The organism is Catellatospora sp. NPDC049111 (genome assembly GCF_040648615.1).
GTDB classification, from domain to species: Bacteria; Actinomycetota; Actinomycetes; order Mycobacteriales; family Micromonosporaceae; genus Catellatospora; species Catellatospora aurea.
The window spans coordinates 165413-223083 of record NZ_JBEZEB010000011.1; the positions used below are offsets into that span (position 1 = coordinate 165413).

Annotated in this window: 44 protein-coding genes (1 of these 44 cut by a window edge); 22 read left to right on the plus strand and 22 right to left on the minus strand. The window is 71.7% G+C overall.

Annotated elements, in window-relative coordinates:
• The 4 genes in view from allB to AB0B66_RS18450 are tightly spaced (at most 58 nt apart) and all read left to right on the plus strand, a layout consistent with a single transcriptional unit that may run on beyond the window.
• Positions 1–1108 carry the 3' portion of an allantoinase AllB gene (gene allB, locus AB0B66_RS18435; protein WP_360530688.1) on the plus strand. Its footprint begins 194 nt before the window's first position, so only the last 1108 of its 1302 coding nucleotides appear in the window; its start codon lies off the left edge, out of view; it ends in the stop codon at positions 1106–1108.
• A gap of 58 nt (positions 1109–1166) precedes the next feature.
• On the plus strand, positions 1167–2153 hold the full coding sequence (alc, locus tag AB0B66_RS18440; RefSeq protein WP_360530691.1) for an allantoicase: 987 nt from the start codon (positions 1167–1169) through the stop codon (positions 2151–2153).
• A gap of 3 nt (positions 2154–2156) precedes the next feature.
• Positions 2157–2708 carry an NTP transferase domain-containing protein gene (locus AB0B66_RS18445; RefSeq protein WP_360530694.1) on the plus strand — a complete coding sequence of 184 codons (552 nt, stop codon included), beginning with the start codon at positions 2157–2159 and terminating at the stop codon, positions 2706–2708.
• Positions 2701–3837 carry an XdhC/CoxI family protein gene (locus AB0B66_RS18450; protein ID WP_360530697.1) on the plus strand — a complete coding sequence of 379 codons (1137 nt, stop codon included), beginning with the start codon at positions 2701–2703 and terminating at the stop codon, positions 3835–3837. The genes AB0B66_RS18445 and AB0B66_RS18450 overlap by 8 nt, the downstream gene beginning before the upstream one ends.
• Positions 3838–3907: 70 nt before the next feature.
• On the opposite strand, the gene AB0B66_RS18455 is transcribed toward AB0B66_RS18450, so the two are convergent.
• Positions 3908–4993, minus strand: coding sequence for a histone-like nucleoid-structuring protein Lsr2 (locus AB0B66_RS18455; protein ID WP_360530700.1), 1086 nt, complete (start codon positions 4991–4993; stop codon positions 3908–3910).
• Positions 4994–5002: 9 nt separating this feature from the next.
• Entirely contained in the window at positions 5003–8161 is a 3159-nt protein-coding gene (locus AB0B66_RS18460; RefSeq protein ID WP_360530703.1) for a DEAD/DEAH box helicase, read from the minus strand.
• A gap of 127 nt (positions 8162–8288) precedes the next feature.
• Here AB0B66_RS18460 and AB0B66_RS18465 point away from each other — a divergent pair, with 127 nt between their 5' ends.
• Positions 8289–8594, plus strand: a complete 306-nt coding sequence (locus AB0B66_RS18465) for a GNAT family N-acetyltransferase (RefSeq protein ID WP_360530706.1) — start codon at positions 8289–8291, stop codon at positions 8592–8594.
• A 27-nt stretch (positions 8595–8621) separates the two neighbouring features.
• Here the strand turns inward: AB0B66_RS18465 and AB0B66_RS18470 are convergent, their stop codons facing one another.
• Positions 8622–9422 (minus strand): SCO1664 family protein, encoded by an 801-nt coding sequence (locus AB0B66_RS18470; protein WP_360530837.1) that lies wholly within the window; start codon positions 9420–9422, stop codon positions 8622–8624.
• A 116-nt stretch (positions 9423–9538) separates the two neighbouring features.
• Positions 9539–10126: a DUF3090 family protein gene (locus AB0B66_RS18475; protein ID WP_360530709.1), complete on the minus strand. Its 588-nt coding sequence runs from the start codon at positions 10124–10126 to the stop codon at positions 9539–9541.
• Between the two features lie 88 nt (positions 10127–10214).
• Here AB0B66_RS18475 and mshC point away from each other — a divergent pair, with 88 nt between their 5' ends.
• Entirely contained in the window at positions 10215–11456 is a 1242-nt protein-coding gene (gene mshC, locus AB0B66_RS18480) for a cysteine--1-D-myo-inosityl 2-amino-2-deoxy-alpha-D-glucopyranoside ligase (protein WP_360530712.1), read from the plus strand.
• Between the two features lie 180 nt (positions 11457–11636).
• Here the strand turns inward: mshC and AB0B66_RS18485 are convergent, their stop codons facing one another.
• The 4 genes from AB0B66_RS18485 to AB0B66_RS18500 all read right to left on the minus strand — a co-directional run bounded on the left by AB0B66_RS18485 (position 11637) and on the right by AB0B66_RS18500 (position 14223).
• Positions 11637–12005, minus strand: coding sequence for a hypothetical protein (locus tag AB0B66_RS18485; protein WP_360530715.1), 369 nt, complete (start codon positions 12003–12005; stop codon positions 11637–11639).
• 69 nt (positions 12006–12074) lie between these two features.
• Positions 12075–12896 carry a GntR family transcriptional regulator gene (locus tag AB0B66_RS18490; protein ID WP_360530718.1) on the minus strand — a complete coding sequence of 274 codons (822 nt, stop codon included), beginning with the start codon at positions 12894–12896 and terminating at the stop codon, positions 12075–12077.
• 196 nt (positions 12897–13092) lie between these two features.
• Entirely contained in the window at positions 13093–13959 is an 867-nt protein-coding gene (locus tag AB0B66_RS18495) for a PAC2 family protein (protein ID WP_203693395.1), read from the minus strand.
• Positions 13960–14082: 123 nt separating this feature from the next.
• Complete coding sequence (locus tag AB0B66_RS18500) at positions 14083–14223, minus strand: hypothetical protein (RefSeq protein ID WP_360530721.1); 141 nt, start codon at positions 14221–14223, stop codon at positions 14083–14085.
• 641 nt (positions 14224–14864) lie between these two features.
• Between AB0B66_RS18500 and AB0B66_RS18505 the strand changes: the two genes are divergently transcribed.
• From AB0B66_RS18505 to AB0B66_RS18525, 5 genes are all read left to right on the plus strand, one after another.
• Positions 14865–17417 (plus strand): Z1 domain-containing protein, encoded by a 2553-nt coding sequence (locus AB0B66_RS18505; protein ID WP_360530724.1) that lies wholly within the window; start codon positions 14865–14867, stop codon positions 17415–17417.
• Positions 17414–18400, plus strand: coding sequence for a PD-(D/E)XK motif protein (locus AB0B66_RS18510; RefSeq protein WP_360530727.1), 987 nt, complete (start codon positions 17414–17416; stop codon positions 18398–18400). The genes AB0B66_RS18505 and AB0B66_RS18510 overlap by 4 nt, the downstream gene beginning before the upstream one ends.
• Positions 18397–20316, plus strand: coding sequence for a hypothetical protein (locus AB0B66_RS18515; RefSeq protein ID WP_360530730.1), 1920 nt, complete (start codon positions 18397–18399; stop codon positions 20314–20316). The genes AB0B66_RS18510 and AB0B66_RS18515 overlap by 4 nt, the downstream gene beginning before the upstream one ends.
• 52 nt (positions 20317–20368) lie before the next feature.
• Positions 20369–21193 (plus strand): hypothetical protein, encoded by an 825-nt coding sequence (locus tag AB0B66_RS18520; protein WP_360530733.1) that lies wholly within the window; start codon positions 20369–20371, stop codon positions 21191–21193.
• Between the two features lie 140 nt (positions 21194–21333).
• The gene (locus AB0B66_RS18525) at positions 21334–22977 is read left to right on the plus strand and encodes a DNA cytosine methyltransferase (protein ID WP_360530736.1); all 1644 of its coding nucleotides are present in this window, start codon (positions 21334–21336) and stop codon (positions 22975–22977) included.
• Between the two features lie 49 nt (positions 22978–23026).
• Here AB0B66_RS18525 and AB0B66_RS18530 read toward each other — a convergent pair whose 3' ends face one another.
• The 3 genes from AB0B66_RS18530 to AB0B66_RS18540 all read right to left on the minus strand — a co-directional run bounded on the left by AB0B66_RS18530 (position 23027) and on the right by AB0B66_RS18540 (position 26414).
• A complete protein-coding gene (locus tag AB0B66_RS18530; protein ID WP_360530739.1) occupies positions 23027–24178 on the minus strand; it encodes a DNA cytosine methyltransferase in 1152 nt (383 codons plus the stop codon).
• 9 nt (positions 24179–24187) lie between these two features.
• Positions 24188–24682 carry a very short patch repair endonuclease gene (locus tag AB0B66_RS18535; protein ID WP_360530742.1) on the minus strand — a complete coding sequence of 165 codons (495 nt, stop codon included), beginning with the start codon at positions 24680–24682 and terminating at the stop codon, positions 24188–24190.
• A 433-nt stretch (positions 24683–25115) separates the two neighbouring features.
• Positions 25116–26414 (minus strand): fibronectin type III domain-containing protein, encoded by a 1299-nt coding sequence (locus AB0B66_RS18540; protein ID WP_360530745.1) that lies wholly within the window; start codon positions 26412–26414, stop codon positions 25116–25118.
• Positions 26415–26768: 354 nt separating this feature from the next.
• On the opposite strand from AB0B66_RS18540, the gene AB0B66_RS18545 reads away from it, so the two are divergent.
• The 6 genes from AB0B66_RS18545 to AB0B66_RS18570 all read left to right on the plus strand — a co-directional run bounded on the left by AB0B66_RS18545 (position 26769) and on the right by AB0B66_RS18570 (position 33936).
• Positions 26769–27608: a nitrilase-related carbon-nitrogen hydrolase gene (locus tag AB0B66_RS18545; protein WP_360530748.1), complete on the plus strand. Its 840-nt coding sequence runs from the start codon at positions 26769–26771 to the stop codon at positions 27606–27608.
• 13 nt (positions 27609–27621) lie between these two features.
• Positions 27622–29028 carry a dihydropyrimidinase gene (hydA, locus tag AB0B66_RS18550; RefSeq protein WP_360530751.1) on the plus strand — a complete coding sequence of 469 codons (1407 nt, stop codon included), beginning with the start codon at positions 27622–27624 and terminating at the stop codon, positions 29026–29028.
• 9 nt (positions 29029–29037) lie between these two features.
• Complete coding sequence (locus tag AB0B66_RS18555; RefSeq protein ID WP_360530754.1) at positions 29038–30036, plus strand: TIGR03842 family LLM class F420-dependent oxidoreductase; 999 nt, start codon at positions 29038–29040, stop codon at positions 30034–30036.
• A 218-nt stretch (positions 30037–30254) separates the two neighbouring features.
• Positions 30255–31850: a Re/Si-specific NAD(P)(+) transhydrogenase subunit alpha gene (locus AB0B66_RS18560; protein WP_360530757.1), complete on the plus strand. Its 1596-nt coding sequence runs from the start codon at positions 30255–30257 to the stop codon at positions 31848–31850.
• Positions 31851–31854: 4 nt separating this feature from the next.
• A complete protein-coding gene (gene pntB / locus AB0B66_RS18565; RefSeq protein ID WP_360530760.1) occupies positions 31855–33318 on the plus strand; it encodes a Re/Si-specific NAD(P)(+) transhydrogenase subunit beta in 1464 nt (487 codons plus the stop codon).
• A gap of 102 nt (positions 33319–33420) precedes the next feature.
• Positions 33421–33936, plus strand: a complete 516-nt coding sequence (locus AB0B66_RS18570) for a DinB family protein (RefSeq protein WP_360530763.1) — start codon at positions 33421–33423, stop codon at positions 33934–33936.
• A gap of 9 nt (positions 33937–33945) precedes the next feature.
• Here AB0B66_RS18570 and AB0B66_RS18575 read toward each other — a convergent pair whose 3' ends face one another.
• Positions 33946–35094, minus strand: coding sequence for a pyridoxal phosphate-dependent aminotransferase (locus tag AB0B66_RS18575; protein ID WP_360530766.1), 1149 nt, complete (start codon positions 35092–35094; stop codon positions 33946–33948).
• Between the two features lie 118 nt (positions 35095–35212).
• Between AB0B66_RS18575 and AB0B66_RS18580 the strand changes: the two genes are divergently transcribed.
• Both AB0B66_RS18580 and AB0B66_RS18585 read left to right on the plus strand, forming a co-directional pair.
• Complete coding sequence (locus AB0B66_RS18580; RefSeq protein WP_360530769.1) at positions 35213–36997, plus strand: HSP90 family protein; 1785 nt, start codon at positions 35213–35215, stop codon at positions 36995–36997.
• Complete coding sequence (locus tag AB0B66_RS18585) at positions 36984–39854, plus strand: hypothetical protein (RefSeq protein WP_360530771.1); 2871 nt, start codon at positions 36984–36986, stop codon at positions 39852–39854. Before AB0B66_RS18580 ends, AB0B66_RS18585 begins: the two co-directional genes overlap by 14 nt.
• Before the next feature lie 14 nt (positions 39855–39868).
• Here the strand turns inward: AB0B66_RS18585 and AB0B66_RS18590 are convergent, their stop codons facing one another.
• The 5 genes from AB0B66_RS18590 to AB0B66_RS18610 all read right to left on the minus strand — a co-directional run bounded on the left by AB0B66_RS18590 (position 39869) and on the right by AB0B66_RS18610 (position 44190).
• Positions 39869–40246, minus strand: coding sequence for an AtzH-like domain-containing protein (locus AB0B66_RS18590; protein ID WP_360530774.1), 378 nt, complete (start codon positions 40244–40246; stop codon positions 39869–39871).
• A 78-nt stretch (positions 40247–40324) separates the two neighbouring features.
• On the minus strand, positions 40325–41965 hold the full coding sequence (locus AB0B66_RS18595) for a regulator (protein WP_360530777.1): 1641 nt from the start codon (positions 41963–41965) through the stop codon (positions 40325–40327).
• Positions 41966–41994: 29 nt separating this feature from the next.
• Entirely contained in the window at positions 41995–42693 is a 699-nt protein-coding gene (locus AB0B66_RS18600; RefSeq protein WP_360530780.1) for an isochorismatase family cysteine hydrolase, read from the minus strand.
• 35 nt (positions 42694–42728) lie between these two features.
• The gene (locus AB0B66_RS18605; RefSeq protein ID WP_360530783.1) at positions 42729–43454 is read right to left on the minus strand and encodes an isochorismatase family cysteine hydrolase; all 726 of its coding nucleotides are present in this window, start codon (positions 43452–43454) and stop codon (positions 42729–42731) included.
• An 85-nt stretch (positions 43455–43539) separates the two neighbouring features.
• Positions 43540–44190, minus strand: a complete 651-nt coding sequence (locus AB0B66_RS18610) for a GntR family transcriptional regulator (RefSeq protein WP_360530786.1) — start codon at positions 44188–44190, stop codon at positions 43540–43542.
• 110 nt (positions 44191–44300) lie between these two features.
• Between AB0B66_RS18610 and AB0B66_RS18615 the strand changes: the two genes are divergently transcribed.
• Both AB0B66_RS18615 and AB0B66_RS18620 read left to right on the plus strand, forming a co-directional pair.
• Positions 44301–45125, plus strand: coding sequence for a hypothetical protein (locus AB0B66_RS18615; RefSeq protein WP_360530789.1), 825 nt, complete (start codon positions 44301–44303; stop codon positions 45123–45125).
• 142 nt (positions 45126–45267) lie between these two features.
• Positions 45268–46593, plus strand: coding sequence for a lactate 2-monooxygenase (locus AB0B66_RS18620; RefSeq protein WP_360530792.1), 1326 nt, complete (start codon positions 45268–45270; stop codon positions 46591–46593).
• A gap of 46 nt (positions 46594–46639) precedes the next feature.
• Here the strand turns inward: AB0B66_RS18620 and AB0B66_RS18625 are convergent, their stop codons facing one another.
• The 3 genes from AB0B66_RS18625 to AB0B66_RS18635 form a co-directional block, all read right to left on the minus strand.
• Positions 46640–48094: a M1 family metallopeptidase gene (locus AB0B66_RS18625; RefSeq protein WP_360530795.1), complete on the minus strand. Its 1455-nt coding sequence runs from the start codon at positions 48092–48094 to the stop codon at positions 46640–46642.
• Positions 48095–48201: 107 nt separating this feature from the next.
• The gene (locus tag AB0B66_RS18630; protein WP_360530798.1) at positions 48202–53088 is read right to left on the minus strand and encodes a diguanylate cyclase; all 4887 of its coding nucleotides are present in this window, start codon (positions 53086–53088) and stop codon (positions 48202–48204) included.
• Positions 53089–53476: 388 nt separating this feature from the next.
• The gene (locus tag AB0B66_RS18635; protein WP_360530801.1) at positions 53477–53992 is read right to left on the minus strand and encodes a DUF2199 domain-containing protein; all 516 of its coding nucleotides are present in this window, start codon (positions 53990–53992) and stop codon (positions 53477–53479) included.
• Between the two features lie 221 nt (positions 53993–54213).
• On the opposite strand from AB0B66_RS18635, the gene AB0B66_RS18640 reads away from it, so the two are divergent.
• The gene (locus AB0B66_RS18640) at positions 54214–55266 is read left to right on the plus strand and encodes a LacI family DNA-binding transcriptional regulator (protein ID WP_360530804.1); all 1053 of its coding nucleotides are present in this window, start codon (positions 54214–54216) and stop codon (positions 55264–55266) included.
• A 299-nt stretch (positions 55267–55565) separates the two neighbouring features.
• Here the strand turns inward: AB0B66_RS18640 and AB0B66_RS18645 are convergent, their stop codons facing one another.
• Positions 55566–56138: a DUF305 domain-containing protein gene (locus AB0B66_RS18645; protein WP_360530807.1), complete on the minus strand. Its 573-nt coding sequence runs from the start codon at positions 56136–56138 to the stop codon at positions 55566–55568.
• A 176-nt stretch (positions 56139–56314) separates the two neighbouring features.
• Positions 56315–57601 (minus strand): DUF1996 domain-containing protein, encoded by a 1287-nt coding sequence (locus AB0B66_RS18650; protein WP_360530810.1) that lies wholly within the window; start codon positions 57599–57601, stop codon positions 56315–56317.
• Positions 57602–57671 lie beyond the last annotated feature (70 nt).

Sequence of the window (57671 nt, forward strand, 5' to 3'; positions counted from 1 at the left end):
GCCGGGGCGCACCCAGTGGGAGGGCTTCGACAGCGCCACCCGGGCCGCCGCCGCGGGCGGTGTCACCACCATCGTCGACATGCCGCTGAACTCGGTCCCGCCCACGGTCGACGTGCAGGCGCTGCACGTCAAACGGGCCGCCGCGGTCGAGCAGTGCTTCGTGGACGTCGGCTTCTGGGGCGGCGCGGTGCCCGGCAACGCCGAGCAGCTGCCCGCACTGCACAGCCAGGGCGTGTTCGGGTTCAAGGCGTTCCTCATCGACTCGGGGGTGCCCGAGTTCCCGCCGCTGGACCCGGCCGGGCTGGAGGAGGCGCTCGGCGCGGTCGACGCGCTGTTCGTGCTGCACGCCGAGGACCCGTCGCTGGTGACCGAGGCGCACGGCGAGCACTTCGCCGACTTCGTCGCGTCCCGCCCGCCGCGGGCCGAGCGCCGGGCGGTGGCCGCCGCGATCGAGGCGGCCCGGCGTACCGGCGCGCGGGTGCACATCCTGCACCTGGCCGCCGCCGACGCGCTGCCGCTGATCGCCGCGGCCCGCCGCGAGGGCGTCCGGGTCACCGCCGAGACCTGCCCGCACTACCTCACCCTCGACGCGTCCCAGGTGCCCGACGGCGCGACGCAGTACAAGTGCTGCCCGCCGATCCGCGACAAGTCGCATCAGGACGCGCTGTGGCAGGCGCTGGCCGACGGCGTGATCGACTGCGTGGTGTCCGACCACTCGCCGTGCCCGCCCGAACTGAAGGCCGGCGACTTCGGCACGGCCTGGGGCGGCATCGCGTCGGTGCAGCTCGGGCTGCCGCTGATCTGGACCGCCGCCGCCAAGCGCGGGCACAGCCTCGCCGACGTGGTGCGCTGGATGGCCGGCAACACCGCCGACCTGGTCGACCTGCCCCGCAAGGGCCGCATCGCCGAGGGCGCCGACGCCGACCTGGTCGCCTTCGACCCCGACGCCGAGTTCACCGTCGACGCGACCCGGCTGCTGCACCGGCACCACGTCTCGCCGTACGACGGTATGCCGCTGCGCGGCGTCGTCCGCGACACCTGGCTGCGCGGCCGCCTCGCCGGCGTCGAGCCGATCGGCCGCCTGCTGCGCCCCGGAGGCGGGGCATGAGCGAGCGAATCAGCGTGCACGGCACCCATGCGCGCGACGAGCGCGGCGAGGAGCGGGCATGAGCTTCGAGGAGCTGCTCGATCTCGCTTCGCGGGCCGTCGGCGGCAGCGTCGTCGCCGCCAACGACGAGTTCTTCGCCGAGCGGGACAACCTGGTCAACCCGTGGGCGCCGACCTTCACCCCGCGCACCTTCGGCGCGAAGGGCCAGGTGTACGACGGCTGGGAGACCCGCCGCCGCCGCGAGCCCGGCCACGACCACGCCGTGGTCCGGCTCGGCGCGCCCGGCCACGTGCACGGCGTCGTCGTCGACACCGCGTTCTTCACCGGCAACTACCCGCCCGAGGCGACCGTCGAGGGCTGCCGGGTCACCGGCTACCCCTCGCCCGCCGAACTGGCCGACGCGGACTGGTTCCCGCTGGTCGAGCGCTCGCCGCTGCACGGCGACACCCGCAACCGCTTCCCGGTCGACGCCCGGCGGCTGGTCACCCACGTCCGGTTGACCATCCACCCCGACGGCGGCGTGGCCCGGCTGCGGGTGCACGGCGAGCCCGCCCCCGACCCGCGCCTGCTGCCCGACACCGTCGACCTGGCCGCAGCCGAGCTGGGCGGCCGCGTCGTCGACTGCAGCGACCGCTTCTACGGCTCGCCCGGCAACCTGCTGCTGCCCGGCCTGGCGGCCGTCATGGGCGACGGCTGGGAGACCCGGCGGCGGCGCGACGGCGGCAACGACTGGGTCGAGGTGCGGCTGGCCGCGCCCGGCGTGCTCCAGCTGGCCGAGCTGGACACCTCGCACTTCAAGGGCAACGCCCCCGGCTGGGCGGCGCTGACCGGCGGCGGCGGCGAACCGCTGCTGCCGCGTACCCGCCTGCAGCCCGACACCCGGCACCGGTTCCGGCTCACCCACGACTGGCCGGTCCACGGGGTACGCCTGGACATCTACCCCGACGGCGGTTTGGCCCGGCTGCGCCTGTACGGCAGCCTGACGGACTCCGCCCGGGACACGCTCGCCGCACCGTGGACGGATCAGGAGGCTGGGGGAGGCTGAGTCATGACGATCGGGGGTTTGCTGCTCGCGGCGGGGGCCGGGCGGCGGTACGGGATGCCCAAGGCGCTGGCCGTGGTGCCGGGCGACGGGGAGTTGATGGTGCGACACGCGCTGCGGACGCTGCGCGACGGTGACTGCGATCCGATCGTGGTGGTGCTCGGGGCGGGAGCCGGACGCGCCCCGGCGCTGCCCGGCGCGCACGTGGTGATCAACAAGGAGTGGCGGACCGGCATGGGCTCGTCCCTGCGGGCCGGGTTGGCGGCGCTGCCGCCGCAGGTGGACGCTGTAGTGGTGCTGCTGGTGGACACACCGGGGATCACCGCCGAGGCGGTGCGCCGGGTCGGGGCGGGCGCGGGCCCGGCCACGCTGCGCGTCGCCACGTACGGCGGGGACGGCGGGCATCCGGTGCTGCTGGGCCGCGACCACTGGGCCGGGGCGGCGGCGCTCGCCGTGGGCGACGTCGGGGCCCGGCCCTACCTGGCCAAGCACGACGTCGAGACGGTGCCCTGCGACGACGTCTCCGACGGTGCGGACCTGGACGTCCCCCATGCGTGACGTGCTCGACGACCTGCTGCGGGCCTGGGACGCAGGCGGCGTCTCCGGCGTGGCGACCGTGGTGCGCACCTGGCAGTCCGCGCCGCGGCGGCCCGGCGCGTCGATGCTCGTCGCGCCCGGTGGGGAAGCCGTCGGCAGCGTATCCGGCGGGTGCGTGGAAGGGGCCGTGTACGAGCTGGCCACCGAGGTCGCCGCCGACCCCCGGGCGCGGCCGCTGCTGCAGCGCTACGGCGTCAGCGACGACGACGCGTACGCCATCGGGCTGACCTGCGGCGGCATCATCGAGGTGTTCGTCGAGCAGGTGTCGCGCGAGACGTTCCCGCAGCTCGGGGAGGTCGTGTCGGCGGTCCGGGCGGGCCGCCCGGTGGCCGTGGCGACGTGCGTCGCACCAGCCGACTCGCCGCGCTTCGGGCGGCGGCTGATCGTCGAGGAGCACGGGACCGCGGGCACCTTCGGCTCCGCGCGCCTGGACGCCGCGGTCGCCGACGACGCCCGCGGGCTGCTGGCCGCCGGGCGCACCGGGATGCTGCACTACGGCCCCGACGGCGAACGCCGCGGCGACGAGCTGGCCGTGTTCGTCAACGCGTACGCCCCGCCCGCCCGCATGATCGTGTTCGGGGCGATCGACTTCGCCGCCGCCGTGGCCCGCATCGGCTCGTTCCTGGGCTACCACGTCACGGTCTGCGACGCCCGCGCCGTGTTCGCCACCCCGAAGCGCTTTCCGTCCGCCGACGAGGTCGTCGTCGAGTGGCCGCACCGCTACCTGGACGGCGAGGTCGCCGCCGGGCGGGTCGACGGGCGCACGGTGCTGTGCGTGCTCACCCACGACCCGAAGTTCGACGTGCCGCTGCTGGAACTGGCGTTGCGGTTGCCCGTGGCGTACGTCGGCGCGATGGGCTCCCGCCGCACTCACTCCGACCGGCTGGCCCGGCTGCGCGAGGACGGCCTGACCGACGCCGAACTCGGCCGCCTGCGCTCGCCCATCGGCCTGGACCTGGGGGCGCGCACCCCGGAGGAGACCGCGGTCAGCATCGCCGCCGAGATCGTGGCCCTGCGCTGGGGCGGCACCGGCGCGATCCTGTCCGACGCGGCCGGCCCGATCCACCGCGCGAGCCCGCTGGGCCACTGACCTCACAGCGCCGCACCCGTTGCCGCGCGGGAGCGCGTTGAGCCTGCCGGCGCAGATGCCCCGAGCCCGGTCAGGCGTGCCGGTTCGCGTCGAGGTAGGCCTGCACCACCTCGGCGCGAATGCGTCCGCGCTCGTTGACCGCGATGCCGTTGCCGCGCGCCCAGGCCCGTACCTCGGCCTGGCTGGGCTGAGCCGGGCGCTCCCTGACCGCGACGGGAGGCGTCGCCGGTCGCTCGGGAACGGCGGGCGGGGCGAGTCCCTCCGGCGGCGCGGCGGTCGGCAGTGCGACCGGCGGGACCGTGTCGGGGAGGTCGCCGGTCAGCAGCGGGGACGACCATCGGTGCCGCACCATCGCCTCGTACGCGGGCAGCAGGGCCTGCGCGAAGTCCACGCCGGCCCCGATGGTGACCCCGACCGGGCCGAGGCGCTGCAGCAACCGGGTCATCGCGGTCGGGTCGGCCGGCGGCGGCTCGGGCAGCGGCCCGGCGGTCCAGAACCCGCGCAGCTCGTCGGCTTCGCCGCCGTCGTCGCCCATGCCGCCCGCCTGCCCGGCGCGGTGCGCTCGCAGCGCGTCGAGCAGCTCGGCGCGGGGCATGCCGCGCCAGTGCAGGATGACGAACGGGTCCTCGTCGAACAGCTCGGCCAGCAGGTAGCACACCGCCGCCGCGTGCTTGCACGGGTTGCCCCAGTCCGGGCACGAGCACTCCAGGTCGAGCTGCCGCATGGCCGGGAACAGCGCCAGGCCCAGCGGCTCCAGCACCTGCTCGACGTCCTCCGGCATCCGCCCGTCCAGCAGCTCGGCGGTGTACCCGGCCCGCTCGGCCAGCGCGCCGACGGCCCGCCGCCAGTCGGCCGGGGTGAACGGCGCCGTGGCCACGGTGACCGTGTACGGCTCCCGCCGCGAGCCCTGCACCTGCGCCGCCACCTCGCCAGGCGCGATGGTCATCGCGAGCACCTGGCCGGAACGCGCGTACGACTTGCCGCGGCTGAGCCGGCTCGCGGTCTCCGGCGACTCGATGGCCTTCAGGAAGCGCCGCGACCACCAGGTCGTGGCGATGTCGCCGCGCCGGCTGCGCGCCCGGATGCCGTCTGCGGGCAGCCGGGGCTGCGCGGTGGGGAAGCCCCGCCCCCAGGTGTCCTCGTCGTGACGTGCCATGCCTCGCCCCTACTCGACGACCGCGTCGCGGTTCAGCGAGACGAGGTCGCGCAGCGCGTCGGTGGACAGCTCGGTCAGCCACGCCTCGCCGCTGCCGACGGTCGCCTCGGCGAGGGCCTTCTTCTGCTCCAGCACCGCGTCGATGCGCTCCTCCAGGGTCCCGGCGCACATCAGCTTGCGCACCTGCACGTTGCGCCGCTGCCCGATGCGGAACGCCCGGTCGGTGGCCTGGTTCTCCACGGCGGGGTTCCACCAGCGGTCGACGTGGATGACGTGGTTGGCCGCGGTCAGGTTCAGCCCGACCCCGCCGGCCTTGAGCGACAGCACGAACAGCCCCGGCCCGCCCTCGCCCTGGAACGCGGCGACCATGCCGTCGCGGGTCTTCCGGTCCACGCCGCCGTGCAGGAACGGCACCGGCTGCCCGAAGACGGCCGACAGGTGCTCGGACAGCATCCCGCCGAACTCGGCGAACTGCGTGAACAGCAGCGCCTTCTCGCCCGCGGCGAGCACCTCCTCGCAGATCTCCTCGACCCGCGCCACCTTGCCCGACCGCCCGGCGATCCGGGAGCCGTCCTTCAGCAGCTGGGCGGGGTGGTTGCAGACCTGCTTCAGCTTCGTCAGGGTGGCCAGGATCAGCCCCCGGCGGTCGATGCCGTCGGCCTGCTCGACCTGGATCATCATGTCGTCGAGCACCGCCTGGTAGAGCGAGGCCTGCTCGCGGGTCAGGTTGCAGGCCACCGTCATCTCGATCTTGTCGGGCAGGTCGGAGATGATGCTCGGGTCGGTCTTGACCCGGCGCAGCATGAACGCCCCGGTCACCTTGCGCAGCCGCGCGGCCGCCTGCTCGTCGCCGTCGCGTTCGATCGGCACCGCGAAGCGCCGTTTGAACGACTCCGCGCTGCCCAGCAGCCCGGGGCTGGCGAACTCCATGATCGAGTGCAGATCGGCGAGCCGGTTCTCGACCGGGGTGCCGGTCAGTGCGATCCGCCGCGGGGCGGGCAGCGCCCGGATCGCCCGCGACTGCTTGGCCGCCGCGTTCTTGATCGCCTGCGCCTCGTCCACCACGATGCGCCGCCACCCGACCTCGGCCAGCTCCTGCTGGTCCCGCAGCGCCAGGCTGTACGTGGTCAGCACCAGGTCCACGCCCGCGACCGCCTCCCGGAACTGCTCGCCGGTCAGCCGCTCCGCGCCGTGGTGCACGTGCACGGCCAGCTTCGGCGCGAACTTCGCCGCCTCCCGCTGCCAGTTCGCGACCAGCGACATCGGGCAGACCAGCAGCGTCGGGCCCAGCCCCGCAGCCTGCCGGCGTTCGTTCTCCAGCAGCGCCAGGACCTGGATGGTCTTGCCCAGGCCCATGTCGTCGGCCAGCACCGCGCCCGAGCCGAGCGCGTCCATGAACGACAGCCAGCCCAGCCCGCGCTCCTGGTAGGGGCGTAACCGCGCGCCGAACCCCTCCGGCGTCGGCAGCGCCTGGAAGCTCCCGGCCGGGCCGCCGGCCAGCAGCTCGCCGAGCCAGCCCGTGGCGGCCACGCCGACCATCGGCAGCCCGGTGTCGGCGCCCTCGCCGAGCAGGCCCGCACGCAGCACCTCACGAGCGGTCATCTGGCGCCGCCCTGACCTGCCGAGCTGCTTGAGCCCGGCGGCCAGCCGCGCCTGGTCCACCTCGACCCACTGGCCCCGGATCCGGACCAGCGGCGACTTCGCCTCGGCGAGCGCCGCCAGCTCCTGCTCGGTGAGCACCTCGTCGCCGAGGGCCACCTGCCAGGCGTACTCGACCAGCTGGCCCATGCCGAGCTGGGACTCCTTGGCGACGATGCCGGGCTGTGGCGGCGTCTGCGCGCTCAGGCGCAGCCCGAGCCGTGGCCGTGGGCCGCTCCACCAGGCGGGCAGCAGCACGCCGACGCCGGCGGCGGTCAGCGCGGCGGCGTGCCGGCGCAGGAAGATCAGCGCGTCCTCGCCGTCCAGCGCCATGCCGACCGGCGCGGCCTGCCGCAGCACCCGCGCCAGCGGCGGGTAGTGCTGCGCGGCCCGGCCGAGCCCGGCCAGCAGCGCGGCCTGGGGGTCGACCCCGGCCTCGGCGAACAGCAACGCGTTGCCGTCCAGCCGCCACACCTCGTCCGCCCCGGCGACCAGCGACGGGTCCTCGTGCGACTGCAGCAGCAGCTCCAGCCGCCAGATGCCGCCCTCGTCGGCCTGCTCAGCCGCGACGCCCGGCCGGATCGCGGGCCTCGGCTCGGCGGTCGGGTCAGCCTGCTCTGCCAGGTCGTCGGGCTCGGCGGTGTCGCCAGGGGCGACCAGGCGCAGGCAGGTGCGCACCAGCCCGCCGGTCCGGGCCCGGCCACCGGCCCGCCACGCGTCCAGGGCCTCCGACAGTCGGTTGGCCTCGTACGGGTTGAGCTGCTCGGGGTCGATCACGTTCACGGTGGAGGTGAGCGCCCTGAGCACCTGCTCGGCGGCCAGCGTCTGGCGGGTGACCCGGCCCCGGCGCTCGCCGAGCAGGGTCGGGCCCTGCCCCGCCACCACCTCGTTGGCCAGCGCGTCCACCATCGAGTCGAGCGCCGCGTCGAACACCGCGTCAGCGGGCGCGAGGGCGACCTCGTCGTCGTACAGCCAGCACCGGAACGCGGGCGGCATCGCCGCCAGCAGCGGGATGCGTACGGCCGCGACCTGCAGCGACGACGCCGCCCGCCAGTCGGCGAACCAGTACTCGTCCTCTTCCTCCCAGCTCAGTGCCGGCGTGACCAGCCCGCTGCCGACCAGGTGAGCGGCGGTGCGGGCCAGCGCGGTCGCGAAGCGCACGGTCGCCCCGCCGACCGGGGCGAGGCCGGGCAGCAGCCGTAGCGCCGCCGCTGCGTCCACCCGCAGCGTGGGCACGAGGAACGGAGCCAGCCGGTCGGGTTCCGCGCCCGTGCCGAGCTCCGCGGACGGCGTCGGCCGGTTGTGCTGTGCGGGCAGGGCGAGCACCGACCAGCCGGTGTACTCGGCGACGTCGCCTGCCGCGCCCAGCGCCTTGCCCAGGTCCTCGGAGGCCACCGCGAACGGATGCAACCCCGGCCCGCGGGTCCGGCGACGCCCCCGCTGCGTGGGAAGGGTGGCTTGCAGGTTCGCGTCCTCGGCCCAGAACTCCCAGCTGCCGTCACCGCTGTACACGCAGTGCGCGACCAACACGTGTGCCTCCGGGTTCGGGAACGGGCAGACCGCCGCCGATCCTCTCACGTCCGCGGCCGCCACCTGCCACACCACCGCTACCAGCCGCAACCTCGGTCGGGATCCCGACCGGGGCTACGATGACCGGATGTCGATCGACGTGGCGGACGCGCCGGAGCGCGAACGGTTCGAGGCCCGTGACAGCGCGGAGCAGACGGTGGCCGGGTTCATGACGTACCAGCTCACCGGCAAGGTCATCGTGTTCACCCACACCGAGGTGTCCCCGGCGTACGAGGGCCAGGGGGTGGGCAGCAAGCTGGCCCGCACCGTGATGGACGACTCCCGGGCCAAGGGCCGCACCGTGGTGCCGATCTGCCCGTTCCTGGCCGGCTGGCTGGAAAAGCACCCCGAATACGCCGACATCACCGCCCACGGCACCAAGCGCGTCAAATGAGTCGGCCCGGTCGGCGGCGGTCGGTGGTCAGATCGGGGGCCACGGGATGGCGTGGCGGTCCTCGGGGGGCTGGGGGAGGCGGCCGTCGGCGACGAGCTGCTTGATGCGGGTGCCGACGGCATCGACCTCCGCCGTGGTCAGCAGGTCGTCGAGCACACCCGGGTCGAACGCGCGCAGCGCCGCGGCGACCTCCGGCGGCACCGCCCGTCCCGCGAACCCCCACAGCACCGTGCGCAGCTTGTCCTCGGTGTGGAAGCAGATGCCGTGGTCGACGCCGTACAGCCGCTGATCCGGGGTGGCCAGCACGTGGCCGCCCTTGCGGTCCGCGTTGTTGATCACCGCGTCGAAGGCGGCCAGCCGGGCCAGCCGCGGGTCGTCGGCGTGTGCCAGCAGGTACGGCCGCCCGTCCTCGTCCTGCGCGGCCGCGATGGGCAGCCAGCCCTGCGGCAGCTCGTCGGCGGGCACGAAGTCCACCGGCGGCTCGACCGTCTCGTCCAGCCACAGCTGGCACGAGCCCGGCCCGAGCGGCCCGTCCCGCATGACCGTGGGCGGCACCAGGTCCCACCCCAGCGACTCGCTCACCGTGTACGCGGCGACCTCGCGGGCGGCCAGCGTGCCGTGTGGGAAGTCCCACAGCGGGCGCTCGCCGCGCACCGGCTTGTACACCGCCCGCACCGACCGCCCGCCGCCGGACAGGATCACCCGCAGCGTCGTGTTGGAGGCCTCGACCAGCCGGCCCTCGATCTCCATCTCGGCGTCACGGAGCAGCGTGCCGAGCTCGGTCCGGCCGTCGCCGGAGCGGGCCTGCCGGCCGGGGCCCCGGGACAGGTCTTGATCACCGGCGCTGCCGGTGTGCGTCTGGTCGCCGGTGGGAGGGATGGCTGACCTCACCTTCGGATGGGACTGCGTGCCATCCGGTGACGCTACTCCGCCACCGGACGTTCTCACCTGCGGTGATAGCCGTTGTGACGGGGGCACAGGTGCCCGGCCGGGTCCAGCGGCTGCCCGCACAGCGGGCACGGGGGCCGGCCCGCGGCCACCACCCGCTTGGCGCGGTCGATGAACTGCCGCACCTCCGCCGGGGTCAGCCGCACCCGCAGCCGGTCGAGATCGTCGGAGATCTCCGGCGTCGCGTCCTCGTCTTCGTCCTCGTCGTCGGCCGTCTCGGTCTCGGCGTCGAACTCGGCCTCCTCGGCCGCGATCGCCTCGATGATGACCGTGCTGGTCTCGACGTCGAAGGCCAGCCCCAGCGTGCCGACGCGGAACTCCTCGTCGACGGGGGTGTCCAGCGGCTCGTTGTCGGCAGGCCCCTCGGCTGAGGCGGGCAGTTCCGCCCCGAACCGCTGATGCGCCTCGGCGAGCAGCTCTTCGAGCTTCTCCGCCAGCAGCGCGACCTGCATCTTCTCCAGCGCCACACTGACCAGGCGGCCGCCGCCGCGAGCCTGCAGATAGAACGTGCGCTCGCCCGGCGGACCCACCGTACCGGCGACGAACCGCTCGGGCGGTTCGAATGCGTACACCTGATGGGTCATACCTGCGACCCTAGCGTCACGTCCGCGCCAGCGGGTAACCGCGCAAGGGGAGATCCGCTCTCGGCATAAAGCTGGTTAGGCTGGCGCCATGGAAACGTGGTCCGGTCTTGACATCCCGCGCCTGCCCGGCGCCGGACAGCCGCTGGCGCTGTTCGACTCCGCTCGCCAGGGCGCCTTCCCGAGCCGCCCGGTGGGCGGTCACGCGACGATGTACGTCTGCGGCATCACGCCGTACGACGCGACCCATCTGGGCCACGCGGCGACCATGATCACATTTGACCTGGTGAACCGGATGTGGCGTGACGCCGGGCACGACGTCGTCTACGTCCAGAACGTCACCGACATCGACGATCCGCTGCTGGAGCGGGCCGCCCGCGACGGGGAGGACTGGAAGGTCCTCGCCATGCGCGAGACGGCCCTGTTCCGCGAGGACATGGAGGCCCTGCGGATCATCCCGCCGAGCCACTACGTCGGCGCGGTCGAGTCGATCCCCGTCATCGCCGAGCGGGTCGTCGACCTGCTCGACCGGGGTGCGGCGTACCGGCTGGAGGACGGCACCGGCGACGTCTACTTCGACATCAGCGCCGCGCCCCGGTTCGGGTACGAGTCGAACCTGTCCCGCGAGCAGATGCTGGCCTTCTTCGCCGAGCGCGGCGGCGACCCGGAGCGTGCCGGCAAGCGCGACGCCCTCGACCCGCTGCTGTGGCGCGGCCGCCGCGACGGCGAGCCGTCCTGGCCCGGCGGTGTGCTCGGGGCGGGCCGCCCCGGCTGGCACATCGAGTGCGCCGTGATCGCCCTGGAGCTGCTCGGCGAGACCATCGACGTGCAGGGCGGCGGCAACGACCTGCTGTTCCCGCACCACGAGTGCAGCGCCGCGCACGCCGAGGTGCTCACCGGCAAGGCCCCGTTCGCGGCGCACTACGTGCACGCGGGCATGATCGGCCTGGACGGCGAGAAGATGAGCAAGTCGCGCGGCAACCTGGTCTTCGTGTCCCGCCTGCGCTCGGACAAGGTCGACCCGATGGCGGTCCGCCTGGCCCTGCTCGGCGACCACTACCGCGCCGACCGCCAGTGGACCGACGAGGTCTTCGCGACCGCCGCACACCGTCTGCGCCGCTGGCGCCAGGCCGCCAAGTCCGCCACGGCCCCCTCGGGAGCCGACCTCCTCGCCGGCGTACGCGCCAAACTCGCCGAGGACCTGGACACCCCCGGCGCCCTGGCCCTCATCGACGCCTGGGCCGACGACACCCTCGCCGGCGTGGGCACCGACCGCCAAGCACCCGCCCTCATGACCGAAACCCTCGACGCCCTCCTCGGCATCAAGCTCTGACCTCCACCCGCCGCCCACCCGCGCGTGCATCATGATCGTTCGACTTGCCTGGCACCTGTGCGTATCTTGAGGCCGGATGCGCACAGGTGCCAGGCAAGTCGGAGGACCTTGGTGCGGATCGCGCCCCGGCTCGGCCGCTCCGGACGGCGGTCAGCGGGGCAGGTGAGCGTCGGGCGCAGGTCAGGCGCGAGGGCGGGGCTGGGGGCGCGGGCGTACGGCGGCGCGGGACGGGCGCTGCGGCGGGGCCTGGCGCGGCCGGGCGGGGCGGGCCGACTGCCCGGCCTGCCGCCGCAACGTCAGCGCGACGTGGCCCAACCGCGCGGCCAGGGCGAACACGCCCAGGGTCAGCGCGCCGAGCAGCAGCACACCCGTGCTGGGCACGCCGTCGGCGATGCCGACCACCAGCACGCCGAGCAGGGCGAGTCCGATCACGAGCACGACCAGGGCGCCGAGCAGAGCCACGAACGCCTGCGGAGAGCGGGCCGCCGCGCCGTCCGGCCGGTTCCCGGCACCCCGCTGTGCTCCGTCGGAGGATCGGCGAAGGGTCATACAACCATCCTTGCGGCGAACGCGCGGGTGCGCAGGCGAAAAGGTGTCGGGCACCCGACAACCCGCAGATTAGCCCAGGACAAGCCCAGGATCGCTATCTCCGTCCAGGTCGGCGTCCGGGCGTGGCGTGGGCACCCGGTATTCCTCCGTCAGTGTCGTCATCGGCCCCGGCCACGTCGCCTGCGCCACCTCGATCACCTTGTGCTCGCCGTCGTAGGCGACGTGCAGCAGGTGCAGCACCGGCGTGTCCGGCCGGATCTGCAGCGTCTCGGCCTCCTCACGGGTGGGCAGCCGGGCGGTGATGGTGTCGGTCGCGGTGACGTAGCGGCGGCCGGTGACCTCCTCGACCTCCTGGTAGAGCGGGCGGCCGAAGGACTCCAGGCGCTCCAGCGAGGTGCCCGCGGCGTCCTGCGGCCGCAGCCAGGCCGCGCCGACCTCGACCACGGCGTCCTGCGTACGCACCAGGTGCCGGCGCACCACCAGCAGGGTCGAGTCCGGCACGCCGTACGCGTCGGCGACCTCCGCCGGCGGGACCGACCGGGTCACCTCGGTGAGCTGCTGGCGGTACCGGGCCGCCAGGTCGGCGTGGTAGCCGCGGTGCGCGCCGTAGCGGCCCCGCGACAGCCGGTTGAGCCGCCGCCGGGTGCCTCGCACGTACGTCCCGGAGCCCGGCTTGGTGATCAGCAACCCCTCGACGCGCAGCTGATCGATGGTGCGCTGCACGGTCTGCTTCGCCACGCCGAACATCTGCGCCAGCGCCGGAATCGACGGCAGCTGCTCCCCGGCGGCCCAGTCGCCTCGTCTGATCTTCGCGCGCAGCTGGGCGGCGATCTGCCGGTGCGGATGTTCCGCCGCGCCCGGATTGATCCCGCCGAAGCCCGTCTCGGTCATGAGGCGATCATGCCGCACAAATGTCCGAATACCTAGCGCCCTAGGAAGCCCCAACGCGGCGTGTCACCCGCCACACCGCCCCCTCCAAGCCGCAACTCTTAAAAAGTCGCGGCTTCAGAGCACGCCGAAAGGCGCAACTTTTTAAGAGTTGCGCCTGGTGGTGGGGCGGGGTGGGGCAGGTGGGTGGGTGGGTGGGTTACCAGGTGCCGTGGGTGGGGCCGGGGGAGCCGCCGCGGCGGCGGAGGTACTTCTCGAACTCGACGGCGATCTCGTCGCCGGACAGCGGCTTGGCCACGTCGCCGGCCCGCTCCTCCAGGTCGCGGAGGTACTCGGCCAGTTCGGCGTCCTGGGCGGCCGCGGCGCGGACCCGGTCCTCCCACTCGGCGGACTCCTCGGCCAGGTCCAGCATCGGCACCGGCAGGTCGAGGACCTCCTCGATGCGGTGCAGCAGGGCGAGCGTGGCCTTCGGGCACGGCGGGTTGTTCGCGTAGTGCGGCACGTGCACCCAGAACGACATCGCGTCGAGCTCGGCGCGCGACGCGCTGTCCTGCAGCACCCCGACGATGCCGGTCGGTCCCTCGTACCGCGTGGGGGTGAGCTGGATCTTCTCCTCGCCGGCGTGCTTGCCGGTCACCGTGCCGCTGATCGGCAGCGGCCGGCTGTAGGGCACATCGGCCAACAGGGCGCCCAGCAGCACGATCTTCTCGATGGCGAGGCTGTGGCAGATCTCCAGGATCTCGTTGCAGAACGTACGCCAGCGCAGGCTCGGCTCGATGCCGCGGATCAGGACCACGTCGTGCTGCGCCCCGGGCGGCGAGGCGACCATGAACTTGGTGCTCGGCCACTCGATGCGCCGCGTGTCGTCGACCAGGGTGATCAGCGGCCGGTTCACCTGGAAGTCGTAGAACTCCTCCGGGTCCACGGATGCCACCTCGCGCGCGTCCCATACCTGCTCGAGGTGCTCGACCACGGCAGTGGACGCGTCAGCGGCGTCGTTCCACCCCTCGAAGGCGGCGATGGCGACGGGGGAACGCAGGACAGGAAGGCCGTCGAACTCGGTCACGCCTGTCAGCCTACGGCGCTGCGCCGGATCGTCCAGGCGGGTCGGGTCCGCAAGCGTGTCGCAAAGCGCCGGTACGCAGGGCACTGCCCGCGGGCCTGTGGCGCGGGACACGCGGTACGCAGGTCAGTTCGGTGTGGCTTCTTCCGGTGTGCTCAGCTCCGCGAGCCGCTGCAGGGTGCGCTTGAAGGCGCGGTAGTCGTCCTGCCCGACGGCTTCGGCGAGCCGCTGCTCGACGCCGGCCATCGCCTCGTCGCCCGCCCTCATCGCGGCGAGACATCGGCTACGGCGCGGAGCGTCCCGGCCCATTGTCGAACGGACATGCGATCGGACATCTAACAGCAGTACACGGCACCAACCGGTTCACTCATAATACTGGGTATTGCTGGTAAATACTGGAATGCTGTAGGGTGAGCTGGTGACGGTGACCGAGTCTCTTCGGCATCGCCAACGCTGGCTGTTGCCGCGGTGGGCGTCGGTGGTGGTGGTGCTGCTGGTCGCGGCGCTGTCGGGGCACAGGCGGACCATCTGACGTTGGCTCAACGTGGACCAGGCTTGCCGGGCGCGGCTTGCGGCGCTGGTCCTCGATCGACTGTCGTGTCTGGGGAGTCCGTGGGCTTCCCGGCGGATGGCCGGCCGATCAGACGGTGATGGTTCATCTGGAAGGGCATCGCCTGCGTGCACTGATGGGCGACTTTCGGCCCAGGGCGACCTGGGCGAAGGTGAAAGGGTCGGAGATGTCGTATCTTGCCGTGACGCGCCGTGGGATTGCTCGGCTCGGCACCTGGGTTCGGTGACGGCTGCAGGTTTCGGGTGCTTGCGGGTGTGTTTCGCGTCCGGGTGTTCCTGTCGGTTCTTGGTCGAGCTTCGGCCATGTGTTTTGCGGACTTACCAAAGGGTGGTAGATCGTGGGTCTGTACACCGTCTTCGCGGATTGGGCGAGGCGTCACGGCGTTGATTCAGCCGTGCTCAGTTTCGGGTCGTTGCCGGCGGATCAGGTCGAGAAGTTTCGCGCCCAGTTCGAGGCGGACAAAGCGAAGGTGCAGGCCGGCGGCCCGCCGATCATCACGGCGGGGTCGGACGACTGGTACAGCGGGCCCGGCGAGTCCGACCGTTACTGGCTGGCGCTCAAGAACCGTTTCGAGGGCGACGGCTGGCCGTCCGAACGGGTTTCCTCAGTCGACCATTCGTCCAGCACTGTGGTGGCTCACACACCTCGGCCGGACCGTACCCACTGGGATTCCAAAGGCCTGGTCGTCGGATACGTGCAGAGCGGTAAGACGACGAACTTCACTGCCGTCATTGCGAAACTGGCGGACGTGCAGTACCGGCTCGTCATCGTGTTGTCCGGTATCCACAACGGGCTCCGTCGTCAGACGCAGGTCCGTCTCGACCAGTACCTGAAGGATCTCAACCCCGATCGTTGGGTGACGCTCACGGAGGAGTCCCGCGACTTCGTGAAGCCGGCGCACGACGTTGCGGCTGTGCTCAGCGCGGAGAAGACGGTTCTGGCGGTCGTGAAGAAGAACGCCGCGGTGCTGGGCAAACTCATCAAGTGGCTCGACACTCCGAACGGGCGCAAGGCGCTCGAGTCGGCCGCGGTCCTGGTTGTCGACGACGAGGCTGATCAGGCCTCGGTGGCCACGGGCCGGATCAACCCCCTCATCCGCAGACTGTTGAGCCTGATGCCGCGCTCCACCTACGTCGGCTACACCGCGACGCCGTTCGCCAACGTGTTCGTGGACCCCACGCAGGACGACATGTACCCGAAGTCGTTCATCCTCAATTTGCCGCGTCCGGACGGCTACTTCGGCCCCGAGACGATCTTCGGGCGTGACTCGGTGGAGTCCGAGGCGGCCGACGAGCAGGGCCCGCCGGACGGCTACGACATGGTTCGTTACATCGCCGAGGATGACGTCCCGCTGCTGCGCCCGGGCAGCAAGGAGCCGCCGGAGGGGTTCACCCCGACGATGATCGACGAGCTTGTGACGTCGGTCCGTTGGTTCTGGCTGGCCACCGCCGCTCGCCGTGCTCGCGGTGACCACGGCCACAGCACGATGCTCATCCACACCTCGGTCAAGATCGCGGTCCACGAGAGCTATCGAGCGCCCCTGGAGGGGCTGCAGCGCAGGGCTCTGGCCGGTCTTGCCTCCGGCCGTGCCGAGATCATCGACGAGTGGCGCGAGCTGTGGGAGCTTGAGTCGTCCAGGGTGCCTGCGGAGGACTTCGACCGTAAGCAGAACTCGTTCGACGAGGTGTTGCCTCATCTGGATGAGGTCATCTCCGCCACGAGGATCGTCCTGGACAACTATCGCAGCCAGGACCGGCTCGACTATTCCGATCCGTCGGTGGTCGCCATCGCGGTGGGCGGTAACACGTTGTCGCGCGGTCTCACCCTCGAAGGGCTCGTGGTGAGCTTCTTCGTCAGAGGCGCAACGGCGTACGACACGCTGCTGCAGATGGGCCGCTGGTTCGGGTACCGGACCGGGTTCGAGGACCTGCCGAGGATCTGGATGACGCCGAGTCTGGCTGCGGCGTTTCGCCACCTGGCGACCGTCGAGTACGAGATGCGCGACGACATCGACCGTTACCAGCGGGAGAACCTGACCCCGACCCAGGTGGCGGTCAGGATCCGAACGCATCCGGCACTGCGGATCACAGCGAAAATGGGCGCCGCCCAGCCCGCGTTCATCTCCTATGCCGGTCGCCGACTGCAGACCCGATACTTCCATCGCGATGACACCGAGTGGCTGGAAGGCAACCTGCAGGCTGCGGAGAGTCTGGTTCAGGACGCGGTTCTGCGCGGTGGGCTGGAGAACGAGAACGTGGGCTCTGCCCGCCTGATCCGGGATGTTCCTGTGTCGCTGGTGAAGCAGTTCCTGTCGCGTTACCAGGTGCACGAGGACTCCCCGGACCTCGACCCGACGCTCATGGTCAAGTACATCGACCAGCAGCTGACGAGCGATCCGCCGAGTCTGGCGACCTGGTCGGTGGCCGTCGTCATCGGCGAGGGCGGTTCGGCGAAGCTCGGTGGCCTTGACGTTAACTACTCGGTCCGTTCCCGGCTGGCCGACGGTCAGCTCGAACGGGCCGACATCAAGACGCTGATGAGCAAGCAGGATCGGGCGCTGGACCTCGGAATCACGCCGGCAGAGGCCAGGGCGAAAAGCGAGAGCGAGCTCGTCGCGTTGCGCAACGCGGACCCGGTGTGCCGCGACCGTGGACTTCTGGTCCTGTATCTGATCGATCCGACCAGTGAGCCCGTGAACCAGAAGCAGGGCGCCGACGCAACGCGTACTGCGCTTGGAGCGGTGGGGCCGGTGGTCGGGATGGGCATCACCTTCCCAGGCGATGTCCGGACCAAGAGCATCCAGGCGACCCATGTCGCGGTGGACCTCACCGACGTGGAGAGCGAGAACGTCGACGAGGCCTTGGACGTCGACACCGAGGAGATGTCTTGACGGACCTGGAAGCGAGCATGCTTGATCGGGCGTGGGCGGTCCTGACGCCGCCGCGTGTGCAGGAATTCTCCTCGTTCCCGCTCGAGGTCGTGTGTGGTGGCGAGCCGTGCCGGGTGGCGCTGGACGGTACGGGTGCCCGTCACCTTCTGGTTCCCGCAGGGGAGGAGGCCGTTGCGGTCGATCCCCGCCCGGCCGTGCTCGGGCTGGCGATCCGCAAGCTCCGTTTCGAGGGTCCGCCGGTCGTGTATGTCGATGTGTCCTGCACCGAAGCGGATCTGTTCGCCGAGTTCGACGAGATCGTGACCGACGTGTTGGAGGCCGTGTCGGGCGCCCAGCGGCCCGCGTCGGCGGCGATCGGTGCCGTCACGCGGTGGCGGCGGCTGTTCCGCAGCCGTCTGGTCCGTGGTTTGTCGTACCAGGCCAAGGTGGGGCTGTTCGCCGAGCTCTCGGTTCTGTCGGCGCTTGTCGCCGCGGATGCGGGGTTCCCTGTCCAGGCGTGGCGGGGGCCGCTCAACGAGCCACACGATTTCGAGGCACCGGCCTGCTGCCTGGAGGTGAAGGGGCTGAGCGCAGGCAGCGACGGCGTTGTCATCCACGGGTTGGAGCAGCTGAACACTCATGACGGCCGCCGCTTGGAGCTGGTCATGCTGCGGGTGGTGGAGGACCCGGAGGGGCGCCGCCTGGGTGATCTTGTCGCCGACCTGCGTGATGTCGTGTCGTCACGTGTCGATCTCCGATCCCGGCTGTCGGCGGCAGGCTGGTCGGAGCAGCCCGACCGGCCCGATGTCGACACGTTCTCCATCGAAGAGGTGTTCAGGCTCGAAGTCGGGGCCGGCACGCCGCGGCTCGTTCCGTCATCGCTGGTCACCGGGTCACTTCCGTACGGCGTCGGGGACTTGGACTATCGGATCGACCTTGCGCCGCTGCTGTCGCTGACCGTGGGGGCTTCGCTGGCCGAGATAGCAGAGGAGGCCGTTCGTTGAGCGCCCGATGGTGGTCACAACCGTTCGCGCCGGAGGGTTCGGCTGCCGCCGAGGGCATCGTCAAACAGCTGGGCCGACCTTCGCTCGACCCGTTGACGGTGCTGGTTCGGGAAGCCGCGCAGAACAGCTGGGATGCACACCTCCCCGACGGCGTGGTCGACTTCGGCGTCGACGTGCGGGTGCTGGGCGACGCGGCCGACGCCTGGCGGCGGTTTTTGATGCCCGGGCCTGCGGGGGAGTCGAACGTCGAACTCGACAAGGCGCTGCGGCCCGACTCGGTCGTGTTGGTCATCTCCGATCGCAACACCGCCGGGCTCGGCGGTCCGCTGCGTGCCGGCGAACGGGCCCGTGAGGGGCAGACCCCGGATTTCGTGCAGTTTCTGCGCAATGTCGGCGAGCCGAGCGATCACAAGTTCGGCGGTGGTACCTACGGGTTCGGCAAGGCCATCTTCTACCGGCTCAGCCGGGCGGGCGCGATCCTGGTCGACACGAACACCGCCGAGGGTGGCCCGAACGGGCGGCGCCTGATGGGTGCGGCGCTGGGCCACAGTTGGTATCAGGGTGATCAGCGTTTCACCGGCCGGCACTGGTGGGGCCAGGTGGCGCCGGACGGAGTGCCGGACCCGATTCTTGGCGCCGCGGCTGATGTCGTCGCGGGTGCCCTGGGTTTGCCAGGGTTCGCTGACGGCCGTACCGGCACGGACATCGTGATCCTGGCCGCCGACCTTGGGCTGACGGGGCCGGAGTCGGATGCCCGGGAGCGCAGCCCGCACGAGGCAGCGACGTTCCTCGCATCGTCGATTCTGTGGAACCTCTGGCCGAAGATGATCAGGGATGAGCAGGGCCGTCACATGCGCTTCTGTGTGGGTGTCGACGGTTCCGCGGTCCCGGTTGCCGACCCCGGCGGCTTCGACGAACTGGCACCGTTCGTCGAGGCTATGCAGGAAGTCCGGGCGGGCAGGGCAGCGGTCTATTCGCGCACGGTTCCGCCGAGGATCGGCGGTTCGTTTGCGATGGCGCTGGGAGCCGCGGGCGGTGATGTCGGGACGCGGGCTCTGGTCGCCGCGGCCAAGCCGTTTGAGGGACCGTCGCGCCACGTCGCCCGTATGCGTGTCGCGGAGCTGGTCGTGGACTATCTGCCGGGTTCGCCGCATCCGGATTCGCGCCTGGCCTACGGAGGTGTATTCAAGGCGTCGGAGGATGCCGACGCGCTGTTCGCTTCTGCCGAGCCGCCGACGCATGACGACTGGGTGCCGAAGGGCCTGACCGGTGCGGCCCGGGGTGTTGTGCTGGGCGCGCGTGCCTTCGTGCAGAAGCAGTTGGAGGAGAAGCTCGGCCTGGGCCCTCAGTCGGGCGGTGCGGGTGGTCAGGGTTTGGGGCAGTTGTCGGTGCTGCTCGCCGGTGTGGTGCCGGCACGGATCGCCGTGCCGACCCAGGCCGGGGCCGGGTCGGACACGGACGGATCCGGGCCGGTGACCGGGGTGGGAGCGGCAACGTCGGCCGGGCCGGGCCCCGGTGTGAGCGGCGGCGGTGTGGGCGGCCCGGGTGCGGGTGGTGGTGTCACGCTGCGGCGAGGCGGCAAGCCGCGGGTCAACGGCACGCCGGTGTTGCAGGTTCATCAGGGACGTTCGTTCCTGGTCGCCCCGGTCAAGGTTCCGGGTGCCGACGTCGCGCGGGTTCTGAGGGCCGGTGTGGACGTCGTCGTGGAAGGCGGCGGCAGGGAGACCGAGGCGCCGCTGGGTGCTGCCGTGCCGCAGATCATCGAATGGCGCTCGGTTCAGGCAGGGGTCGTCGTGCAGGGTGACAGTGTCCTGGTGCCGGCTGGCGACGAGTCGGACTGGTTGGTGTACGCGACACACGTCGCAGATGCCGTGGTGCGTTTCAACGTGAGCCAGGTGTCCGCCGATGCCTACTGATGTCCGCCCCTATCTGGTACCAGGCCCCGGCACAATCGTGTGGGAGCCGTGGATGCTGCTCGAATCGTCGCAGTGGTCGCCGCTGCCGGAGGCGGTCGACGGCTGGGACCCGGGTACCGATCTTCACGTGGGCCGCCGGGTCCGGGTCGACCCCGAACGGTTCAGACAGGAAACCGGCCTCGAACTGGCCGACGTGGCCCTGGCCGTGTCTTGGACGAGCTCGACCACCCAGATGACCGAAGCCGCGCCGCCGGTGAGGTTCGATGCCGGCGGCACCGCGGTTGCCGACACGACGCTGGTCGGTGATCGGCTTTCCGGTGTGCTGTCACTGCGCAGCACGGTGAGCCTTGTCCGTCCTCCAGTGGAGCGTGCGGTGGCGGTGGCGGCCGTTCCCGGGTCGGTGCTCGCCGAGCAGGTTCAGCGGGTGGTGCTGGAGAACGTGTCGTCGATGTTCCCGGTGCACGAGATCGACTTCGCGCACACGTGGCTGTCGCCGACGGCCAGTTGGCACCTGGAGACGAGCGTGGACCTGACCGCGCCGTTCTACGGGACGTTCCGCGTGCTCATCAACAAGCGCGACAGCGAGTTGAGCTCGGCGGTGTCGCGTGGCGCCAAGGACAAGAGGCAGCAGGCGCTGCTCGACGAGTTGCAGGCGGGAGTCGCGGCGCTGCTGCTGGAACTCGCCCTGCATCTGCACGCCGAACTGGCCGAGCGCGACGATTGGCCCCTCGACAGCGTCGGGGACGTGCTGTCCCGCACCGTCGCCGCATCACCGTTGTCGATCGTCGTGCCGCCGTCGCCGGCGGAGTTGGCGACTGTCAGGACCCAGATCTCGGGCGCGGTCAGGAACCTCGGTAGGGGGCGGATCTTCCAGTGAGCGAGTTGTGGCCGCATCTTCCCTCGGTGGTTGCCACAGCGGCGTATGCCCAGCTGGCAGCCGGTGGGCTTGCGACACCGCGTGAGAGCCATCCGGCCCAGACTTGGGCTCCGGTCGGTGGCCGGGTGCCGGAGAAGCGGGTGCGGGAGCTGATCGACGCGATCACGCGGCTGGCGGAGAAGTACGAGTTCCCTGCGTCTGCCGGTCGGGAGGCACGGGTCGCCTTCGACCGAGACGCCGCGGCGATGATCCGTGAGCATCTGGATCTGTCATGGGCCGAGGCGGGCAACCGCGATCTGTGGTCGTTCCTGTCCCTGGTGGCACTTCCCCACGTCACGCTGTGGCGCTTCGGGCTGGACAACCGGGAGCGGTGGATCGCCACGGACCTGCATCGGCACACGTGGGCCCGTCTGTGGTGGCAGGCGGTGGTGTTCGCCGGGCACGAGCACGTCCTTGCCGCCCTGACCGAAAGCGATCTCAACGCGCTGCTCGAACGGCGAAGTCTCGGTGGCGATCCGCGGCTTGTCCGCGAGGTGGCACGTGCCGTCACCACGCTGGCCGCCGACACTCCCCGCAGGCCGGTGATCCGCGACGTTACGTTGCGGCTCAACCGTTACCTGGTGTTCCTCGACGTGCGGGCACTGTCCGATGAGCAGGTACGGGACCTGTGTACGGGGTTGACGACCGAGACGTTGAAACGTCTGGGCATCAATGTGCCCGCAATGCCTGCCGCAGTGGGGCCGACGGCGGTTCGGTCGTTGCCGTCGCCGCAGCCGGCAGGCGGCACTCGGGCGGTTGCCGGGGCAAGCGGACGGCTCCGCTCGCTGGAGATCTGTGCGGGTGCCGGCGGCTCCGCCCTGGGCCTGGAGCAGGCGGGCTTCGACCCAGTCATGTTGATCGACAACCGGGCGATCGCGTGCGAGACGCTGCGGATCAACCGTCCCCACTGGGACGTGCACGACATGGATCTGCTGGAGTTCGACCCTGCCGACCACCCACAGGTCCACGGCGTCGACCTACTGTCGGCGGGACTTCCGCGGGTCCAGGCCACCGCTACGGCGGGCCGCACCCGGGGAAGCGATCTCGAGTTGGCGCTACTCGAGGCCACGGTCACGTTGACGCAGCGCATCAGGCCACGAGCGCTGCTGATCGAGAACGTGCCCGATCTGGTCACCAAGCCCGAGTACGCGCCGGTTCGCGGGTTCGTGGAAGAGGAGCTGACACGTCTGGGCTTCGGCTGGAAGTGGCTCGTGATCAACGCGTCGGACTTCGGTGTGCCGCAGGACCGTAAGCATGGCGTGCTGGTGGCGCTGCAGGGTGACCTGATCGGCCGGTTCAGGCTGCACCCGGGTCCGGCCACGCCGGCGCGGACCGTCGGGTCGGTGCTCGCGGAGTCCATGGCCGCGTCGGGATGGAGACAAGCCGAGCAGTGGGCGGCTCAGGCGCAGGAACTCGCACCGACCCTGGTCGGCGGCTCGTGGGAGAGGGGAGGGCCGGACCTCGGCCCGACCGGCTCCAAGAACGCCTGGGCGAGGATCGGAGTAGACGGCGGGACCGTTGCCGATGTGGTTCCGGGACCGAACTTCGTCTGGGACGGCGAGCTGGGCCGTGCCGGGTTGGTGAAACTCACCGTCGAACAGACTGCGCTGCTACAGGCATTTCCGCCGGACTGGCGGATCGCCGGTCTCAAGACCGCCCGGTATCGGCAGATCGGTCACGCGTCGCCGCCGCCGGTCGCCAGGGCACTCGGCGAGGCGATCCGCAGCGCCCTGAACGGCGCGTAGCGATCGCGGTCCGGGTGTGGGTAGGTGGGCCCCGCACCCGGACTGTTGTCTAGAGCCCGCCGTCGGACGTAGCCGAATCGGCTGCTTTGTCCAGCAGGTAGGGCTTCAAGTGCTGGGCGATGCCTTCTGCCAGACGTGGCGGAACGGCATTGCCGATCTGCTTGGCGATTGCGGTCTTGCCGCCACACCACAGGAAATCGTCGGGGAAAGACTGCAGCTTGGCGGCTTCGAGTTGGGTGATCGGGCGGTTGACGTTGTCAGGATGCTCGCGGCCGACCCAGTGCGGGTGCAGGTACTGGCCCTTTTCGGGCTTGTAGAACTCGGTGCGGATCGTCAGCGAGGGTGCATCCCATCGCATGCGGCCCATGACGTCGGTGGTGCCGGTCTTCTTGTTCCGCCAGCATTCCGACAGGAGGTAGTCAGGCAGGTCGAACCGCCCGCCCCCCGGAGGGATGTGGTCGTAGCGCTCCAAAGAACGCTCGGTGGGATTGCGGCCGATGTGAAGATCGAGGCCCTTGAACTCGCCGGCCACCTCGCGGCCGAAGAAGGTGACGTTCGATGCAGGCAGTTCTGTGGTCGGCGGAACGGCCGGCAGGCCTTCAATGGCGTCGCGTACCGTCTGCCAGGGCTCGAGACTCAGGCTGTCGAAGGTGTCCGGCTTGGCGTGCGTACGGTCGGGCATGGGGATCTTCCCGATGCGGGAGCCGATGACGATGGCGCGCGTGCGCCGCTGCGGGACGCCGAAGTCAGCCGCCAGGAGAAGATCGTGGGTGAGTTCATACTCCTCGAGCAGGCCGCCGGGGGCGGCCTCGGCGAGCAGGAGTGCGAACTCCGACGATGACCGGAAACGGTCGACGTTTTCGATCACGAACACTTTCGGGCGGGCATGCCGGACGAAACGGATGTATTCCTTCCACAGCTTGTTGCGTGGATCGTTCACGTCGCGGCTGCCGAGGTTCGAGAATCCCTGGCAGGGCGGACCGCCGATGATCAGGTCTGCGGTGGGGATCCTCTCGTCGGGAACGTCGGCGATGTCGCCCCAGTGGGTGTGCTCTTCACCGAAGTTCGCGGCGTAGGTGGACGCGGCGCTGAAATCCCATTCGACCGACATGATCGGGCTGTAGCCCTCGACGTTCATGAACCCTCGGGTCATGCCGCCGCAACCGGCAAACAAGTCGATCATGGTGATGGGATTGGGCATGGAGACAGGTTAGGCCAACCCTGCGACGGTGTTGCGCACGCCCGACCGATCGTGACCTTGCCGATCCCTGACAGTTGCCGCGACTCGGGCGGCCGCATCGGCGACCTGCTCATGCTCCCACACGCGTACGGACAGCCAGCCGGCGGCGGCGAGCTTCGAGTCGGTGTCGGCATCCCGTGTCCGGTTGCCCTCAATCTTGGTGCGCCAGAACTCCTCGTTGTTCTTGGGCCAGGTGGCGTGCTCGGGGCATCCGTGCCAGAAGCAGCCGTCGACGAACACCGCCACCCTCGCGCGGGTGAAGATCACGTCGGCTTCTCTGCGCACACCGGGCAGTGGCCGCTGGTGTATGCGAAATCGCAGTCCAGCGCGGTGCAGTTCTCGCCGTAGGATGACCTCGACCGCGGTATTGCGGGAGCGTTGTCGGCTCATCCTTGAGCGCACTGCGTCAGAAGTCTGCAACTTCGAAACCGGCCCAGCCGTGGTGGGTGCCTGTTTCGCTGTCATCCTCAACCGCCACCGAGTCGTTATGCCAGTTACATCCGGATGCTGTCGCCCTGGCGGGGCGTACAACGAATGCTACCTTGAGCGAGACCCATGATCGACCCTCGTAAGTTGCCTTCGACCTGAAGTGCACCGGATGGGTGCGTCTTCGGTCGTGCGGTCAAGATGGCGACCGCTGTTCGGTGCGGGATCACCGGTGGCGGTCTCGTGGCGGCGGGGCGCGATCTGGCCATCGGCTCGCCATCGGTCGAGCTGTTCGGTCAAAGGCTGGGTCAGCAGGCTGTCGTAGAGCCCGAGGACGGGGAGTCTGCCACCACGAGATCGTAGAGAGGCGTGGCGGGGGTAGGCGCCGGCCGGCCGAGGTCCTCCGACCGAGCGAAGTCCCCTGGCCGTCATGGTGAACCAGCCGCCGGCCAGGCCGATGCGAGGTCGACCCTCAGACCCCGCCTTCCGGTTCCACGGGCGGTTCCGTGGTCGGTGACGGGTTCTCCGGCGACGGCGGCGGCGAAGGCTCGACCGGCGACAGCGTGGGTTCGGCGGTCGTCTCCGTCGGGGACGGCGTCGGCGCATCGGTCGGCACCGGCGGCGCTGTGGTCGGCGACGGCGGCGGGGCAGAAGGTGACGGGGACGCGGTCATCGCCGTGATCTGGTTGCTCGGCGCGGACGGCAGCCCGGCCCCGTTGACCGCGATGATCGTGAACCGGTACGTCGTCCCGGGCGCGAGCCCGGTGACGGTGACACTCGTCGAACGGGTCCAGCCGATCGACTGCCCGTCCCGGACGACGCGGTAGTACGCGACCCCACCGGACCCGCCGTTGACCGGCGCGGACCACGACAGCCAGATGTTGTGCTCGTCGGCGGCGACCGCGATCAGGCGGGTCGGTGCGGACGGCGCGACCGGCCGGGCCGGGGAGGGTGCGCCGGGCTTGGTGGTCGAGGGCGTCGGCGGGGTCCAGCTGGGCGCCGGAGTCGGCTCCGTGGTGATCATCGGAGACGGCTGCGGGCTCGCCGACGGCGGTGCGGTCGGCAGGGTGACCGGCTGGCCGCTGTCGCCGGCCATCATGCCCGCCGACAGCATCGGGGACGGCAGCCCCTGCGGCGTCGCCGATGCCGGGTCGTCGCCGGTGGGCCGGATGACGAAGACCAGCATGACGGTGACCGTGGCCAGGACGGCGACGGCGATCGCGACCAGCACACGCCGGTCGGGGCCGGGCCGGGCGGGGCGGTCCGCGGCGGCGTACGCCGTGGGGGTGGCGGGTTCGGTGGCGAAGGCGTGCCGGGGTGTGCCGGGCTGGGCCGGGGTGGTCGGTGGCACGGCCGGCAGGGAGTTGTCGGTGGTGGACGGATCGGGCAGCGCGGCGGCGGCGGCCGCGTAGCCGGGCACCGCGTCGACGGCGGCGCGGGCGGCCAGCCAGTAGGAGGTGGCGAGCTCCAGGTGGATCTTCAGTTTCTGGATGCCGCTGAAGCCGACGACGGTGGGCAGGACGACCTGCTCCCAGGCGTCTACGGGCAGGTCCAGTCCGTACTGCAGCGCGTTCCAGGTCTCGGCGAACTCCGGCGCGCCGAGCTGCATCGCGTCGATGCGGTAGTCGTGCACGGCGGCGTCGAACTGGTCGAGCAGCTGCTGGTGCACCTTGGCGACGGGGCGGCCGGCGGTGATGTCGGTGAGCAGCTGCCCTAACTGGACGACCAGTTTGCGCGCGTTCGCTGCCTGCCCGGGATCTGGCTGTGCCACCGGTCTCTCCCCTGCTCGGTGCCGCGGCACGGTGAGGCCCGGCCGGAAACAGCGCTGAGCCGGTCAGGGGCCCGCGGCACCAACATAGGTGACGATTCATCGGAAAGGAAATCTTCGTGTCGCGAACGAACCTCATGACCCAGCAGTTGGCGGCGAACGGTTTGTAGGACAGTACAAACGGCTTAGGGGCGGGGCGGGGCGATGTCGGACCATGCGCCAATTCCTCCGCGGCGGCCGTGCCGGTTGACTCCAACCATGCCGACCTCGTCGTCCGCATCCGGCGCCGCGCGACGGGCCTGGTGGTGTTGAGCCCCGCGGGCACCGGCGAACCGCTAGCAGGACGGAGATCGCACCATGTCAGACGTCATTCGCGCCGCGCTGGTCCAGACGACCTGGACGGGTGACAAGGAATCGATGATCAAGGCGCATGAGGAGTATGCGCGGCAGGCCGCCGCACAGGGCGCGAAGGTGATCTGTTTCCAGGAGCTGTTCTACGGGCCGTATTTCTGCCAGGTGCAGGACGCGCAGTACTACTCCTACGCCGAGTCGATTCCGGGTCCGACGACGGAGCGGTTCCAGGCCCTTGCCAGGGAGCTGGGCATGGTGATGGTGCTGCCGATGTACGAGCAGGAGCAGCCGGGTGTCCTGTACAACACGGCGGCGGTGGTCGACGCGGACGGGAGCTACCTGGGCAAGTACCGCAAGACCCACATCCCGCAGGTGAAGGGGTTCTGGGAGAAGTTCTACTTCCGGCCGGGCAACCTCGGCTATCCCGTGTTCGACACCGCGGTCGGCAAGGTCGGGGTGTACATCTGCTACGACCGGCACTTCCCGGAGGGCTGGCGGGCGCTGGGGCTCAACGGGGCGCAGATCGTGTTCAACCCGTCGGCGACCAGCCGGGGGCTGTCGTCGTACCTGTGGCAGCTGGAGCAGCCCGCGTCGGCGGTGGCCAACGAGTACTTCATCGGGGCGATCAACCGGGTCGGTATCGAGGACCTCGGCGACGACGACTTCTACGGCACCTCGTACTTCGTCGACCCCGAGGGCAAGTTCGTCGGCGAGCCTGCGGACGCGTTCCAGCCGGAGCTGGTCGTCCGGGACCTGGACCTGGGTCTGCTGGACACGGTGCGCGACCGGTGGCAGTTCTACCGGGACCGCCGGCCCGACGCCTACGGCCCGCTGACCCAGGCGTGAGAGCGGAGACCCCATGGCCATCCTCATCACCGGCGGCACCGTCGTCACGCCCTCCGGCCGCCACGCCGCCGACGTGCTCGTCGACGGCGAGACGATCGCCGCCCTGTTCGCCCCCGGCCTCGCGCCGGTCGTCGCGGACGCCGAGATCATCGACGCGACCGGCAAATACGTCATCCCAGGCGGCGTGGACGCGCACACCCACATGGAGCTGCCCTTCGGCGGCACGTTCGCGTCGGACACGTTCGAGTCGGGCACCCGTGCGGCGGCCTTCGGCGGCACGACCACGATCGTCGACTTCGCGGTACAGCGTTCCGGCGAGAACGTGCACGAAGGCCTCGCCGCCTGGCACGCGAAGGCCGACGGCAACTGCCACATCGACTACGGCTTCCACATGATCATCGGTGGGGTCGACGACGAGTCGTTGAAAGCGATGGACTCCCTCGTCGACGCCGAGGGCATCAGCAGCTTCAAACTGTTCATGGCCTACCCCGGCGTGTTCTACAGCGACGACGGCCAGATCCTGCGCGCCATGCAGAAAGCCCGCGACAACGGCTCCATGATCATGATGCACGCCGAGAACGGCATCGCCATCGACGTCCTCATCGGCCAAGCCCTCGCCCGCGGCGAAACCGACCCCATCAACCACGGCCTCACCCGCCCCGCCGAACTCGAAGCCGAAGCCACCCGCCGCGCCATCTCCCTGGCCCAGGTCGCCGGCGACACCCCCCTCTACATCGTGCACCTGTCCGCGTCCCAGGCCCTCGAAGCCGTCGCCGCAGCCCGCGACACCGGCCGCAACGTCTTCGCCGAGACCTGCCCCCAATACCTCTACCTCACCCTCGAAGACCAACTCGGCGCACCAGGCTTCGAAGGCGCCAAGTGGGTCTGCTCCACGCCGTTGCGTTCCAGGCAGGAGAGCCACCAGCGGGACCTGTGGCGCGGGCTGCGCAGCAACGACCTCGCCATCGTGTCGACGGACCACTGCCCGTTCTGCTTCAAGGACCAGAAGGAACTCGGCCTCGGCGACTTCTCGAAGATCCCCAACGGCATCGGCGGCGTAGAGCACCGCGTGGACCTGCTCTACCAGGGCGTCGTCGACGGCAAGCTGTCGCTGGAGCGCTGGGTGGAGACCATCGCGACCACCCCGGCCCGCATGTTCGGCCTGTACCCGCGCAAGGGCGCGATCGCGCCGGGCTCCGACGCAGACATCGTCGTCTACGACCCGAACGGCCGCACCCGCATCAGCGTCGAGACGCACCACATGAACATGGACCACTCCGCCTACGAGGGCTACGAGATCGCCGGCAAGGTCGACACGGTGATCTCCCGGGGCAGCGTGCTGGTGTCCGGCGGGCAGTACCACGGCCGCAAGGGCCACGGCCGCTACCTGCCCCGCGGCCTGTCGAGCTACCTGGTCTAGGAGGGCGTCATGGACATCGGAGTCGTGTTCCAGCTCGACCCGCCCGCCCGGCGCGTCGTCGAGCTGGCCCAGCAGGCCGAGGCCGCCGGGTTCAGCCACGTGTGGTCGTTCGACTCGCACCTGCTCTGGCAGGAGCCGTACGTCGTCTACAGCGCGATCCTGGCCGCCACCGAACGGGTGGTCGTCGGGCCGATGGTCACCAACCCGGGCACCCGCGACGTCACCGTCACCGCCAGCACCTTCGCCACCCTCAACGAGATGTACGGCAACCGCACCGTCTGCGGCATCGGCCGCGGCGACTCCGCCCGGCGCACCCTCGGCCTGCCCCCGATGAACCTGGCCGAGCTGCGCGAGTCGGTGCACGTGATCCGCGAGCTCGGCAACGGGCGGGAGATCACCCATCGGGGGTCGGCGCTGCGCTTCCCGTGGGTCACGGACTCGCGGCTGGAGGTGTGGGTCGCCGCGTACGGCCCGAAGGCGCTGAAGCTGACCGGCGAGGTCGCCGACGGCTTCATCCTGCAACTGGCCGACCTCGACATCGCCGCCTGGATGATCAAGGCGGTGCGCGACGCGGCGGAACGCGCCGGGCGGGACCCGATGGCGGTGAAGTTCTGCGTGGCCGCCCCGGCGTACGTCGGCGACGACCTGCCCTACCAGCGGGCGCAGACGCGCTGGTTCGGCGGCATGGTCGGCAACCACATCGCCGACATCGTGGCCCGCTACGGCGACACCGGCGCGGTGCCGCAGGCGCTGACCGACTACATCAAGGGCCGCAGGGGCTACGACTACGCCGAGCACGGGCGGGCCGGCAACAGCCACGCCGACTTCGTGCCCGACGAGATCGTGGACCGGTTCTGCGTGCTCGGCCCCGTGCAGGCGCACATCGAGAAACTGTCTCGGCTCAAGGAGCTGGGCGTGGACCAGTTCGCGGTCTACCTGCAGCACGACGCCAAGGAGGAGACCCTGCGCGCGTACGGCGAACACGTCATCCCGGCGCTGCGCACCTGACGGCCACCCGGAGCGCGGGCGCGGCACCCTCTCCCCGGGGTCGCCGCGCCCGCGCGGCTGTGGAGTTGGTAACTCGGGGCGCGTATCGACGCTCGCCGTGCGGGGTGCCCGCCAAGTGTGGCTTCGATTACTCGGCGCGTTCATTGACGACCGCTGTGTCGTGGCCACACCATGCTTGTCAAGCTCGATTGATCTAGTCAGCGTCGACAGGAGTCGTGGTGGGACAGCAGCATGACCTGGGGGAGCCGGGCGGGCTCCCGGGTGCGGGGGATGGTCCGGTCACGACGCAGCGACTGGGTGTCGCCGCCGAGTCGGCCGCGGCGGAGACCCGGGTGGCGGTGACGCCGACGGTGGTGCGGCAGCTCGTCGAACTCGGCTACGAGGTCGAGGTCGAGTCCGGGGCGGGCCAGAGGTCGAGCTTCTCCGACGACGCGTACGAGGCGGCGGGCGCGAAGATCTGCAGCCGCGACGACTGCTGGCAGGCCGACGTCGTGCTCAAGGTGAACGCGCCGTCCCCGGCCGAGGTCGAGGCGCTGCGCGCGGGAACGACGCTGATCAGCCTGATCGGACCGGCCACCAACCCCGAACTGGTCGCCGCGCTGGCCGGCCGCGGGGTGAGCGTGCTGGCGATGGACGCGGTGCCGCGCATCTCCCGCGCCCAGTCGATGGACGTGCTCAGCTCGATGGCGAACATCGCCGGCTACCGGGCCGTGGTCGAGGCGGCGCACACGTTCGGGCGTTTCTTCGCCGGGCAGGTCACCGCCGCGGGCAAGGTCCCGCCGGCCAGGGTGCTGGTCGCCGGGGCGGGTGTGGCCGGACTGGCCGCGATCGGCGCGGCGAAGAGCCTGGGCGCGATCGTGCGGGCCACCGACCCGCGGCCGGAGGTCGCCGAGCAGGTGCGCTCGATGGGCGGAGAGTTCCTCGCCGTGGCGGCCGAGCAGCAAGGCGGCGGCGACGGGTACGCCAAGCAGACCTCGGCCGACTACGACCGCCGCGCCGCCGAGCTGTACGCCGACCAGGCCGCCGAGGTCGACATCGTCATCACGACGGCGCTGATCCCGGGCCGCCCCGCGCCCCGGCTGCTGAGCGCCGAGCACGTGGCGAGCATGCGCCCCGGCAGCGTCATCGTCGACATGGGCGCGGCGCAGGGCGGCAACGTCGAGGGCACGGTCCCCGGCGAGCTGGTCGTGACCGACAACGGCGTGTCCATCATCGGGTACACCGACCTGCCCGCGCGGCTGCCCGCGCAGGCCTCGCAGCTGTACGCGACGAACCTGCTCAACCTGATGAAGCTGCTCACCCCGGGCCGCGACGGCCGGTTGGTCCTCGACTTCGACGACGTCGTGCAGCGTTCGATGACGGTGGCCCGCGACGGTGCGGTGACCTGGCCCCCGCCGCCGGTGCAGGTGTCGGCCGCCCCGCAGGCCGCCGCGCCCGCTCCGGTCGCCGCCCCGGTGAAGAAGGCCTCGCCAGGGCGGATGTTCACCTACGTCGGCCTCGGCGCGGCCGCGCTGTTCGGGCTGACCGCGTTCGCGCCGAAGGAGTTCGTCGGCAACTTCACCGTGTTCGCGCTGGCCGTCGTCATCGGCTACTACGTCGTCGGCAAGGTGCACCACGCGCTGCACACGCCGCTGATGTCGGTCACCAACGCGATCTCCGGGATCATCGTGGTCGGCGCGCTGCTGCAGATCGGCCACGGCACCAGCCTCGCCGTGACCGTGCTCGCCGCGGCGGCGATCCTGCTGGCCACCGTCAACATCATCGGCGGATTCGCCGTCACCCGGCGCATGCTCGGCATGTTCTCGAAGGGCTGATCCCATGACCGCCATCACCGCAGTGCAGGCCGCGTACATCGTCGCGGCGCTGCTGTTCGTCCTGAGCCTGGCCGGGCTGTCCAAGCACGAGACGGCCCGCGCCGGTGTCGTGTACGGCATCGCCGGCATGACCGTCGCGCTCGGCGCGACCATCACCCTGGCCGTCCGCGACATCACCGCCGCGGCCGCCGCGCTGCTCGTGCTCGCCATGCTGGTCGGCGGCGGTATCGGGCTGTGGCGCGCCCGGGTGGTGCAGATGACCGGGATGCCCGAGCTGATCGCGGTGCTGCACAGCCTTGTCGGGCTGGCCGCCGTGCTCGTCGGCTGGAACGGCTACCTGGAGGTCGAACACGCCACCCCGGCCGGGCTGACCGGCGCGCTGCTGCACATCCACCACGCCGAGGTGTTCGTCGGCGTCTTCATCGGCGCGGTCACCTTCACCGGCTCGATCGTGGCGTACCTGAAGCTGTCGGCGCGCATCGCGTCCCGGCCGCTGATGCTGCCGGGACGGCACGTGCTGAACCTCGGCGCGCTGGTCGCGTTCGTGGCGCTGACCGTGTGGTTCGTCGTCACGCCGCAGCTCGGGCTGCTGGTCGCGGTGACCGTGATCGCGCTCGCGCTCGGCTGGCACCTGGTCGCCTCCATCGGCGGCGGCGACATGCCGGTGGTGGTGTCGATGCTGAACAGCTACTCCGGCTGGGCGGCCGCGGCGTCGGGTTTCCTGCTCGACAACGACCTGCTGATCGTCACCGGCGCGCTGGTCGGCTCGTCGGGCGCGTACCTGTCGTACATCATGTGCCAGGCGATGAACCGCTCGTTCGTGTCGGTCATCGCGGGCGGCTTCGGCACCGAGCAGGTCGCCGCGTCGGACGCCGACCTCGGCGAGCACCGGGAGACCTCGGCCGCCGACGTCGCGGCGCTGCTGCGCGACGCCACCTCGGTGATCATCACGCCGGGGTACGGCATGGCCGTGGCGCAGGCCCAGGGGCCGGTCGCGGAGCTGACGCGGCGGCTGCGGGCGCGGGGCGTGCAGGTGCGCTTCGGCATCCACCCGGTGGCCGGGCGGCTGCCGGGGCACATGAACGTGCTGCTCGCCGAGGCGGACGTGCCGTACGACATCGTGCTGGAGATGGACGAGATCAACGACGACTTCGCGGGCACGTCCGTGGTCCTGGTGATCGGGGCCAACGACACCGTCAACCCGGCCGCGGCCGACCCGGGCAGCCCGATCGCGGGCATGCCGGTGCTGCACGTGTGGGAGGCCGAGCACGTGATCGTGTTCAAGCGGTCCATGGCGGCGGGTTACGCCGGGGTGCAGAACCCGCTGTTCTTCCGCGACAACACCCGGATGCTGTTCGGCGACGCCAAGGCACGCGTCGAGGACATCGTCGGTGCGCTCGGCCCGGTGGTCGGCGCGCAGCGCGAGGCCGCCGACACCGGCCGGGTGCCGGTCGGGGCGGGCCGCTAGGACTTCCCGCTTCACGGTCTGCGTCCGCCGCCTTCGCGATACTGTGCGGAGGCGGCGGACGTTTTCGCAGGCCGCACTGGCGACAGGGAAGGGCTGACGCGGGTGAATGTGGACGGCCTGCTCGTCGAACTGTTCGACCGGATCCCCGAGATGGTCCACGAGGCGGTCGACGGCCTGACCGCCGAGCAGTTGCACTGGGCCCCCACGCCGGGCGCGAACAGCATCGGCTGGCTGGTCTGGCACCTCACCCGCATCCAGGACGACCACGTCGCGGACCTGCTCGGCGAGGACCAGCTCTGGGCGACCGGCCCGTGGGCCGCCCGGCTGGGCCTGCGCGCCAACCCCGGCGACACCGGCTACGGGCACACCGCCAAGCAGGTCGCCGCGGTGCGCCCGGACGGGCCGGAGGTGCTGGTCGAGTACTTCGACGCGGTCAGCGCCCGCACCCGCGACCTGCTGCGCGGGCTCAAGCCCAAGGACCTGGACCGGATCGTCGACGAGCGCTGGGACCCGCCCGTGTCCATGGGCGTGCGGCTGGTCAGCGTCGCCGTCGACGACGTCGCGCACGCGGGCCAGGCCGCCTACGTCCGCGGCCTGCTGCGGATGTCCAAGCGCTGACCTACCCGGTCAGGCGGCGGCCAGGGCCTCGGCGAGCCGGTCCAGCGCGGTCCGGAAGTCCGGCGCGGACAGGTGCCCGAAGCCGAGCCGGAACACCCGGTCCGGCTCGCCGAACCAGCCGCCCAGGCCGACCCGGGTCTCCCGTTTCGCGAGCTCGTCGTAGAAGCGGTGTACGGCCTGGTCGTCGAAGCGGTCGGCGCGCAGCCGCAGGCAGCACAGCGCGCCGCCGTCGGGGCGGACGAACTCGACCGCGTCGCGGTGCTCGGCCGTCCACCGGTCGAGGGTGTCCAGCGCGGCGGCGAGCGCCGTGCGGCGTACGCCGAGGATCTGCTCCTGGCGGCGCAGCACCTCGGCGGCGAGCAGCTCGTCCACCCCGGAGCCGGTGATGAGCGTGTTGAACTTCGCCACCCGCAGCGACTCGTACAGCGCGGGGTCGGTGACGGTGAGCCAGCCGACCCTGATACCCGGTGCGCCGTGCGCCTTGGACACCGACGAGCAGGTCACCAACTGCGGCGACAGGCCCGCGGCGGACCGGGGCACCGGCGCCGCGCCGTAGCCGGACTGCCGGTACGTCTCGTCGACCAGCAGCACCGCGCGCGGGGCCGCCGCCGCCATCCGGTCGAGCAGGTCGCGCAGCTCCTGCTCGGTGAACCGCACCCCGGACGGGTTCTGCGGCGAGGCCAGCGACACCAGCCGGGTCTGCGGCGTCAGCGCGGCGGCCACGGCGTCGACGTCGAGCCGGTACCCGTCGTCGAAGGTCAGGGCGACGGGGGCCACCCGGCAGCCGAGCGCGTCGAGGGCGGCGCGGGCGGGCGGGAAACACGGCGTCACCACGACCGCGTCGTCCTCGGGCCGGCACAGGGTGAACGCCAGCAGGAACATGCCCGAGCTGCCACCGGCGGTCACCAGGACCTCGGCCGGGGACACGCCCGCGCCCGCGGCGATCAGCGCGCGCAGCTCGGCGTCGCCCTGGCTGGTGCCGTACCCGATCTCCAGCGCGCCGAGCCGGGCGGCGGTGTCGCCGTCGAGCAGCTCGGCCACGCGCAGCGGCGGGGAGGTGCTTTCGGCCAGGTCGTAGCGGACGGGCCGGTCTACCAGGTCCGACATCGACGCCACCGGGAACCTCGCCGGACGGCCGGGGCCGTGGGAAACGGTCATGCGTCCGATGATCCACGGCCGTGCGCGCCGCGGACAGGACCAATATGCGACCGGTGGCCCGTTTCCAGGGCTGACGGCCGGTTCCGGCAGGTGGACCCGCGCCGGTAGCCTCTGCCGGGTGAACCAGTCCTTCCAGGTCGACCTGCGCGGCATCGTCGACCTGCTCAGCCACCACCTCTACAGCAGCCCGCGGGTGTACGTGCGCGAGCTGATGCAGAACGCCGTGGACGCGATCACCGCCCGCCGGGCGCTCGCCCCGACCGCCCCCGCGTCGGTCTGGCTGGAGTCGCCGAAGACCACCGGCGACGGCACCCTGCGCGTGCACGACACCGGCCTCGGCCTGACCGAGCAGCAGGTGCACGAGCTGCTGGCCACCATCGGCCGCAGCGGCAAGCGCGACGAGCTGGGCTTCTCCCGGCACGAGTTCCTCGGCCAGTTCGGCATCGGCCTGCTGTCGTGCTTCCTGGTCGCCGACGAGATCCGGGTGCAGACCCGCCACGAGGGCCACCCCACCGTGTACTGGACCGGCTACGCCGACGGCCGCTACGAGACCAAGCCCGGCCCGGACCGGCAGGAGGTCGGCACCACCGTCACCCTGGTGCCGCGCCGCGACGCGACCGCGTGGCTCGACGCCGAGCGGGTGCGCGACCTGGCCCGGCTGTTCGGCGAGATGCTGCCCTACCCGGTGCGCGTGGACGGCGACCTGGTCACCGCGGAGACGCTGCCCTGGCAGGCCGGGCGCGCCGAGCTGGTCCGCACCGCCGAGCAGGCGTTCGGCTTCACCCCGTTCGACACCATCGCGCTGAACGTGCCCGAGGCGGGCCTGACCGGCGTGGCCCTGGTGCTGCCGACCCCGGCGAACCCGGCCGCGAAGTCCGGCCACCGCGTCTACCTCAAACGCATGCTGCTCGCCGAGGGCGCCGAGGACCTGCTGCCGGAGTGGGCGTTCTTCGCCCGGTGCATCGTCGACGCCTCCGAACTGCGCCCCACCGCGAGCCGGGAGGCCCTGTACGAGGACGGCCTGCTGGAGTCGGTGCGCGAGCAGCTCGGCGCGCAACTGCGCGGCTGGCTGGTCGACCTGGCCGGGCAGGACCCCGACCGCATGCACCGCTTCCTCGCCGTACACCACCTGGGCGTCAAGGCCCTGGCCATGCACGACGAGGAGATGCTGCGCCTGGTCGACCAGTGGTGGCCGATGGAGACCAACATGGGCCGGATGCCGCTGGAGGAGTTCCGCCGCCGCCACGGCACCGTGCGCTACAGCGCCAACAACGACGAGTTCCGGCAGCTCGCGGCCGTCGCCGCGGCGCAGGGCCTGGCCGTGGTCAACGGCGGCTACACCTTCGACGCGGAGCTGATCGAGCGCCTGCCGCTGCTCGACAACACGATCATGGTGGACCGGCTCGACCCGAGCGACCTGTCCACCCGCTTCGACACCCTCGACCCGGCCACCGACCTGGCCCTGCGCCCGTTCACGGCCGCCGCCCAGCGGGCCATGGACCCGCTGGGCTGCGAAGTCGTCGTGCGCGCGTTCGACCCGCCGAGCATGCCCGCGCTGTACCTCACCGACCGCCACGCCACGTTCCAGCGGCGGCTGCGCGAGACCGCGCAGGTCTCCGACGACCTGTGGGCGGGGGTGCTGTCGTCGTTCGAGCAGGCCGAGGCGCAGGTGCGCCCGCAGCTGGTGCTCAACCACCGCAATGCGCTGGTACGCCGGATGAGCGCGCTGCCGACCCCGGAACTGGTCGCCGTCACCGTGTCCTCGCTCTACGGCCAGGCCCTGCTGTACGGCCACCACCCGCTGCGCCCCGCCGACATGGCGCTGCTGAACCGCTCGTTCCTCGACCTGATCGACCTGGCAATGCCCAACGCCGCCCCCGGGAGCACGCATGACGACGTATGACGAGGTCCACGACCTGATCCACCGCACCTGGGACACCCCCGACGGCCCGGCCCGCGTCGTGGTCGTGGAGCAGGCGCTGGCCAAGGCCGAGGCGCTCGGCGACGCCGACCTCCTCTACGCGGCGCACGCGGCGGCGACCAGCGGCTATCAGGCCAGCGGCGAGCCGATGAAGGCGATGATGACGTTCGCCCGCTGCCTGGCCGACTACGACGCCGACCCGGGCCGGCGCAGCCAGCAGGACGAGCACCTGCTGCTGTGGCACTTCAAGCACATGGTGTCGTCGATGACGCTGTTCCCGCAGCTGCCGCTGGAACGCACCATGGCGGTGCTCGACGACATGCAGCGCCGCTACTCCTCCGGCGGGCACAGCATGCAGGCGGTGTACGCGTACCGCCACGACGTCGCGGCGCACCTGGGCGACGAGGAGCAGGCCGACCACTGGTACCGGCTGTGGGACACCGCGCCCCGCGACGCGCTGTCGGACTGCGCGGGCTGCGACCCGTCGTCGAAGGCGCACCACCTGGCCTGGCGCGGCCGTGACGAGGACGCGATCGCGGTGGCGCAGGAGGCGCTCAGCGGTCGGCTGACCTGCTCGGAGCAGCCGCACGGCATCCTGACCACGCTGCTGTTCCCGTACCTGCGCACCGGCCGCCTCGACGAGGCCCGCGACGCGCACCGGCGCGCCTACCGGGCACTCGACGACAACAAGGCGGAGCTGGGCCGGGTCGCCCGGCACGTGGAGTTCTGCGGCGCGACCGGCAACGAGGCGCGCGGCCTGGAGCTGATCGAGCGGCACCTGCCGTGGCTGGAGCAGGCCCCGACGCCGAAGACGGAGATGGAGTTCGCGGCCGCCGCGGCGCTGGTGCTGCGCCGGCTCGCCGAGGCGGGCCAGGGCGACCTGCCGGTGCGCCGGGCGGCGGGCGAGATCTCGGTCGCCGAACTCGGGCGGCAGCTGGCCGAACGCGCGGTGGCGCTGTCGCGGCGCTTCGACGAGCGCAACGGCAACACCTACCAGAGCACCCGCATCGCCCAGCTCATCGACGCGAAGCCGCTGGTCGACCACCTGCCGCTGTCGGTGACCGCGGCCCGCGCCGCGTCGTCCGCGCCCGCCGCGCCCGTCGAGGCGGAACCGTCCGGCGCGGACGTGCCCGAACTGCCCGCGGACCTGTCCCTCGACGGCTGCCTCGACCTCGTCGACGACCTCTTCCACGACGAGGAGCGCGACCGGGGCCGCGCCCTCACCGGGCTGCTGCTGATCTCCTACGAGGGCAGGCACCTGACCGACCTGCAGCGCGGGCGGCTGGCCCGGCTGCGGGCGGTGGCGCTGCCCGACGAGGACCTGCCGGGCACCGCCGACGCGTTCGCCGAGGCGGTCGCGGCCTTCGAACGGGCCGGTGACCAGGCCCGGGAGTACGCCGCGCGGCTGCAGTGGCAGATCGCGATGCTGCAGCTGACCGGCGACGGCTCGCTCGTGCCGGCCGTGTACGAGGCCGCCGAACTGGCCGTGGCCGCCAACACCGACCCGAGGCAGCGCCGGGCCGCGCTGATGCGGGCGGCGTGGGTGGCCGCCGCGTCCGGCGAGCTCGACCTCGCGACGTCGCTGCTCGACCGGGCCGACGCCGAGCCCGGCCCGGTGCCGCCCGCCCGCCACGCGGCCATGCTGCACCTGCGCGCGGGCGTGCTGCAGGCGCAGGAACGCCTCGACGAGGCCGCGATGCAGATCCGGGCTGCCGCGACGCTGCTGCGCGGCACCGCGCACCGCGACCAGCTCGCGAACCTGCTGCGGGCACTGGCCGACCTGCAGGGCCGCCTCGGCGACCACACCGGGGCGATCGCCGCGTTCGAGGAGGCCGCGGCCGTCGCGCAGGACCCGGAGCTGCGCCGCAGCGCCCGCGCCAACGCTGGCTTCATGCTCGTCACGACCGACCGCGCGGGCGAGTTCGTCGACGACATCGTCGAGCACGTGTGCCTGATGGAGGCGGAGGGCGAGCCCGGCGCGGCCGCGTACACCCGGCACCGGCTGGCGCTGGCGCTGTGCACGCTCGGCCGGTTCACCGAGGCGGCCGAGGTCGGCGAGGAGGCGCTGTCGTGGTTCCTCGCGCAGCGCGACCCCGAGCACACCGAGATGATCGTGGAACTGCGCGACATCCTGTCCCGAACGTACGCGCAGCTCGGCGAGGTGCACGTCGCCGTCGGGCAGCTCGACGCCCTGCTGGAGCTGGTCGGCGGGGTGGACCGGCTGCCCTACCGGGCCGATGTGCTGGAGCGCGCGGGGGAGCTGCTGTGGCAGGTCGACCGCGACGCCGAAGCCGCCGACCGGTTCGACGCCGCCGCGTCCGCGTACGGGCAGGCCGATCTCGCCCTGGCCACCGTGCACGCCCGCCGCCGCCAGGTGATGGCGCTGTTCCACGCCGGGCGGCGGGACGAGTCGATCGCACTTGCCGGGCAGCTCGCGGAGCTGATCGAGGTCACCGAGGTGCCCGAGCAGCAGCAGCCGGGGTTCACCTGGGAGCGGGCGATGGCCGGTTACGAGGCCGCGCAGGTGCTGTCCAACAACGACCGGCCCGACCACGAGGCCGCGCTGGCCCGGGTCGCTCCGGCGGCCGAGCTGCTGCGCTCGATCGGCGCGTTCGAGGAGGCCGCGCTCGCCGAGCTGCGCCACGGGCAGGTGCTGGTCGTGTCCGGCCGGACCGCGGCGGGCCAGGCGCAGCTGCGCCGGGCGTACGAGGCGCTGCCCACCGGGCACGGCGCACGCCGCGACGCCGCCGCGTGGCTGGCCCGCGTGTTCGACGAACTGGGTGACCCCGGCCAGGCTCGCAAGCTGCGCCAGGAGCACGACCTACCCGAACCGGAGTGATCCCGGCGTGACCGTCAGGAGGGCTGGTGTGAGACGTGCGCGTGCACGATGCGCCAGCCCTCCGGCAGCCGCACCCAGGTCTGCGACTGCCGTCCGGTGACCGCGCCGCCCGCGTACCCGAAACAGGTGGTGACCACCGCGAAGCCGTCGCCGAAGGTGCTGACCAGGGTGTCGTGCAGCAGCCTTCCCGGCGGCAGCGGCGGCTGGGCGGCGCGCCAGGCGTGCTGCTGGGCCCAGCCGGTCTGCCGGTCGGCGACGCCGAAGCGGACCGTGCCCGGGCTGTCGTGGAAGAACGACATGATCTCGTCCGGGTCGTTGACCGCCAGCGCCTTCTCGTAGGCGGCGAACACGGCGGCCACCTCGGCGACCACGTCGGGCCGGTCCAGCTCCATGGGTTTCTCCCTGACTGATGGTGCCGCCTTCCGGCACGGGCGCGTGCTCCCGTGCCGGAAGGCGGCTCGTGGACCGGATCAGGCCGCGGCCGCGGCCCGGTCCGGCTCCGCCGCAGCGGCCGGCGCCGGCGAGACCGGCGCGGCTGCGTCCGCGCCGCCGTGCAGCCGGTCGAGGGCGAGCTCCTCGGGGTCGGGTTCGCGCGGGGAGTGCTTGCCGAAGTAGAAGATCGCGCAGACCACCGCCACGAACAGGTAGCCCAGTGACACCGGCCCGTTGGCGTTCCACTCGACCTTCTCGCCGTGGATCAGTCCGACGAAGGTCAGCACCGCGCCGACCAGCGCGAAGATCCCGGCGTGCAGGAACTTGCGGTCGATGATGAACACCACGATCGCGCCGAACACCAGGCCCGCCAGGATCGCGCCCTGCCCGAGCACCAGCAGGCCGTGGTAGACCACGCCCGCACCGGCCAGCGCCTGGTCGCCGACGGCGGCGGCCGAGGTGCCCGCCGCGGCGAGCGCGTTGTCGATTTGGCCGGTGGCCCAGGACGCGAGGTTGGGGATGAGCGCGGCTACCACCGCGGCGGCGTGGGCGCGCGGCGTGGCCTGGAACGCCTGCGCGCCGATGAGCAGGCCGATGTACAGCAGGATCGGCACGATCGCCGCGGTCGGGAAGATCGCCGCTAGCAGGCCGAACATGCCCAGGAAGCAGAGCAGGGCGATGACGATGCCGGTGGCCATGGAGTAGCCGGTGCGCCCGCCCGCGGCCTTCCAGCCGGGGTGCCCGACGTATACGGCGGGCGGGAACGGGGAGCCGAGCATCGAGCCGATGACCGCGCCGGTGCCGTCGGCCAGCAGTACGCTGCGCAGGTTGTAGTTGTCGCCCGCGGTGGCGGCGCTCTCCACGTTGGTCATCGCCTCGGTGAAGTTGTAGACGCCCAGCGGGATCGCCGTGGCCAGCAGCGGGGCCATCTCCTTGAGGCCGGCGAAGAGCAGGTCGAACTTCAGGTCGGGCACGGCGAACGCGATGGTCTTCGCGGCGGCGGTGACGTCGGGCACCGACATGACCCCGCCGATCCACCCGATCGCGGTGCCCAGCAGCAGCGCGGCCAGGCCGATGGGGAAGTTGAACGGCAGCCTGACGTTCGTCATGAGGCCGATCAGCAGCAGCGCGAACACCGGCAGCGCGACCCAGGCCAGGTCCCACATGCGCCCGGCGGGGTTCATCGAGATGAAGGTGATGGAGATGCCGGCCAGGGTGCCCAGCAGCGCGGCGCGCGGGGTGTACTTGCGGATGTAGGGTCCGACGAACGCGCCGATGAGCACGATGACGCCGATGATGAACGCCCAGGCGACCCCGGCCTGCCAGGCCAGCATCGGGTCCTTGGTCTTCAGGTAGATCGGCAGCATGATCACGAAGATGACGATGAACATGTGCGGCACGCTGGGCCCGTACGGCAGCGCGGTGACGTCCGTGCGGCCCTCCTTGGCGGCCAGGCGGCGGGCCAGGATCGTGTAGTACACGTTGCCGAAGACCAGCGCGATGCCCAGCGCCGGCAGGATCGTGCCGAACACGGCCCCCTCGGACAGGTTGATCACGAACAGGCACAGCGTGGTCAGCGTCAGCACGTTGACGAGCACGTTCACGCCGAAGCCGAAGAAGGCGTTGGTGTCGCCGCGGACCCAGTGCGGCAGTTTCGCGGCGGGCGCGGGTGTGGTCATGGCGTCCTGCTTTCGAGGCGGGGGAGGGCTCAGGCGGCTTGCGGCAGTGCGGCGCTGCGCTGCAGCGCCCCGATGAAGGCCGGTGACTTCGCCACCCAGCCGAAGATCCCGCCCTGGGCGGCGATCATCTGGAGCCCCACCCGCTGGAACTCCGGGAAGTACGAGCCCACGCAGTCCGACAGGACCAGGCACTCGTAGCCGCGGTCGTTGGCCTCCCGCACGGTGGTGTGCACGCACACCTCGGTGGTGACCCCGGTGACGACGAGGCTGCGGATGCCCCGGCTCGCCAGCAGTTCACCCAGCTCGGTGGCATAGAAGGCGCCCTTGCCGGGCTTGTCGATCACCGGTTCGCCGGGCAGCGGGGCGAGTTCGTCGACGATGTCGTGGCCGTACTCGCCGCGGATCAGGATGCGGCCCTTGGGCCCCGGGTCGCCGATGCGCATGGACGGCGCGCCCCGGTGCAGTTTCGCCGGCGGGCAGTCCGACAGGTCGGGCAGGTGCCCCTCGCGGGTGTGGATGATCGTCAGGCCGACCGCGCGGCACGCGCCGAGCAGGGCCTCGGTCGGCGCGATCGCCGAACGCAGCTGGTTCACGTCGTTGCCCAGCGTCTCCCCGAAGCCGCCGGGTTCCAGGAAGTCGCGCTGCATGTCGATGACCAGCAGCGCGGTGGTCGAAGGATCGAAGGTGTACGGCGACGGCATGGCGTCGACCGTGGCGTGACTGCTCAACGGGGTGCTCGCCTTCTGTGAGGCGGAACGGTGCGTCAGGGGGTGGTGGCCGCGATGACGTCGTCGGACGTCGCGACGCAGCCGAAGACGCCGCCCTGCATGGTGACCATGTGCAGGGCCGCGGCGTGGTTGCCGGGGTCGGTGGCGCCGGTGCAGTCGGACAGGATCAGGCACTCGTAGCCGCGGTCGTTGGCCTCGCGCATGGTGGTGTGCACGCAGACGTCGGTGGTGATGCCGGTCAGGATCAGGTGCGTGATGCCGCGCGTACGCAGCACCAGGTCCAGGTTGGTGGCGTAGAACGCGCCCTTGCCGGGCTTGTCGACGATCACCTCGCCGCCGACCGGGGCGACCTCGGGCACGATCTCCCAGCCCGGCTCACCCTTGATCAGGATGCGCCCGCACGGGCCGGGCCCGCCGATCTCCGCGCCGATCTGCGCCGAGCGCCAGCGCTTGTTGGCGGGCAGGTCGGACAGGTCCGGGTCGTGGCCCTCGCGGGTGTGCACGACCAGCATGCCCAGCGAGCGCACGTGGTCGAGCAGCTTGGCGGTGGCGGGCAGCCCGGCCCGGGTCAGCGCGATGTCGTAGCCCATCGCGTCGACGTAGCCGCCCGGCCCGCAGAAGTCGGTCTGCCAGTCGATGCACAGCAGCGCCGTCCGCGCGACGGGCACCGACCCGTCGTACGGCCACCGATACGGCGTGGCCTGCACCGGACCGATGCGCACACCGGTCGGCGGATCAGGTTGGGGCACCAGGGTTTGCATACTGTCGATTGTCGACCGAACTGTTTCGCGGTCTGGTCGCCTCGGTAACGTGTGCATTGCCCGGCGCCCTCCGTGGGGTCCGGGACTACAGATAGGACCTTGCGCCGTGCCCGGCCAGCGCCGTGAGCACCGCGGCCGGGTCGCCGGTCGCGACCGCCTCCAGCAGCCGCTCGTGCCGGTGCACCCCGTCGTCGGCGTGCGCCAGCTCGGCCTCGCGGCGCAGGTTGATCGCCATGTACAGCTGGAGTTTCACCAGGATCGACTCGTAGATCGCGGTGAGCTGCCCGTTGCCCGACAGCGCGACCACGCTCACGTGGAAGGCCCGGTGCGCGTTCGCGACCTCCAGCTGGTCCCCGGTCGCCGCGGCCTGGCGCATCCGGTCCACGGCCACGCGCAGCCCGTCGAGCTGCACCGGGGCGCGCAGCGCCTGCTCGACCGCGTGGCGCTCCAGCATGTCGCGGACCGCGTACAGCTCCTGCACGTCCCGGTCGGACAGCGTGGCCACCCGCGCCCCGCGCCGCGGCACGTGCTCGACCAGCCCCTGCTGCCCCAGCAGCCGCAACGCCTCGCGCAGCGGGGCCCGGCTGATGCCCAGGCGGCGGGTCAACTGCTCCTCGACCAGGCGCTCGCCCGGCTCGCAGCGCCCGCTGAGGATCTCGCGGCGCAGCCGGGTCACCGCGAGCTCGACCAGGCTGTAGCTCTCGATCGCACCGTTCGCGGGGGCCGTGTCCGTCACGGCACCGAGTGTGCCAGCAACCCGCCGCCCGCGATCACTTGGCCGTTGCGGCCGGTGTCGGGATCGGACGGCGGGTACGGTGTTGGAGGCCTGCCAGGGAGGGAGCACGGATGGACGTGCGCGACGCGCCCCGCCGCTACGCCGACGCGCTGCTGTTCGTCACGGAGGTCACCCGGGCCGCGACCCGGTCGCCCGGCGGCTGGCTCTACGAGGACGGCCTGACCGATCCGCTCTACACCAGCCTGCTCGACGGCCAGTCGAAGTGGGAGTGGTCCGACGACCGGCAGGACGTGGACCTGATCGCGGGCGGCCCGCTGCGGGCCGTGGTCGACTTCACGGCCCGCCGCCACGCGACGACGGTGCCGTGCACCGGCCCGCCCCCGCTGGAACTGTGGCCGGACTGCGCGGAGCGGCTGCGGCTGCTGCGCGAGGCCCTGACGTTCGCCACCGGCGCGGCCACCGACGCGTGGCGGTTCGTGCTGCGCCAGGTGCTGACCGAGTGGCTGTCCGGGCGGCTGGACGAGCTGCTCGCCGCGCCGCCGCCCGGCGAGACACTGGGGCAGCTGGAGCAGCGGCTGCGCGAGGCGGTGACGATCAGCCACCGGTTCCGGCTGGCGGCGCACGGGCTGTTCGGCGATCACCACTGGACCGGCCGCGAACCGCAGCCGTGGTGGTGCATCGCCGACGACCTGGCCGCCCACGCCACCTACGCCGCCCCCGTGACCGCACCAGCCTACGTCTTCCGCCTGGACGAGGGCACCGCCTACGACGGCGTGGCGACCCTGTTCGTCGCCACCACCCCGCTCCAGCCGGTGCTCCGGCACGAGGTCACCGTCACCGCCGGCCTGCCCAAGCTGCCCGGCGACGCCGGTCCCGAGACGGTTCAGGCCGCCCGTGGGGCGCTGGCTGTGCTCGCCCGGCCCGGCATGGCCTGACCACCGGCACAGAGCCGGGTGGTGCCGGGGGGTCCGTGCGGCGGCTGCCGGTCGCCGTCGCGGGCGGGATGGCATGATCTGCGCACCGCCGCGCGGCCACCGGTGCGTGCGGACCACCACCGACGCACTCTGCGAGGACCCGATGGACGACTCCGGCCAGCCGATGCCCGCCGCCGACACCGACCCGGCCGTGCGTGCCGCGGGTGGCTGGGGCAGGCTCCGGCAGGGTGTGATCTACCGCGACGGCGTCAGCGGCGGCCGCCCCGCCGTGCCGACCGCGTTTCCCGAGCTGGAGCGCCGGGCCGCGCGAGTGCTGTCGGCCGAGGCGTACGCGTACGTCGCCGGCAGCGCCGGCCTGGAGGGCACGGCCGACGCCAACCGCCGGGCCCTGGACCGCCGGCGCATCGTGCCCCGGATGCTGCGCGACGTGTCGGCGCGCGACCTGTCCGTCGAGCTGTTCGGCCGCCGGCTCGCGTCACCGCTGCTGCTGGCCCCGATCGGGGTGCTGGAACTGGCCCACCCCGAGGCCGACGTCGCCGTGGCGCGGGCGGCGGCCGCCGAGGGCGTGCCGTACATCCTGTCCACGCAGGCGTCCCGGCCGATGGAGGAGTGCGCGGCGGCGACGGGCGACGCGCCGCGCTGGTTCCAGCTGTACTGGAGCAAGTCCGAGGAGTTGGTCGCGAGCTTCCTGCGGCGGGCGGAGGCGGCCGGCTGCGAGGCGCTGGTGGTCACCCTCGACACGACCGTGCTCGGCTGGCGGGCCCGCGACCTGGACCTCGGGTCGCTGCCGTTCAGCCAGGGCCAGGGCATCGCGCAGTACACCAGCGACCCGGTGTTCCAGCGGCTGGCCGCCGAACGGGCGGGGCAGCCGAAGACCGGGCCGAAGCCGAAGGTCACCGCCGCGGCGGTGCGCTCGCTGCTGTCGATCGCGCGGACCCATCCGGGGCCGACGGGACGCAACCTGCGCTCACCGCTGCCGCGGGCCGCGGTGGAGACGTTCCTGGACGTCTTCTCGCGGCAGGACCTGACCTGGGGCGACCTGGCCCGGCTGCGCACCATGACCCGGCTGCCGATCCTGCTCAAGGGCCTGCAGCACGCCGACGACGCGCGCCGGGCACTCGACGCGGGCGTGGACGGGGTCATCGTGTCGAACCACGGCGGCCGCCAGGTCGACGGGGCGATCGGCTCGCTGGACGCGCTGCCGGGCATCGTCGAGGCGGTCGGCGGCCGGGTGCCGGTGCTGTTCGACAGCGGGGTGCGCGGCGGCGCGGACGTCTTCAAGGCGCTGGCCCTGGGTGCCCGTGCGGTGTGCGTCGGGCGGCCGTACTTCTACGGGCTGGCCCTGGCGGGCGCGGACGGCGTACGCCAGGTGCTGCAGAACCTGCGCGCCGAGCTGGACCTCACCATGGCCCTGACCGGCTGCGCGAGCCTCGCCGACATCACGCCGGACCTGCTCGCTTCGGCCTGAGACGCGGCGCGGGGCCCGGACCACGCGGTCCGGGCCCGTCGGCGGCTCAGCTGAGCTTCGGCTTCTTCTTGCCGAACAGCCAGGCGTCGAACAGGTCGTCCAGCTGCTTGCCGGAGACCTTCTCGCACAGCGCGATGAACTCCTCGGTGTTGCCGTTGCCGTTGGTCTTCTCCGCGACCCAGGTCTTGACGATCTCGAAGAAGGCCTTGTCGCCGACGGCCTTGCGCAGCACGTGCAGCGTCATCGCGCCACGGTCGTAGACGCTGGAGTCGAAGATGTGCGCGGCGCCCGGCGCGCCCGGCGGCGTCGTCCACACCTCGGGCTTGGACTTGGCGTAGTACTGGTCGAAGGTCTTCTGCACGGTCTGCACCTTCGCGTTGGCGTTCCACAGCCACTCGGCGTACGTGGCGAAGCCCTCGTTGAGCCAGATGTCGTCCCAGTTCTGCAGGGCGACGCTGTCACCGAACCACTGGTGGCCCAGCTCGTGCGCGACGACCCAGTCATTGACGCCGTTGCGGAAGAAGCCGGCCGAGTACACGGGGCGCGACTGCGTCTCCAGCGCGAAGTGGATCCGGTCGTCCTTGATGACCACGCCGCCGTACGCGTCGAACGGGTACGGCCCGAACTGGGTCTCCAGGAAGTCGGCGATCTTCAGCGTGTGCGCCATGGACGTGTCCGCGCCGCCCTTGGCCACGGTCGTGGTGACCGCCGAGAACACCGGCTTGCCCTTGTGCGTGCCGGTGGTGACCCGGAACTTGCCGATCACCATGGTGCTCAGGTAGCTGGCCATCGGCTTGGTCTCGTTCCACGTCCAGGTGGTCCAGCCGCCGGTGCTGTTCTTCGGGCCGGGCACGCCGTTGCTGATCGCGGTCAGCCCGTCCGGGACCGTGATCTCGAAGGCGTACAGGGCCTTGTCGAGCGGGTGGTCGTTGACCGGGAACCAGCTCGCGGCCGAGTCGGGCTGGCCGAGCACGATCGCGCCGTCGGCGGTGGCGAAGAAGCCGCCCTCGCCCAGCGACTTCAGCTGGTTCTTGACCGGCTTGGGCTTGCCGTCGTACTGCACCCGCACGGCGAACTTCGCCTCGGCGTCGATGCCCTTCGCCGGGGTGATCACCAGCTCGTTGTCGACCCGGGTGTGGGTGGCCTCGGTCCCGTCGACGGTCACCGACTGCACGGTCAGCCCGGACAGGTCCAGGTTGAACTGCGACAGGTCCTGCTTGGCGGTGGCGTTCACGGTGACGTCACCGGTGAGCACGTCCGTCTTCGGGTCGTACTTGACCTTGATCGCGTAGTCGGCGACGTCGTAGCCGCCGTTGCCGTAGGTCGGGAAGTACGGATCGCCGACCCCGTCCTTGCCGGGCTGGTAGTCGCGCACGCGCGTAGGCGAAGGCGCGGCCGAGGCCCCCGGTTTCGGCGACTCGGACGTGCACCCTGCCAGCAGCGTGGCGCCGGCGGTGATCGCGACGAGCGCAGCACGCATCGCCGTCCCCCGTGTGTACATGCTTCTCCCTCGTGAAGGCGGGCCGGTCCGGCCCAGCCGCAGCGTAGAGATCCCAGGCAACACGGAGATCACGACGAGGCCGGCAGTGGCGGCCGTCACGCCGGCGGTCAGCCGGGGGTGGCGGCGCGGACCTGGTTGCGGCCGTTGCGCTTGGCGCGGTAGAGCTCGACGTCGGCGAGCCCCACCAGGTCGTCCGGGTCGCGGTCGGGGCGCGGCGTCATCGCGGCGACGCCGATGCTGACCGTGACGATGCCCTCGCGGGCGAGCACGTGCGGCTCGGCCAGGTCGGAGATCGCGATGCGCAGCCGCTCGGCGGTACGCCGGGCCGCCTCGGTGTCCAGGCCGGGCATGACCACCGCGAACTCCTCGCCGCCGTACCGGGCGACCAGGTCGCCGGGGCGCAGGTTGCGGGTCAGCTCCGCGGCGACGCGCTGCAGGCACTCGTCGCCGGCGGGGTGGCCGTAGTGGTCGTTGTAGAGCTTGAAGTGGTCGATGTCGACCATCGCCAGCCCCAGGGGCCGCCCGGTGCCCAGGGCGCTGTCCCACTCGGAGTGCAGGATGTCCTCCAGCCGCCGCCGGTTGGCCAGCGCGGTGAGCGCGTCGGTGGTGCTGAGCAGCTCCAGCCGCTGGTTGGCCGCGGTCAGCTCCTCGGTGCGCTGGGCCACCTTGCGCTCCAGCGAGGCGTACACCGAGGCGTTGTCCAGCGACACGGCGAGCTGCCCGGCCACCAGCCGTACAGCGTCGAGCCGCTCGGCCGAGAACGCCTCCCGGATGAGGTGGTTCTCCAGCACCAGCAGCGCCTGCCGTACGCCTCGGTTGACGATCGGCACGACCAGCAGCGAGCAGCAGCCGAGTTCGGCGAAGTAGGGATCGCGGGAGAACCGGTCGTCGCTGGTGGCGTCGCCGACGACCAGCGGTTCGCGGGTGCGCTCGACGTAGCGGATCACCGAGGCGGGCACCGCGGGGGTGCCGCCGTCCGCCGGCAGCGACCAGCGCTGTCGCTCGTCGTCCCAGAGCAGCAGGTGTACGGCGGTCGCGCCGGTCATCTCGCTGAGCACGTCGACGACGCGGGCGCGCACGCCCTCGAAGGTGGTCTGCGAGCTGAGCGCCTGGGAGGCGGCGAGGATGGCGAGCAGGTCGATCGTGCTCGACAGCAGCGGGGCCGGCGAGCCGGCTTCCGGTGTCTGCCCGCTCGTCGGCGGCCGCAGTCCCATCAGCCACGGGGCGGTCGGGTGGGTGCGGTCGAGTTGGGCGACCTTCATGTCCGCGCCCCACACGTGGTAGGCGTGCCGGGCCGAGTTGAGGATGCTGGTGCCCGCGACCTGCATGTCATGGGCCAGGTAGAAGCGGGCGGCCCGCTCCAGGGCCAGGGCCCGGTGCCACGGCCGTCCCCGGCCGGCGACCTCGTGCTGGGCGGCGTCGTAGGACTGCGCGGCGGTCTGGAAGTCGCCGCGGGCCCAGGCACGTTCGGCCTCCAGCAGCAGCAGGGTGTGCGAGAAGTTGACCGGGGCGTCCGCGGCGCGGGCGGCGAACCAGGCCACCGTCTCGTCGAGCTCGGAAAGCCGGGCGGCGCGCTCCTCCGGCGGCCCGGCCCGGACCTGTTCGGCCAGGTCGAGGCCGCGCAGCAGGCGGGCCTGGGCGACGGGGTAGACCGAGGGGTTCACCGGCAGCAGCGCGGTCGCGGCCTCGATGTGGTGGTGCAGGGCGGGTAGGTCGTCGAGGAGCGCGGCGGCCAGCGCCCTGGTGACGTGCACGTTCGACACGGCCACGGGATTGCCCGCGAGCGCCTCGGGCAGCGGGTCCGCGCTGTCGTCCGCCTCGGCGGGTTCGCCGCGCAGCATGCCGGCCAGCCGCCGGTACGGCAGGTACACGTCGGTGGACTGGTCGTTGCCGGTGCGGGTGGCGAACGCCAGTCCGGCGTCGACCTCGGTGAGGTAGTCGTCCAGGGTCGGGGCGTAATCGAGCAGCTCGTACACGGAGACGTAGTAGGTGTGGCAGGCCTTCTGCAGGTCGCCGCCGTGCAGCAGGCCTTCGCGGGCCAGTTGCGCCTGCTGCACGGTGTCCTCCAGCGACTCGTACCAGTGGCCGGTGCTCAGCGCGTACAGGAAGCGGGCCTGCGAGGTGTCGGGCTCGTAGCCGCGGGCCTCGCCGACGGCGATCACGCGCAGCAGCGCCCGGTGCCCGGTGAGGTAGTCGCCGCACCGGCCGACGGTGACGAAGGTGAGGTGGGCCAGCGGCCCGACCAGGTTCGCCAGCGGGCCGTGCCGCACCCACAACCGCAGTGCCTGCAGGGTGAGCCAGGCCATGGTGTCCTGGTCGCTGAAGAACGCCGGGGCCATCATGTGGTTGATCAGCGCGGCGGTGGCCGCCAGATCCGGGTCGGTCGCCTCGGGGCGGCGCAGGTCGTCGCCGAGATCGCCGTCGAGCCACCGGTGCAGCAGGTCGAGCCCGTCGTCGATCTCGGCTGCGAGGCGGTCGGGCGGCGGCGCGGTGATACCCAGGTGGCCCAGCATCTGCAGGCCCAGCGCGACGGCCTCGGCGGCCCGGCCCTGGTTGGTCAGGCCGCACACCTGCACCAACGTAGCGTCGGCGTGCTGGGCGGGGCGGTCGCACAGCCGCTCGATGGCCGCGTACACGGCGTCGGCTTCGTCGAGGCGGCCCAGGCTGTAGAGCGAGGCGTGCCGGTGGGTCTGCAGCATGATCAGGTTGCGCACGTCGGCGGGGTCGGCGAAGTCGACGGCGACTGCCAGGTAGCGCTCGGTCATGCTGTGGTTGGTCACCACCATCGCCTGGCAGGCGCCGTAGGCGAGCAGGGCGGACACCTGGCGGCGCTCGGCGGGGTCGTGTACGTGGTCGGCGACGGCGTAGTACTGGTGCGCGGCGACCTCGGCGTACTCGGGGTGCGGGGCCAGCCGCCGGGCCAGGCCAAGATGCAGGGCGCTCTTCGTCGACGGGGTGAGAGAGTCGAGGATCGCCTGGTGCACGCGGTCGTGGCGGAACCGGACCGCGTCGGCCGGCTCGGCCGGTTCCAGCACCAGCAGGCCCTCGTCGAGGGCGGGCGCGAGCAACTCCTCGGTCTCGGCCGAGGGGTGCCCGTCGGCGACGGCCAACAGATCCAGGTCCGCCCGCCCGCCGAGGCAGGCCATGATCTCGACCAGCAGCCGGGTGCGGGTCGGCAGGCCGCGCAGCCGGGTCGTCCACGGGTCGATGACGTTGGCCTGGCGCAGATGGCGGGACAGGTTGCCGGCGTCCCAGGTCCAGCCGTCGGCCCCGAGGACCAGCACGCCGTCGCGGCGCAGCGAGTTGATCAGTTCGACCGTGTCGTACGGGTTGCCCCGGGTGCGCTGCGCGACGGGTTCGGCCAGCTCCTCCGCGTCGGTCGCATCGAGTTGCAGCATTTCGCCGACGAGCTCGGCGGTGCTCGCCGGGGGCAGGTTGCCCAGCGTGATCCGCTGCGGCTCGACGCCCTGCTGCCGCCAGCGCGCGATCATCGCGGTGAGCGGGTGGGTGGCGTCGGCCTCGTCGTCGCGGTATGCCAGGACCAGCAGCAACCCGTCCGGCGGGCCGTCGGAGACCAGCATGTCGAGGTAGCCCAGCGGGGTGCGGGCGGCCCACTGCAGGTCGTCGATGAACATGACGATGGGGCGCTTCGGCGAGGCGACCGTGGTCAGCACGTCGACGCCGATGCGCTGCATCCGGGCCTGGGCGTAGAGCGCGTCGCCGACGGTCGCGTCCGGCTCGACGCCCATCAGCAGCCCTAGCTCGGGCTGCACCGCGGCCAGCAGTCCCGCGTTGCGGCCCAGCACCTGGCGCAGCCGCTGCCGCAGGTCGGCGACCTCCTCCTCGGGTTCGGCCAGCAGCAGTCGGCCCAGCGCGCGCATCGCCTGACGGGTGCCGTCGAACTCGAGGTCGCGCCGGTGCTGGTCGTACTTTCCGGACACGAACCAGCCGCTGCTGCCCGAGGCGATCGGGCGCAGCTCGTCGACCAGCGAGGTCTTGCCGACCCCGGCCGGTCCGCTGACCAGCAGCCCGTGGCTCAGCCCGGTCATCGCGTCGGCGAACGCCGCGCCAAGCGCCCGGATCTCCGGGTCGCGGCCGATGATGCGGGACTGAGGCAGCAGCCGCAACGGCACGTCGCCCGCGCCGATGCGCAGCGTCACCCGCTCGCCCGGTGGGGCGGCGCGCAGCTGGGCGAGGTCGTGGGCCAGGCCTTCGGCGGTCTGGTAGCGGTTGTCCGGCTCCTTCTCCAGCAGGTGCATGATCACGTCGGACAGGGCGGCGGGCACCTCCGGGTCGACCTCGGCCGGCGGTACGGGCACCCGCGCCAGGTGGGCGTGGCTGAGCCGGAGCGGGTCGCCGGTGCCGAACGGCGGCTCGCCGATGACCATCTCGTACAGCGTCGCGCCGAGGGCGTAGAGGTCGGCGCGCTGATCGACGGGGCGGCCGGTGCGGCCGGTCTGCTCGGGGGCGAGGTAGGGCAGCGTGCCCACGATCTCGTTGTGGTGCGCGAACTCGGGCCGGATCTCAGCGAACGTGGACGCCAGCTCGAAGTCGATCAGCAGCACACCGCCGGCCGCGGTCAGCACGATCTTGTTGGGGCACACGTCGCGGTGCACGACGTGCCGGTGGTGCACCGCTGCCAGCGCGTCGGCCAGGCCCGAGGCGATGCCGAGCACCTCCGGCAGCGGCAGCGGCATCGGCCGGCGGTCCATCGTCGTGCCGCCCGCGTCCTGGAGCACCAGCGCGCCGTCCACCGGCGGGGCCGGGGCGAGCTGCACGACCCCGTGCGCACCGCGCAGGCGGCGCAGGATCGCCGCCTCGTGTTTGAGTCGTTTGGGCCCGTCAGGTCCGAGCGGCTGCTTGACGACGACCGACCGGCCGCCGGGCAGGCGCATCCGGTATGCCCGTGTCCGGTCGCTGTCGAGCAGCACCTCGACCCGGTCGGCGTCGACCGGCGGGCCTCCTGCCGGATGCTCGCCGCTGATGCCCATCATCCGCCCCGGACTCCGTCAAACGCCCCAGCCTCGCCGAGAAGTAGCCGCTCAACCCGAATTGTCTTCGAGAACCAGAATAGAACTTTTGTCACGATCCTGCGGGCACGTGGCGGGCAGGGCGGCCCGCAGGTGTGCCAGGACCTGGTCGGCGACCTCCCGGTAGGGGCCCAGGTCGCGCTCGGCGCGGGCCAGTGGCAGCGGCCCTGGCCATCGCGTCCGCCGAGGGGGCGCGAGCGCCCGCTCCCGCCGGGCGGGGCGGCCGCCCCATGATCGTTGGACTTGCCTGGCAAGTGGGCGAACGCGGCCTCAAGATACGCACAGGTGCCGGGCAAGTCGAATGACCTTGGTGAGGGACGGGACCGCACCGAACCTCCGGCATCCCGCGGGGTCAGGGACGGGAGCCGTGCTGGAGCAGGTCGGCCAGGTGGTGGATGCGGGCCGTGGTGATGCCGGTGCGCTGCTCGACGGCGAGCGGGTGGTCGGTGGGCTCGACCTCGACGTACGGCTTGCGGCCGACGGGTCGGGTGTGCACGTTCGTCTTGAGGTTCAGCGTGCTCACGGGGTATCCGGCGAGTTCGGTCGACAGCCAGCCGAAATACGGCCGCTCGGACTCGCGGCCCGGCTCGTCCCACAGGTCGGTGGTGCGGGCGAAGCTGTCCGGGCTCAGCGACACCCAGACGCCCCAGGTGAACACCTCGTCGCGGCCGATGATCGGGATCTCCAGGTTGCCCTGGACGAAGAAGTGCCGGCCCGAGATGACGCACAGGTCGGCGGTGAGCTCGCTGTTCGGGTCGTCGGCCAGGTCGTCGGTCCATGGCGCGGGTGCCGCGGTGCGGTACGACAGCGGAAGGTCCTCGTGCGGTCGGCCGCACGATCCGCAGGTGTGGCCCGTGATGTTCCGCATGCGCAGACTCTAGGCGGTCCACCGGCGCCACCCCGTCCGCGGCACTCGCATTCCTCCGCCGGGGTTTCGAAAAAGCTGTTGCCGGCGGCCATGTACCGATCAAGGTCAACCGGTTCAGTGCAGCCCAATGCGCATGCCATTGATTTCGGTGCTGACCTGCGCAGAAATTACAAACGACCTTGGAGAGAGCGCTCCCTGAAATACCTGCTATAAATGACATCATGACGATCAGCCGACCTGACGGCCAGCGGTCCCCGACGCTGGAAGAGGTCGCCGAATGGGCGGGGGTCTCGCGCTCCACGGTCTCGCGGGTGATCAATGGCGTGTCCACCGTCGACCCCGAATTGCGTGAACTGGTTCAGCGCGCCATCGACGCCACCGGCTACGTGCCCAACCTCGCCGCGCGCTCGCTGGTCACCAGGCGCACCGACTCGGTCGCCCTGGTGGTGTCCGAACCGGACGACCGCACCCAGCAGGCGGAGCCGTTCCTGAACCGGATATTCACCGACCCGTTCCTGGGCCGGATCACCGCCGGGGCGCTGGAGGTGCTGCGGCCCGAGGGCATCCACCTGGTGATCATGCCCGCGGAGTCGCCCGCCCACCACCACGTGCTGCGCTACCTGCGCCAGGGCCACGTCGACGGGGTGCTGCTCATCTCCAGCAGCGACGAGGACCCGCTCCCGCAGCAGCTCTGCGACCTGGGCATCCCGGCCGTGCTCTCGGCCCGGCCCGGCAAACCGCTGCCGATGAGCTACGTCGACGTGGAGCAGCAGGTCGGCGCGAAGCTCGCCGCCGAGCACCTGCTCGCCATCGGCCGCCACCACCTGGCGACCATCTCGGGCCCGCTGGACATGCCGTCGAGCCAGGACCGGCTGGCCGGGTTCCGGGCCGCGCTGGCGGTGCACGGGCACGCGTACGTGCCGTCGGCGGCCGGCAACTTCACCCGCGCCAGCGGCGAGCAGGCGGCCCGCGAGCTGTTCGCGACGCACCCGGAGATCGACGGCCTGTTCGTGGCCAACGACCTGATGGCCGAGGGCGCCCTGCAGGCCCTGCGCGATCTGGGCCGCCGCGTGCCTGAGGACGTGGCCGTGGTCGGCTTCGACAACAGCATCGCCGCGCTGCAGTGCCGCCCCCAGCTGACGACCATCCACCAGCCCCTGGAGGAGATGGCTGCCGAGATGGCTCGGCTGCTGCTGGCCCGCATCGGCAAGGCCGACCCGAAGCCCCGCTCGGTGATCTTCCACCCCCGCCTGGTGAAGCGCGAGTCCGCCTGACCCCCGCGTCGGGGCCCCATGATCGTTCGACTTGCCAGGCACCTGTGCGTAAGCGGACGCAAGATACGCACAGGTGCCCGGCAAACCGATGACCTTGGCGAGTGGCTGCGCAGGGCGTCGCGGCCGGGCGCGGTCAAAGATCGCTGTTTCGGGTCATGATCTGGGGTGGAACCGCGGGTAATGACCGGAAACGGCGATCATGCGGGCACGACGGAGCGCGGCTCGGCTCGGCTCGGCCAGGGCGGTGAGGGACGGGGAAGGACCGGCCCGATGGCCGGGCCGCCCGGGACCGGTCGGGGTTACCGGGGGCCGGTCAGGGCGGCCAGGTGGTCCAGGTCGGTCTGCCGGGTGCTCTCGACGGACGCGGCGAGCGCCTTGACGGCGGGGTCGGCTCCGGCGGACTGCTCGGAACCGGCCAGCATGCGGCACTGTTCGAAGTGCGCGCGCAGGCTGTCGGCGAGCATGGTGTCGAACTCCGCACCGGACTTGCCGGCCAGCAGCGACAGGTTCTCCTTGGTGATCATGCCAGGCATGTCGTGGCCCTCGTGCGGATTGCTCTCCGGCATGCCGGTCGCCTGCAACAGCTCCCGCAGCCGGGCCACCTCGGCCTCGTGGCGGCGGGCCACGTCGGCCGCGAACGCGGTCAGCGCCTTGTCCCCCGCGCGCTGCGGGGCCAGCTCCAGGGCCGCCAGCATGCGCTGATCGAGTGCGATCATCAACTGGGTCCAGGCGACGTCGGTGCTGATCGCCCCCGCCTCGGCGACGGCCGGCGGGCTGACCGCCGGCACGGTCGGCGCCACCGCGGCCGGGTCCGCGCCCCCGCACCCCGCGAGCAGCAGCACCACCGCGCACGCGTACACCCGTGTCCTCATCGCGGCCTCCCGCTGCCTACGGCGATCTTGCGCGAACTGTTGGTGTTCTGTCCGTTCGGAGTGTGTCGTCCCCGCAGTCCGCGCAAGATCGTCGCACGGAACGGGCGGGGGTGGCACCGGCCGGGGCGGGAGAGGGGGGCCGTCCCGGCCGGTGTCGTCAAGGAGGCGGGGTCAGGTCAGGGGCGACCGTTGGCGCCGCACTTGATGATGGGGCGGATGCAGTCGCGGACGCGGCGGTCCATCTCCGCGGCCGGCCAGGCGTTGAAGAAGTCGCCGTGCATGGTGTATCCGCGGCCGGAGGACAGGCGGATCCGGGCGGGATCGCCGGTCACGGGGTAGCGGAGCACCTGGCGCAGCTTCGGGACCGGGACGGGGTGCGAGGAGGGGCAGGCGCCCGCGACGGGGTATGCCATGTGGCTCTTGTGGTTGGCGGAGTCGAGGTTGACGCCGTCCCAGCACTGCGGGAAGTCGAGGTACGACTCCAGCATCGAGCCGGCCGGGCAGTTCACGAAGTCCTTGCCCGGGGGGATCTCGTTGTGGTGCAGGCAGGACCAGCGTGCGATGGACTGGTCACCGCTGGTGGCCTGGGCGTTGCCGGCCACGATGCGCAGGCCGACGGGCAGGGACTGGATCTGCGCGATGATGTCGTCGCGCACGCCCTCACCCAGGTAGTAGAAGGTCGTGCCGGTCGGGGCGACCGCCACGTTGTCGACGTACATGGTGGGCACCCAGTACGACGACAGGTCCTCGATCGGGTTGCAGTTCGTGCCGGCCGCGGCCAGGCTCGTGTACGTCGAGAACGCGTTGGTGGACGTGTTGCCCATGAAGTCGTGCATGTGCGACCCGCCGGGCAGGCCGGGGAAGACGATCGGGTCGTCCGGCAGGCGGTGCGTGAACGGGCAGTCGGCCAGGAACTCCGACACCCGGACGATGGGGCCGCCGCCACCGCCGCCGCTGGACTGCCCGAACACCTGGAACTCCCACAGCGAGACACCCCACTGGGTGGCGCGCGCGGTCGCGTACAGGCGGACGTACCGGGTGGTCACGTTGACGGTGATGGACTGGTCTGCCCCGTTGTGGTTGGTCGTGGTGTGGAACGTGCTCCAGGTGTTGCCGTCGGCGGAGCTCTGCAGCTGGAAGTTGCGCGCGTACGCGCCCTCCCAGTCCAGGAAGATCCGGGTGACCGCCTGGCTGCTGCCGAGATCGATGCGGATCCATTGCGGGTCGGAGAACGCGCTGGACCAGCGCGTTCCGGCGTTGCCGTCGACCGCTGCCGAGCCGGGCGTGCCGCCGTTCTCGGTCGAGGAGACCGTGACCGGCTTGCCCTGGGAGAGCGAGATCTCGGCGGCGGCCGCGCCACCGGTGGTGGCGACCAGGTAAGTTGCGAGGACGGCCGTGACGGTGGCGATGAGCCCGGCGGCACGTAGCCGCCGGCGGCCAGGAATCGGTGCGAGACGATTCATGGTGAGCTCCCTACGGGAATGGGACGGACGGGTTTCCGTTGGGGGCAGGGGGCCCTGCGGGGCTGCGGGG

Excerpts from the sequence above, each read along its gene's own strand:
- alc (WP_360530691.1), top strand. The coding sequence starts at position 1,167 with ATGAGCTTCGAGGAGCTGCTCGATCTCGCTTCGCGGGCCGTCGGCGGC.
- AB0B66_RS18445 (WP_360530694.1), top strand. The coding sequence starts at position 2,157 with ATGACGATCGGGGGTTTGCTGCTCGCGGCGGGGGCCGGGCGGCGGTAC.
- AB0B66_RS18450 (WP_360530697.1), top strand. The coding sequence starts at position 2,701 with ATGCGTGACGTGCTCGACGACCTGCTGCGGGCCTGGGACGCAGGCGGC.
- AB0B66_RS18455 (WP_360530700.1), bottom strand. The coding sequence starts at position 4,993 with ATGGCACGTCACGACGAGGACACCTGGGGGCGGGGCTTCCCCACCGCG.
- AB0B66_RS18465 (WP_360530706.1), top strand. The coding sequence starts at position 8,289 with ATGTCGATCGACGTGGCGGACGCGCCGGAGCGCGAACGGTTCGAGGCC.
- AB0B66_RS18475 (WP_360530709.1), bottom strand. The coding sequence starts at position 10,126 with ATGACCCATCAGGTGTACGCATTCGAACCGCCCGAGCGGTTCGTCGCC.
- mshC (WP_360530712.1), top strand. The coding sequence starts at position 10,215 with ATGGAAACGTGGTCCGGTCTTGACATCCCGCGCCTGCCCGGCGCCGGA.
- AB0B66_RS18485 (WP_360530715.1), bottom strand. The coding sequence starts at position 12,005 with ATGACCCTTCGCCGATCCTCCGACGGAGCACAGCGGGGTGCCGGGAAC.
- AB0B66_RS18490 (WP_360530718.1), bottom strand. The coding sequence starts at position 12,896 with ATGACCGAGACGGGCTTCGGCGGGATCAATCCGGGCGCGGCGGAACAT.
- AB0B66_RS18500 (WP_360530721.1), bottom strand. The coding sequence starts at position 14,223 with ATGAGGGCGGGCGACGAGGCGATGGCCGGCGTCGAGCAGCGGCTCGCC.
- AB0B66_RS18520 (WP_360530733.1), top strand. The coding sequence starts at position 20,369 with ATGCTGCTCGAATCGTCGCAGTGGTCGCCGCTGCCGGAGGCGGTCGAC.
- AB0B66_RS18530 (WP_360530739.1), bottom strand. The coding sequence starts at position 24,178 with ATGCCCAATCCCATCACCATGATCGACTTGTTTGCCGGTTGCGGCGGC.
- AB0B66_RS18535 (WP_360530742.1), bottom strand. The coding sequence starts at position 24,682 with ATGACAGCGAAACAGGCACCCACCACGGCTGGGCCGGTTTCGAAGTTG.
- AB0B66_RS18545 (WP_360530748.1), top strand. The coding sequence starts at position 26,769 with ATGTCAGACGTCATTCGCGCCGCGCTGGTCCAGACGACCTGGACGGGT.
- hydA (WP_360530751.1), top strand. The coding sequence starts at position 27,622 with ATGGCCATCCTCATCACCGGCGGCACCGTCGTCACGCCCTCCGGCCGC.
- AB0B66_RS18555 (WP_360530754.1), top strand. The coding sequence starts at position 29,038 with ATGGACATCGGAGTCGTGTTCCAGCTCGACCCGCCCGCCCGGCGCGTC.
- pntB (WP_360530760.1), top strand. The coding sequence starts at position 31,855 with ATGACCGCCATCACCGCAGTGCAGGCCGCGTACATCGTCGCGGCGCTG.
- AB0B66_RS18575 (WP_360530766.1), bottom strand. The coding sequence starts at position 35,094 with ATGACCGTTTCCCACGGCCCCGGCCGTCCGGCGAGGTTCCCGGTGGCG.
- AB0B66_RS18585 (WP_360530771.1), top strand. The coding sequence starts at position 36,984 with ATGACGACGTATGACGAGGTCCACGACCTGATCCACCGCACCTGGGAC.
- AB0B66_RS18590 (WP_360530774.1), bottom strand. The coding sequence starts at position 40,246 with ATGGAGCTGGACCGGCCCGACGTGGTCGCCGAGGTGGCCGCCGTGTTC.
- AB0B66_RS18595 (WP_360530777.1), bottom strand. The coding sequence starts at position 41,965 with ATGACCACACCCGCGCCCGCCGCGAAACTGCCGCACTGGGTCCGCGGC.
- AB0B66_RS18605 (WP_360530783.1), bottom strand. The coding sequence starts at position 43,454 with ATGCAAACCCTGGTGCCCCAACCTGATCCGCCGACCGGTGTGCGCATC.
- AB0B66_RS18615 (WP_360530789.1), top strand. The coding sequence starts at position 44,301 with ATGGACGTGCGCGACGCGCCCCGCCGCTACGCCGACGCGCTGCTGTTC.
- AB0B66_RS18620 (WP_360530792.1), top strand. The coding sequence starts at position 45,268 with ATGGACGACTCCGGCCAGCCGATGCCCGCCGCCGACACCGACCCGGCC.
- AB0B66_RS18625 (WP_360530795.1), bottom strand. The coding sequence starts at position 48,094 with ATGTACACACGGGGGACGGCGATGCGTGCTGCGCTCGTCGCGATCACC.
- AB0B66_RS18630 (WP_360530798.1), bottom strand. The coding sequence starts at position 53,088 with ATGATGGGCATCAGCGGCGAGCATCCGGCAGGAGGCCCGCCGGTCGAC.
- AB0B66_RS18635 (WP_360530801.1), bottom strand. The coding sequence starts at position 53,992 with ATGCGGAACATCACGGGCCACACCTGCGGATCGTGCGGCCGACCGCAC.
- AB0B66_RS18640 (WP_360530804.1), top strand. The coding sequence starts at position 54,214 with ATGACGATCAGCCGACCTGACGGCCAGCGGTCCCCGACGCTGGAAGAG.
- AB0B66_RS18645 (WP_360530807.1), bottom strand. The coding sequence starts at position 56,138 with ATGAGGACACGGGTGTACGCGTGCGCGGTGGTGCTGCTGCTCGCGGGG.
- AB0B66_RS18650 (WP_360530810.1), bottom strand. The coding sequence starts at position 57,601 with ATGAATCGTCTCGCACCGATTCCTGGCCGCCGGCGGCTACGTGCCGCC.